Genomic DNA, 57,671 nt, shown 5'->3' on the forward strand with positions numbered 1-57,671 from the left:
GCCGACAGGTATAGCCGACAGGTATAGCCGACAGGTATAGCCGACAGGTATAGCCGACAGGTATAGCCGACAGGTATAGCCGACAGGTATAGCCGCAAACGACTGACGTCGTTTGCGGCTTTTGTTTGAGCGGTATTCAACGGAAGAAAAATTTGGCAATCGCGCCTCCTGCCGCTTCAAAATGCGAAGAATTATGCCGATATTAAGCCCATACCGACACGCAGGCAGATAATTTAAAATTTTCGGGATCAGCAGTGAGTAAAAAGGCCCGGATTTTGCGTTACAGGTATAATATAATTCAAGCCAATGCACTTATAAAGCCAGAAGGGCTATAGGCGCCAGAAACCACAAAAGCAGGGAATCATGACGCAGTTGTTCAAGCTCTCTAATCTGACTACGTTTTTAGTTCGGTTCATCCAGATCATCATCGTGTTCCCGATGGCGGTCCTGATTAGTTTCTACCTACCCCCCATCAGCTTCATTGACTATGAGCTGAACTTCCTGCTGTGCGTTATTCTGGCGGCCATTATCTCGGTGATTGTAACCAGCATTAACAAGAAACTGATCCTGTTGGCTTTTGTGGGCATCATGGGGGCCATGTTCTTTAACAGCACCTTCGACGACTATACCGTAGAGAACCTCTACGCCGACTACAACGCCATGCTGGTGAACATGACCAGCAATTCCAGCAAAGTATCTTATTTCAAGCCCGTAAAAGGCACTTATTTTCAGGAGCGCCGTGTCAAAAGTGCCATGCAACCCACCCATCCGGCTGTGCGGTCCTTTGCCGTTGAGCACTCTACCCGCTTTTTTCATGACGAGTACTACCGCAAGTATGGCAAAATGGTCCGTTACTTCTCGCTCTTTAAGCATGTGCGCAACAGCTGGCGCTACGTAAACGACCCGCTTGGCTTGGATTATTACTCGCCGCCTACCGAGAGCATCCAGCTGCTGGCCGGCGATTGCGACGACTATGCCATCCTGATGGCCTCTTCTATTATGGCCATTGGCGGTGAAGCCCGCATCGTGATTTCGCCCAACCACATGTATACCGAAGTAAAAATGGGCACTGTAGAGGATCTGGACAAGGTAAGTTATGCCGTGCGCTCGCTTTTCCCGGATGAGGTAACCGGCGGCAAGATCCACTTCCATGAAACAAACGGTGAGCTTTGGATCAACTTCGATTATACGGCAGGTTATCCGGGCGGTCCCTTCCTGGAGCCGGAACTGTATAGCGTAATCAACTTTACCAACTCCTGAGGACGGCTTATACCTGACAGGTAGACTAAATTTTTGGATTTATCGTACAAATGCTGCAGCCGCTTGATTAGCGGCTGTTTATTTTCTATACTTACCATTTACAGCATAAAACGACCGAAAGACATATGCCCAAAATCCTGATTATAGATGACGAACGGGCCATTCGCAGCACCCTGAAAGAAATTCTGGAGTTTGAGAACTATAATGTAGACGAAGCCGAAGACGGACAGAAAGGTTTGCAGCTACTCGGTAAGTCGAAGTACGATGTGGTGCTCTGCGACATCAAAATGCCCGGCATGGATGGCATCGAGGTGCTGGAGAAATCCATGGAAATGGCGTCTGACACGCCTTTCATCATGATATCGGCGCACGGCACTATCGATACGGCGGTGGAGGCCACCAAAAAAGGCGCCTACGACTTTCTGCAGAAACCACCGGATCTGAACCGCCTGCTGGTGTCGGTGCGCAATGCGCTGGACAAGTCGAACCTGGTGACCGAAACCAAGATCCTAAAGAAGAAAATATCGAAGACCTACGAAATGGTGGGCACTTCGGAAGCACTAGGTCGCGTGAAGCAGGCCATCGAAAAGGTAGCTCCGACCGACGCCCGCGTGCTGATCACAGGCCCTAACGGATCGGGCAAGGAATTGGTAGCCCGTGCCATACACGAGCATAGCAACCGCGCCAATGGCCCCTTGATCGAGGTAAACTGCGCCGCTATACCTAGCGAGCTGATCGAGAGTGAACTGTTCGGCCACGAGAAGGGCTCGTTTACCTCTGCCGTGAAGCAGCGCATTGGCAAATTTGAGCAGGCCAATGGCGGTACGCTTTTCCTGGATGAAGTAGGCGACATGAGTTTGTCGGCTCAGGCCAAAGTGCTGCGGGCACTGCAGGAACACAAGATTACGCGTGTAGGCGGCGACAAGGACATACAGGTGGATGTACGTGTACTGGCTGCTACGAACAAAAACCTGCTGGAAGAAATCGAAGCCAGGACATTCCGCGAGGATTTGTACCACCGCCTGGGTGTGATTCTGGTTCATGTGCCGCCGCTAAACGAACGCCGCGAAGATATACCTGACTTGGTGCAGAAGTTCCTGCAGGACATCGCCAACGACTACGGCAACAAGCCCAAGAACATCACAGCAGATGCGCTGGAGTACCTGAAACAACTCGACTGGCGTGGCAACGTGCGCGAACTGCGCAACGTGGTAGAACGACTGGTAATCATGAGCGGTCAGGAAATAACACTCGAAGATGCCAAAGCCTATGCCCGACCGGCTGTGGCATAATGATTTTATATGCTCTCTATTATTTTACTGTTCTCACTAATGCAAAACGCCCCGGCCTGCTGGCTGGGGCGTTTTTGTTATCTACCTGTTTTATACCTTAGGCAGCTGCTTTGCCCTGCTTCAGCATACAACATTGCTTATATTTGTTACCACTTCCGCACGGGCAGGGCTCGTTACGGCCAAGGCGCTTGCCATAAGGGTTGAGCAGCTCCCGGAAGTTAATATGAAACCTTCTCTTGAGATTTTGCTTGAAAACCTTGGTCAGCAGTTCGTACAAACGCGGGTGCTTCTCGGCCAGTTGATCTGGTTTCTCGAAGAAATACTCCGTTACCACTGCAAAAAACTCCGCCTCGCTGGTCGCGCCGTAGTCGTTAATGTCTGACTTTCCTTTTTCGATCTGGCTGATCTTGCGGTACATGAGTTCCTTCCAGGGGCGCACCAGCTCGTCGGGCAGGTAGGCTTTGGGTATACCATCTATCTCGCCATCGGCCTGGTCAAGCATGTGGGCAAATTCGTGTATACCTACGTTCTTGCGGTCGGCCATATCGTTGAACCCCTGCTCCAGCGCCGCCTTGGACAAGGTAACGTAATGGTCGTTCTGGAATGGATTTACGCGCCCCAGTACCTCCGAAAACGCTTCATTATCCTCGTTCTTATACCTGTGAATGCTGCCCGGAAACACCAGCACCTCGCCCAAGTTGTGGTATTCCCAGTCTTTAAAACCAAAGATCGGAATGATGGCGCTCGAGCCAACCAGCACTTTAGTCGTATCGTCTACTTCGGTATCTATACCTGTGATGCGCTTTTCGGACACAAAAAGCAAGAGTTTCTGTTCAAAGCGTTCCTTCTCTTCGTCGGTCTTTAAAGTATGGTAAAAGCCCACCCTGTCCTGCAGGATCTTGCGCCACTCAACCGGAAAGCCCTTTTTCAGAATTTGCTTCCGATAGCGTTCCCGGCGGGTGGCCCACCTGTAAAAAAGCAGCAGCATACCTGCCACCAGTGCAATAAAAAATATGTAACCCATGGGCAGCTTAAACGGTGAATTGGTGTTTTGGATGTTAGGCGATCAGCAGATTGCAGCCCCGGATATCCGAATTATCGAATCGACCCAGTACTTCGAATGTGCCGTCCGGCTTCAGGCGACCAATGTCTTTTGTCTCGATAAAAGCACAGGAATCGATGTTGGCCAGGTCGATGATGTTGATGCCACCCGAGCGTATACCTGGCCGGATGTCAAAAGGATCGTTGAGGTCGCGCAGGAGCACGCGCAAGGTATAGCCCGGATGAAAAAGACCGTCGCCCAGTGAGTAGGCCTGCGACAGGAGTTCCGTCATACCGTACTCTGAGTGAATTGCCTCTACCCCAAAGCCATGCTTCAGGTATGCGTGCAGTTCCTCCCGGATCATCTCCCGTCGACGCCCCTTCATACCGCCGGTTTCCATAATCGTCACACCACTGAAATCCTCCTGCCCCTTCAGTTCATCAGCCCAGTCGAGCAAGGCATAGGAAACGCCCATCAACAGCACTGTTTTCCCTCTTTGCCGGGCACCTTTAACGGTTTGCAGCAACTGGTCATGGTTTCGGAGGTAAAAGCCCTCCTCCTGCTGCCCGGATTGCTTCACAAAATAATCGACCATGGCCACCAGCGACGAGCCACCCTGCTCCAGGTATGAGGGCAGCAGCGCGAGCACTACATAGTCGGTCAGGGGGCCATAGAAAGATTCGAAAATACGCTGTGTGGTGCGCAGGTACCAGTCCAGGCTGGCCACCTGGTGGCGGCTGCGAGTCATCTGGGTGGTGCCGCTGCTGTAAAAAGTAACCTCAGGCTCAAATAAACCAGTTTTCACCTCGTGGGTTTTGAAAAACTCGATGGGCAGAAAAGGGATATCCACCAGTTGGCTGATTTGCCTGGGGTCGCGGCCTAAGTGCTGCAAATAGTCACGGTATACCTGGTTGTGCTCGGCCTGGTAGCTGAATAGCGCCAGGGCCGTTTCTTCAAAATCAAAGGGTTGGTCAGCCAGTAATAGCTGCAGGTGTCGGGCTTTGAAATCCATCCAAATTATTTATAACAATTCCTGTATCTGTTCGTTTGATTTAGTAAATTTAGCTTCAATTTCTGAGATCCTACATGAGATACATGCTAAAGTATGGTGCGGCATGCCTACTGTTGCTGCTAGCCCTTAGCTCCTGCCGCAAAGAACCTGTCTACGACGTAGTGCCTGAGATTGAGTTCAGGCGTGTGGAGCAGTACCATTTTGTGGACACCCCTTTCCCTCAGAGACCCGATATCACCTCTTTACGCGATTCAATCGTGTTGGTCATCGGCTTTAAAGACGGCGACGGCAACCTGGGCCTTTCCAGCAACCGGGAATCGCAGGACTTTCAGCCACCTTTTAATGAAGGCTCTGAGTTTGAGCAGAATTTTCACACCGTGATGTACATCAAGGAGGAAGATCCGAACAATCCGGGTAGCTCCCGTTTTGTGCCTTACCCTTTCCCAGTACCGGGCTTTCAGTTCTCGGGGCGGTTTCAGCGGCTTTCGGCAGATGAGCGCCCGGAAACTTTGGAAGGCGAGATCAAATACAGCATCAACGAGATCAACGCGTCAGAGTTCCCACTGCTGCAACCCGGCACGGTTATCAAGTTTGACATCTTCATTTACGACCGCACCACCCCTGTGCCTAACCGCAGTAACACGGTGACGACAGACGAAATAACCTTATTCCAGCCAGCTGGAGGCTGATCACTAATAAAAGCATAAAAAATCAAGGCCCTGTATCATCTGGTACAGAGCCTTTCTTTTTTGTGTAGCAGGACGAAGCGATCCGAGCCGAAGGATTGGGCCTGATTACTGATTTGCCATGAAGGGCGCTATACCTGCTCGTTTATTATACCGGTCTTGTACAGGCTAAGGCTAGGCGTCAGCTGAAGCCTGTGCTTTGTTAGCGGGGAGTACTTTTATATTTTTAAGTACGTATTAAGAATCAAAGTCTTCTAAAGTCCACTCAATCATTACTTCTTCTACCCAATCAATGAATTTTTCATTGCACGTCTCTACTTCTTCCTTTTTAGAATAGGTGAAGTCATGTTGCCAGAAAACCACAGGGCATAGGCTATTTTCCATTCTGGATAAGTCAAGGCAATAATAATTCCCTCTTCCGTCAGGAGAGAAAGGAAGGAATTCTTTGGGCATTGTGTTTCCAGCTCCATCATGTTCAAAACGGTATACTTTGTCTAAAGACTCTTCTTTAAATTCTATACCGATACCAAGCACTTCTGTTCCTGCTAAAGAGAAGTAATTATATTTGGTTAGGATGTAGCTGAAATCAAAGGGTAACTTAAAGCCTATTTGATTCTCGAATTCACTCAATCTGTTATCTGGAATTAGCTCACCTAGGTCCAGCAAGTTCTTTGAGAATTGGTAAAGACTCCCAAGCACTTTTTCGCATTGTTGCTCTATTTCTTTCATTATTGAGTGTAACCGCTAACTTAGGTATAAATGCAGCTCCCTCTAGGGTAAAAGGCGAGTTACTATACCTTTACTGCATCACTGCAGGTATAGCAACTCGCCTTATGCTCTTCGTCTGAAACTAGTCCGACTTAATAGATAACCGGATAAGCCTTCGGGTCTGCCTCATGCATGATCTCGTACACCGCCTCGAAAACATCCTCTGTATTTGGTTTGGAGAAGTAATCGCCGTCCGATGAGTATGGTGGACGGTGTGCGTGTGCTGAAAGGCATTGTGGCTTAGAGTCCAGGTAGCGCCAGGCGCCCTGCTCGTCCACTACCTGCTGCATCATATAAGCCGTGGCTCCTCCCGGCACGTCCTCGTCGGCAAACAACACGCGGTTGGTCTTGCGGATCGAGTCGGTAATCGAATGCTCCAGGTCAAACGGCAGCAATGACTGTACGTCGATCACCTCGGCTGAAATACCAAAATCCTCCAGTTGGCGGGCGGCTTCTATTACGATGCGGCACATTGAGCCATAGGTTACGATGGTAATATCAGTACCTTCTTTCAGCACCTCCGGCTTACCGAGCGGTACAGTAAGCTCTCCTATATTACTAGGTATACGCTCCTTCAGGCGGTAGCCGTTGAGGCACTCGATCACCAGTGCCGGCTCGTCAGACTTAAGCAGCGTGTTGTAAAAACCTGCCGCCTGGGTCATATCACGTGGCACCAGCACGTGCATACCCCGGATGCTGTTCAGGATCATACCGATTGGGGAACCGGAGTGCCAGATCCCTTCGAGGCGGTGTCCGCGGGTACGCACGATCAGAGGCGCCTTCTGGCCACCTTTGGTGCGGTACTGCAGGCAGGCCACGTCGTCAGACAGAATCTGGATAGCATATAATAAGTAGTCGAGGTACTGAATTTCGGTGATCGGGCGAAGACCGCGCAGGGCGGCTCCTATACCTTGACCGATGATGGTACACTCGCGTATACCTGTATCGGTTACGCGCAGTTCGCTGTGCTTCTCCTGCAATCCGGCAAAAGCCTGGTTCACATCCCCGATGCGGCCCACATCTTCGCCGATGGCAAACACGCGTGGATCACGGGATAGCATGGCATCGAAGCAGGCCTGCAGCACTTCACGGCCGTCTACTTGCGGTGCGTCTTCGGCAAACTCAGGCTTTACTTCCTCTACCAGCAAAGCTGCTTCGTCGGACTGGCTGTATAAATAAGAGTTGAAGCGGTCGGTGTTCTCGCCCATGGTTTGCTCCAGCCAGCCGACCAGCTCGCGCTTTGCCTGGTTGTTTTCGTCGCGCACGTAGCGCAACACCTTGCGCACGGCTCTCACCGCATCGCTGCGAATAGGCGTTCCTGTCTTGCGGAGTTCTTCTGTGATGGTGGCAATCTCGGTGATATGCTCGCTGGCAGCTGCCAGGTTATCCATCAGCTTCAAGGCCTCTTCATGGTCAACTTTGATGCCGTCTGCAAAAGCGTTCCAGGCAGCACCACGGGCCTGACGAACGGCTTCTCTGGCTTCTGCCTCGATCTGGTTCAGCTGCTCGGCCGTGGCAACGCCGGCACCCAGCATCCACTCGCGCATCTTCACCAGGCAATCGTAGTCGGATTCCCAGGCCAGGCGGTCCTTCGACTTATACCTTTCATGTGAGCCTGAAGTAGAGTGGCCCTGGGGCTGCGTCATCTCCTCCACATGCACCAACACCGGCACATGTTCCTCGCGGCATACCTTCACGGCAGCCTCGTAAGTTTCGCAAAGCGCCAGGTAGTCCCAGCCCTTTACTTTAAATATCTCGTAGCCCTGTTCCTCGCGGCTGTTGCGCTGGAAACCGGCAAGAATCTCTGAAATACTGCCCTTGGTGGTCTGGTACTCAGCCGGCACCGAAATACCGTAGCCATCGTCCCACACCGAAACCAGCATGGGCACCTGCAGCACACCGGCTGCGTTAATCGCCTCGAAGAACATGCCCTCAGAGGTAGAAGCGTTGCCGATGGTGCCGAATGCCACCTCATTTCCGTTCACTGAGAACTGCTGCATACCTTGCAGGTCCGGGTTCTGACGGTATAGCTTGGAAGCATAGGCCAATCCTACCAGGCGGGGCATTTGCGAGGCGGTAGGCGAAATATCAGAGCTGGAGTTTTTCTGCTCCATCAGGTTCTTCCATTTCCCCTCTTCGTCGAGCAGGCGGGTGCCGAAGTGGCCGTTCATGGCGCGGCCGGCTGTGGAGGGCTCTGCCTCTACATCGGTATGCGCATATAACTGTGCGAAATATTGCTGGAGCGTCAGTTCACCAATGGCAAACATGAACGTCTGGTCGCGGTAATAGCCGGAGCGGAAATCGCCATTCTGAAAGAACTTGGCCATGGCCAGCTGGGCTACTTCCTTGCCATCGCCGAAAATACCAAACTTGGCTTTGCCCATAAAAACCTCTTTGCGGCCGGCAAGGCTCGCGTGGCGGCTCTCCCAGGCAAGGCGGTAGTCGTTTAATATTTCCTGAGTGCTTAGTCGTTGAGTTATAGATGCTTCAGCAGTTTGCATGTCTCGTCTGTAAAAGCTTATAGTGGATTTTCTCTTCAAAAGTACAGAATATTAGCCTAAAATCAAATTTGGGGAGCCGGGCAGGCCGTCAAACACCTATACTTAGACTTGTCTTTTTGTTAAAAGATTTTATATCTTTGTTTGTTTGCAGAACCTCTTTTTTCATTCGCAAAATTTCTTTAATTCGCATTATGAACAGAAAATTTTACTTACTTACCGTGCTTAGCCTGCTGTTGGCTGGTTTTACGGCCCAGGCGCAGGGCGAACTCAAGTTTGAGAAAGAGACCCATGACTTTGGCACATTTGCCGAGGGTGTGATCGCTTCATACGAGTTTGTAGTGAAGAACGTAGGCGATAAGCCTGTGGTTATAGCCCAGGTACAGCCTTCCTGCGGCTGCACAACGCCAGAGTGGACAAAAGACCCGATCATGCCGGGCAAAACGGGTGTGATCAAGGCCATGTACAACAGCAACGGCCGTCCGGGCCCGTTCCACAAGTCTATTTCTGTGATCTCCAATGCCGCTACCCCCCAAGCTGTTATCTTCATTAAAGGGGAAGTTGGACCAAAAGATTTAAAAACCAGCCACACGCCGGAACAAAAAGCAAATTCGCCGCGTTTGGCTGTTGGAACTACTTCACACAGCTTCGGAAAACTTGAAAAAGGACAAAAAGCCGTGGCTAAGTTCACAATCAAAAACACAGGTCGACAGGACCTGGTGGTGCAGGGCGTGAAGGCAAATTGCAACTGCATAACCTATAAAGTTTCGCAACCAGCAATAAAACCAGGACAGCAGGCAACTTTGGAACTAACCTATATTCCTACAATGTTAAAGGAGCAAAATGAGGTAGTAACCATCGTTTCAAATGATATCGTAATGCCAGACCTGAAGCTCACGCTGAAGGCAAATGTAGTAGAGAGTCTGGCTCAAAAGAATATGTTAAGGGAGGGCAATCAGCCGGTACCTTTCAGATAGTTTTTTTCATAGTTTTATTTTGTACTAATGGCAGTGATTCTATCACTGCCTTTTTTCATTTTATACCTTCCCACAAAAGCAGACAGCGTAGCACAATACAATTTCCGGGCAACCGGATGCAGCCGGCCAGGTGCAATCCCAAAACGCCGCTGTTCAAGGCCTACCCCTCTCCCCATCGCCTTTTCAAGGTACTTTAAATCAGCCGAATGCAGATGTCCTAACATTGTTAAAACAGGATTTGTGTTTAGCCTTTTATTTCAAGATAGATATGGTATATTTGCGCAGCTTTTCCAATAACTAATACTATAAGAAATAAAGACATGATTATTGGTGTTCCAAAGGAAATCAAGAATAATGAAAACCGCGTAGGCGTAACTCCTGCCGGCGTGGTGGAACTGGTGCGCAATGGCCACACCGTGTACGTACAGGCTACCGCCGGCGAAGGCAGCGGTTTCATGGACGATGAATATTCTAATGCTGGCGCTACCGTGCTGCCAAGCATCGAAGAGGTATACGGCATCGCTGAGATGATCATCAAGGTGAAAGAGCCGATCGAGTCAGAGTACAACCTGATCAAAGAAGACCAACTGCTGTTCACTTACTTCCACTTTGCTTCTCACGAGCCGCTTACGCACGCTATGATGAAGCAAAAGGCCGTTTGCCTTTCTTACGAAACGGTTGAGCGTGCTGACAGAAGCCTTCCGCTGCTGGTGCCTATGTCAGAAGTGGCTGGCCGTATGTCCATTCAGCAGGGCGCCAAGTACCTGGAGAAACCACTCAAAGGCCGTGGCATTCTGCTGGGCGGCGTACCGGGTGTTCGTCCTGCCAAAGTGATGATCCTGGGTGGTGGTATTGTAGGCACCAACGCAGCCAAAATGGCGGCAGGTATGGGTGCCGACGTGACGATCCTGGACACTAACCTGGCTCGTCTGCGTTACCTGGACGATATCATGCCAGCCAACGTGAACACCTTCATGTCGAACGAATACAACATCCGCGAACTGCTTCCTACGCATGATCTGATCATCGGTGCCGTGCTGATCCCGGGTGCGAAAGCTCCTCGCCTGATCACACGCGAAATGCTGAAGGAAATGCGTCCGGGTACTGTGGTGGTAGACGTTGCTGTTGACCAGGGCGGTTGCATCGAAACCTGCAAGCCGACTACGCACGAAAATCCGACTTTCATCATTGACGATGTGGTGCATTACTGCGTAGCCAACATGCCGGGTGCCGTACCTTACACTTCCACACTGGCGCTTACCAACGCTACCCTGCCTTACGCGATCCAACTCGCTAACAAAGGCTGGAAGAAAGCTTGCGCTGACAGCGAAGAGTTGAAGAAAGGCCTGAACGTAGTACAGGGCAAAGTAGTATACAAAGGTGTGGCAGAAGCCTTCAACCTGGAGTATACCGAAGTTAACTCTGTGCTGTAATTAAGGTATAGCCTGATTTATAAACGAGCGCCTTCCTGATCTCATCGGGAAGGCGCTCCTGTTTTAGGGAGTTTACCAAAAGCGCACCATTTTCAATATCTTTGTGTTTTATTGCCGGCCTGCCTCAACTTCAACGGTAGCCCATATGCCAAAACTCTCTATTCTGACTGATGTTTGACAGTTCATTTCAACTGCTGCTGCGCCGCTTAGGGCTCGTGTTTCTGCTCTATACCTTGCTGCGTGCCATTTTCTTTGTCTTTAACTTCGGCCACTTTGCCGAAGCCCCTGCCGGGCAGGTGGCGCTGGCTTTCGTGCATGGCCTCCGCTTCGACGTGGCGGCGCTCGTTATCATCAACTCACTTTTTATACTCCTGACGCTGCTGCCGCACGGCAACTTGCAGCACCCGACCTACCAGCGAACGCTCCGTTGGCTCTTTGTGCTTACCAACGCGCCTTTCATCGCACTGGCACTGGTAGATGTAGAGTTCTTTAAGTTCATTGGCCGAAGGTCAGGCAACGAGGTGCTCACCATCACAGGCGATGTGCTTGGGCAACTTGGGCAGTTGGCCAGCTATTACTGGTACATGGGCCTTGTCTTTGCGGGTTTGGTCTTTGCGATAATCAAGCTATACCCTACTTCTGCTGCTATACCTGAACGGCGGCCAGTGTTGTGGCAGCGCTACCTGCGACTGTTGCTGGTGGCCGGCTTTGTGGTGCTAGGTATACGGGGCGGTATCCAACTAAAACCCCTGCGTCCGGCGCATGCTTTTGTGCACGAGCATTCCTCGTTGGGTCACCTGTCGCTCAATACGCCTTTCACTTTTATCAAGAGCATCGGCAAGGCCACTATAGAAGAAAAGCACTTTTATGGCTCCGACGAAGAGCTCCTTGCTAATCTACCGGTAAAGCCGGGCAGGTATGCTATACCTGCCGGAGAGCCGCTTCAGGAAAATGTGGTGCTAATCATCATGGAAAGCTTTGCCTCGGAATATGTAGGAGCCCTCAATAACGGCGAAGGTTATACCCCCTTTCTGGATTCGCTGGCCGGTGAGGGACTGCTGTTCCGCAACAGCTTTGCCAATGGCCGCAAATCCATAGAAGCGCTGCCTTCCATCCTGTCCGGACTGCCTTCGCTCCTACCCGATCCCTACATCACTTCGCCCTACCAGTCCAACACGATTTACAGTGCCGGGCACTTATTAAGAAACGCCGGCTATACCACGGCCTTCTTTCATGGCGCAACAAACGGCACCATGGGCTTTAATCAGTATACCCAAATGGCAGGTATACAGCACTATTTTGGTCTGGAAGAATACCCTTCGGATCTCCGGGCAGCGCATTTTGACGGTAACTGGGGCATTTTTGACGAGCCATACCTGCAGTACACGGTACAGGAGATGAGCAAATTCCCGCAACCCTTCTTCAGCACGGTCTTCACGCTCAGCTCCCACCAGCCTTATACCGTGCCTGCCCATTACAAAGACAAATTCCCGAAAGGCGAGCTGGAGATACACGAGTCGGTGGGCTATGCCGATTATGCCTTAAGAGAATTTTTCAAGACAGCCTCCCGGCAGCCCTGGTACAGTAACACCTTGTTTATACTGGTGGCCGACCACACCCAGAAAAGCATCCGTCCGGAGTACCAAAACGAACTGGGCTACCACCGGGTGCCGCTCCTGCTCTTTCATCCTGCCAAAAAACTAAAGGCTGATGTGCAGAAAGTCACGCAGCATGTCGATATTCTGCCTACGTTGGTGGATTATCTAAGACTACCAACCGATAAACTGATGCTCTTTGGCCAGTCGGTGTTGGACAGTGCCGCTACCGGGCATGCGCTGCTTTACAATGGCGTCTCGTATTATTTGGTGCAACAGAAGGGTGTGGCTGAACTGACGGCCACGGATGAAGTGCGCTTCCATACCTTCCCGGAACTAGCGCCTGCCGCAGAAGCAGATGCGACGCAGGGGCAGCAGTTGAAAGCCTATGTGCAGTACTTTAAAAACAAGATGCTCGCCAACGACCTGTATTTCTGGTCGCGCAAGGAGTAAGCCGCAGCAGCAGGTATATCCTGCAAAAAGTAAACGCTATACCTCCGCGCCAAAAGCCGGTATACCTTGCTGCGGTGTAAACTGGCGGGTCTCGAAATCCACTTCCCAACAGTAATGGTCCATGCCATTGGTGATGACTACATACCTGGCCTGCAGTACCTGGTTGTAGACCGACACCTGCTTCACTACCTCCTGCGTGATGGGCACATGCGCGGCTTTGCATTCCACTAGCAGGTATGGCTTGCCTGATTGATCGTATACGCACATATCAGTGCGTTTCTGCAACTTGTTGTAGGTGGTGCCCCGTTCAATACTGATGAGGCTTTTAGGATAGCGATGCGTACCGATCAGGAAATGCACAAAGTGCTGTCGTACCCATTCTTCCGGCGTCAACAGTACATATTTCCGGCGTAGCGCATCAAAAATCATGATATTAGCGCCGGAATGCTTAATTTTGTAATCAAACCTCGGTAAGTTGAGCGTTTCCATAAGGCAATTTACCAATTTTACAGCCTCCGCCCCAGCAAACTCCCTTGCAAAGGCGGCTTTTTTATACCTAATTACTTATATTTAAAACATGAAGAGTAAAGAAGAGATCGTAAGCGACTGGTTGCCAAGGTATACCGGTGTGCCTTTAAATGAATTTGGCGAGTATATCCTGCTCACCAACTTCATCAACTACGTGCGCATGTTCGCCGACCGGTTCGGCGTGGAGATAAAAGGCCTGGACAAACCGATGCAAACGGCTACGGCCAACAACATCACCATCATCAACTTCGGTATGGGCAGCGCCATGGCGGCCACTGTGATGGACTTGCTCTCTTCCATCAAGCCGAAAGCGGCCTTGTTCCTGGGCAAGTGCGGCGGCCTGAAAAGAAAAACGGCCATCGGTGACCTGATTCTACCAATTGCAGCCATCCGCGGCGAGGGTACATCAGATGACTATCTGCCACCGGAAATTCCTGCTTTGCCTTCATTCCGTCTGCAGCGTGCCGTTTCGTCGATGATCAAAAAGCACGAGATGGACTACTGGACTGGAACGGTATACACTACGAATCGCCGGGTATGGGAGCACGACGAGGATTTTAAAGAATACCTGCGCCAGATCCGTGCCATGGGCATTGACATGGAAACCGCTACGATCTTTACCGTAGGCTTCATCAACGAAATTCCGCACGGTGCCCTGCTGCTCGTATCGGACAACCCAATGATTCCGGAAGGCGTGAAGACCTCGGAAAGCGATAAACTAGTGACGACCAATTATGTAGAAAAACACCTGAGCATCGGTATAGACTCCCTGATCGAATTGATCAACTCGGGCGAATCCGTGAAACACATGCGTTTCGAATAAACAGATACATGAAAAAAACACTACGATCCTTTGCAGCCGGCGCCCTGCTGGGCCTCACCCTCCTGAGTAGCTGCAACTCCACTAACTCCGGCGGCGAATCAGTTGACCTGATCGTGTATAACGGCAACGTGTACACAGTAAATGATAACTTTGATCAGGCCGAAGCCTTTGCCGTGAAGGACGGTAAGATTGTGGCTGTGGGTACTACCGAAGATATAAGGGCAAGGTATAGTGCCACCGAAGAACTTGACGCCGAAGGTAAAACCATCTACCCCGGCCTGAATGACGGACACGCCCACTTCTACCGCTACGGTCTTGAACTGCAGTCGGCAGATCTGTATGGCACTGGCTCATTTAAAGAAGTGGTGCAGAAAGTAGTGGACCAGCAAAAAGCTTACCCTGAAGCAGACTGGATCACGGGCCGCGGCTGGGACCAGAACGACTGGGCGGTGAAGGAATTCCCGACCAAAGACACCCTGGACCAGCTTTTCCCGGATACACCCATTATTCTTACCCGTGTAGACGGCCATGCCGCCTTGGTAAACCAGAAAGCCTTAGACCTGGCTGGCATTACGCCTCAGACCAGAATGGTGGGTGGCCTGGTTGAAGTGGAAGGTGGCAAAATGACGGGTATCCTGGTCGACAATGCCATTGACATGGTGAGTTCCAAAATACCGGCACCCGACGAGCAGGAACAGCGTCAGGCGCTGATCAAGGCTGAGAAAAACTGCTTTGCCGTAGGCCTCACCTCCGTTGCCGACGCTGGCCTGGACAAATCTACCGTCGACCTGATGGATGCCATGCACAAAAGCGGAGAACTGCAGATGCGCGTGTACGCCATGATGAATCCGGGCAATGCCAATCAGGACCATTATTTTGCTAACGGCCCATATAAGACCGACCGTCTGAATGTGCGCTCTTTCAAGGTATACTCTGATGGGGCACTGGGCTCGCGTGGTGCCAGCCTACTCAAGCCTTATAGTGATAAGCACGGGCATTATGGTTTCCTGCTGGCTACAGAACAGGAGTTTCGTGATCTGGCCGCACTCATGAACCAGCACGGTTTCCAGATGAACACCCACGCCATTGGCGACTCAGCTAACCGTCTGTTACTCGACATCTACGGAGAAGTGCTGAAAGGTAAGAACGACAAGCGCTGGCGTATAGAGCACGCTCAGATCATCAACCCTGCCGATATGGACAAGTTTGGCAAGTATAGCGTGCTGCCATCCGTGCAGCCGACACATGCCACTTCGGACATGTACTGGGCCGGAGACCGCCTGGGCAAAGAACGCATCGCACACGCCTACCCTTTCAAGCAGTTGTTGGATCAGAACGGTTATATCCCGCTTGGCAGTGATTTCCCGGTAGAGGATATCAACCCAATCTTTGGATTCCATGCAGCGGTAGCACGTCAGGATGGGAAGAACTGGCCGGAAGGTGGCTTCCAGATGGAGAACGCCCTGAGCCGTGAAGAAGCCCTGCGCGGCATGACAATCTGGCCTGCGAAAGCTGCTTTCGAAGAAAATGAAAAAGGCAGTATCGAGCCCGGCAAGTTTGCTGACTTCATTATCGTGGACCGTGACCTGATGAAAGTACCGAATGACCAGATGCGCGGCCTGCAGGTTCTCCGCACCTACGTGAACGGCGTGCAGGTATACAAGAAGTAAACTGAGTTGAGGAGTTAGAGAATTTGAGAGTTGAGGAGTTAGAAGGTATAGACGACACATTATAACGTCATACTATATTGACAAAGTGCTTCAGAGACAGGTATAAAAACTGACCTATCGGAGGAACAGGTCGCGACCTGTCCGAATCGTGCACCAAACAATCAGCACTTGACAATTAAACCATCAAAACCCAATCTAAAACCAGAAGCGGCAGCCCAATCAGGCTGCCGCTTCTAGTTAATGTACTTCCACTATACCTAGCTAGTTGCGACTGCCTCGGCTTCGCCTTGCGGCTCCAGTGATTTTTTACCTTTAATCAGGGACAGGAAGATCAGGCCAAGGGCGAAGAATACAATCAGTGCGAGTATGCTGTAGCGCATAGAGCCGGTCACCTGTGCAATAGCGCCGTAGGCCAATGTGCCAAGCATGATGGACACCTTCTCTGTGATATCATAGAAACTGAAATAGGATGCGTTATCTTTGGTTGTGGCCGGAATCAGTTTGGAGTAAGTGGAGCGGGAAAGGGACTGTATACCTCCCATGACCGATCCTACCACGGCAGCCAGGACATAAAACTCATAGGCAGTGGTTATAAAATAAGCAGCGATACATATGCCAATCCAAATGATCACAGCGATGATCAAAGCCCTGATGTTGCCATACCTGGCAGAAAGAGCAGCAAAGCCGTAAGCACCCGCAATGGCTACCAACTGAATGATCAGGATGGTGATGATCAGGTTGTCACTTGGCAGTTTCAGTTCCTCTATCCCGAAAATAGTGGCCACATACATGACGGTCTGCACCCCCATGTTAAAGAAGAAATAGGCCAATAGGTAGCGCTTCAGCAGGCGCAGTTCCTTCACCTGATTCAGTACTTTTTTGAGCTCCTTCACGCCATTCAACACCCAGCTGCCCTGCGGATTATTCTGATAGACATTGGCAGGCAAGTGGTAGAAGGTATACTGCGCAAAGCCAAACCACCAGATTCCGGTTGTCAGGAAAGCAATGCGGGGAGCCAGGCTAGTGTTGTCTGCTGCAATGCCGAACCATCCTGGTTTCAGAATCATGGCCAGATTGAAGAGAAGCAAAAGCACGCTGCCCACATACCCCATGGCAAATCCACGGGCACTCAGGCGGTCATACTGGTCTTCGGTAGCGATTTCGGGCAGGTATGAGTTGTAGAACACGATGCTGCCCGTAAAGCCAATGGACGCCAGCATGAACAGCACCACTGAGATCGAGAACGTTTCCCTGGTAAAAAAGAACAGGCTGGCACAGGAAATAGAGCCCACGTAGCAGAACAGCTGCATAAAGAGCTTCTTGCGCCCGCTGTAGTCGGCTATGGCCGTCAGAAAGGGGTTCATGAGCACGATCAGCAAAAAAGAGCCCGATACCGCATAAGAGAATAGCACGGAGCTTTGAAGCTCTAACCCGAAGAAATTGACCAGGGTAGCGCCCGTTACGGGATGCTTGGATACCGCGCTGTAATAGATCGGAAAGATCGTGGAGATAATGACGAGCGAATACACCGAGTTGGCCCAATCATACACGCACCAGGCTCTGGTAATGGTAGGGTTGTTTTTTTGCATAGCTGAAATATAGCAAAATAATTACTCAGCGTGTACGTGCCTTCGTATTCGCTTCTTCTTTTGCCAGAATCTGCAGAATCAGGTCCCACAAATGCTCGTAAGGCACAATCTCGATCTCAGCATAAGCATCTCCGGGAGCGGGCGTGTCCAGTAGCTTTTTATAAAGCGATTCGCCTTTCGTCCGACAAACCTCCGCATCGTAGTCTTCGGTTACAGTTAGCACCAGTAGTTTCAAGAAGAGCTTACTGCGTAAACTGAAGGCATCTTTCAAGTGTGTGGAGACATACTTCTTAATGCTTTCGATGCGGTATAGCAGCGCTTCGGTTTCCCCTTTTTCAAGCAAATAGATAAATTGCAGCGTGAGGATGGCTACGTTGAAACCTAGTTTATCCTTGCTGTACTCAGGCAGCGACAGCAGGTAAGGGTTGTTAGCCTCTCCTTCCGGGACAGTTGCCTGCGGGTATACCAGCCTGAAATACGAACGATACAGCATCCAGCGTTCTTTGGCGATAGTCGGTATCGTTTGTAAAGCGCTGTTTTCAATCACTTGTCGTAGCAGTAAGTCTCCCAAACCATATCTGCGTGCATGCACTGCCAACAGAAAATAGTTTTCCATATAGGCGAACCAGTTTCGGGTGGAGGGCTGGTAGAGTTCCATGTTTTCCTGTGCATACATTAACCCATCGCTTAGCTGTTTTGCCCTTAAGTGAGCGTATACCATGATGAAGTTATTGTAAGTCAGATCGAAACGATGCGCATTAATTTTGTTCTGCTCTACCAACCGGAGAGCGTCTATGGTTATCGCAATAATATCCTTGAAGTTACCTTCTAGTTCATGGTACCAGATATAGGTTCTGTAATAGGCATAGTATGCGCTGAATGTGGCTGATTCCTCCCAGAGCTTTTCCAACTGTTCTATAAGGAGTGGTAGCTGCGGCAAAAATTCCTTTCTGGTCTTAGTTGATTTGCGAAGTTGCATGTTGATGTTCTGAAACAAGGAAATTGCTTCTCGCTCCTTGATATAACTTTGCATCGTCATTTTCAACTCTTCCTGAGCTGCAGTAAACTTTTTGATTAACCCCTGCTCTGCATAGCTAAGGGTAAGCAATTCAAGTGAGTAAACTTTCAAGTCAATAAAATCAAACTCTTGGGCTACTGCCAGTGCCTTATTGGCTAAACTAATCACCAGATCAAATTCGTAGCGCGCGCGCACAATATTGGCCTGATAGATAATACTGTTACACTGTATTTCCTTTTGACGTACAAAGTTTGTTGTAACTTTCTCGGCATTTACATAGTTCAGCTCATTAAAGAGCTTCTTCTTAACCCGATGCTTTAGCATTTTATACCTTACATCGTTGGGATTGGTATTATAAAGATCTTTTGCCGCCTGCTCATCCGAAGTGTATTGACCAAGCTCTATCCCTTTGATGAATTTCTTCTCTTTTATACTCTGCTTCGGTACATTGAGCAACGCAGTTTCTGCCTGACTACAGGAAAGAACTATCTCTATCAGTTTTTTAATTTCTTTCATGCAAAAGATCACCTAAAAGTTCTATATATTAGAAACCAAATAGCCCCCAGAGCGTTTATGAAGGGCCATCTGCTGCAAATTTCTGTCTATTTCAGGGGTCAGATAACGCTCAAATGTTACTTTTTGCAAATACATTAGATAGCAATATATGAATATTAAACACTAAATCAATAGTTTTATATAATTTATAATTTTAATTATAATAAAAATTATAATATTGATAGTTACCTTTATATAAAAACTTTCTTTTCTTTCCATTTCTTCTGTGTGAATCTTTGTTACACTATAAACCGATTTAACCCTAGAAACCATGGCAACTATCATCATCACAATCGTTCTGAACGTTCTTCTTGGTAACCCAACCACAGACGCTACTAAGGATCAGAACATCCAAACAACCACTGCAGAAACTACTACAACCACAACAGCGTTACCCGGTGATGTAATGAACGCCATGGGTGGTTCCGGCACTTGGACTAACATCGAGAAATAGGCATTAGAGCTTTTCTTGAGAATTGCTTCATTTTCCCTATATTGCCATTGCCTGATTTTGGCCAAGGGGCACGATACATAATGCGGAGAACTCAAGCATTTCTATTTTTCTTACTTCTACTACTACTAAATTTTTGCGGTCAGCCGGTCCGACAGCCTGATGAGGTACGCCTGCGTCTAGCTATAGACCCAGGGAGCCTAAGCCCCATTGGCTATACCTCGCAGGAAGCACTGCAGATAATTAATCTGCTTTACCAAAGCCTGTTGACTGTAGATCTTGAAGATAACACACTGAAGCCAGGCCTTGCCTCCGCTTTTCCGGAAGTGGAGCGCAAGGACTCGCTTACTTTTTTTCACTACCAGCTTCGCCCTGAAGCCGAGTGGCCTAATGGGAGCCCCGTTACTGCACAAGACGTTGCTTTCACCCTGAAGGTGCTTAAATCTCCTTTCATCCGAAATGAGAATATCCGTTCACAGCTGGAGTTTATAAAGGACATACAACTCGATCCGTCTGACCCCGGCAGATTTACACTGGTTTGCCAAGGCTACACGCCCGAAATGCAACTGCTAACCGGCGACTTCTTTATCCTGCCCTCCTATCTCCTGGATCCGCAACAGGCGTTCACTTCTATCACTTTGTCTGCCTTATCCACGGCTGACAGCAGTCAATATAACACAGACCGTACAAGAGCTGTGGCTGAACGGTGTAACAAGCTGGGCTCACCGGAAAGCAAGGATATCTCACAGGGAAGTGCCGGCTACCAACTAGCCGAATGGGCTACGGGGCAGTACATCGTGCTGAAGCAAAAGGAAAACTGGTGGGGGAAAAACACGGCAAGCGCTGCCAGCTACCTTAATGCCAACCCTGAGCAGATCAATTTTCAGATTATACCTGACAATACCACCGCACTCCTGGCCCTTAAAAACGCACAGCTCGATGTCCTGGACAACATTCCAGTCAACGAATTCGATCAGCTCCGGCAGGATGAAAACTTCCTGAAAAACTACGACCTCCATACGCCGCATGGTTATGATCTGATCTACGCTGCCATCAATTCGCGTAAACCTACGTTCCGCGACAAGCGCACACGTCGGGCCATCTCCCACCTGCTGGATGTACCGGGTATGATCCGGGTGAGCCAGCAGTCGTACGCGACACCGACGGTAGGCCCTATACCTCCTGACAGGAAAGACCTGTATCATCCGCAATTGCAGCCACGCAATTTTGACCCCGCACAGGCCACCGCCTTGCTGAAAGCTGCCGGTTGGATACAGGAGCAAAAAGGCTGGTACCGGAATAGTAACGGCCAGAGGGAAGACCTGCGCATTGAATTACTCTACAGAGCCGGCAACACGGCGTATGAGCAAATGGCTCTTATCTTTCAGCAACATGCCGGCAAAGCCGGTATACCTGTTACTTTGCTTCCGCTAGAGGGAAACGTTTATAGCCAAAGGATAGACCAACGGGACTACGACATGCACTTCAGAGGCATCTCGGGTAATCCGTTTGTTTTCAATTTTAAGCCGCTTTTTCACACAAGTTTTGCCGGACCGGGCGGGCTTAACACTACAGGCTTTGGTACGCCTGAAAGCGACCAACTCCTAAACCAGATCAACGAAGCCGAAAGCGAAGCGGAGAAGGCCCTGCTCCTGCACCGGCTACAGGAAATCATACAGGAGGAAGCAGCCTTTCTGCCGCTCTATTTCAGAAAAGAGCGGATTGCTATACACAGCAGATTCACTAATACCAAGGTGTCGGGCGTGCGCCCTTATTACGACCTGAGTTCGTTTATGCTTAAGCCTTAACCGTGCCATGGCCAATTTTGTATTCAGGCGGCTGCTCCTGGCTATCCCTACAATTTGGTTCATTGCATCGGCCATCTTTATATTGAGCAAGCTGATGCCCGGCGCATTTGGGAGCGCCTACCTGGCACAGCAAGAAGCCGGCTACTACAGCCGCAGCGATGCCGCCTCGCGCGACCACAGCTACCGGCAGTTTTTAAAGATCACTGGGCAGGACCTGCCGCTCTTCTATTTCAGCGTTACATCTGCCGCCTTACCCGACACCCTGCACCGCGTTTTCCCGGAGCGTGACCGTGCCTTCCTCAAAAAACTTTCCTGGCAGTATGGCGATCCGGAAGCAGCCACCCTGTTTTTCCGAAGCCTGAAGACGTTTGAGGCAAGCCTATCTGAGTCGGAGCGCCAAAAGGTGCAGGAACACCTAATTAGAATCTATAGTCACAAAGACGCTGCCGAACTTCAGCAGGCTACGACAGGTATAGCAACGCAACTGTCCGCGACCAGGCTTTCTCATAGCCAGATGCTAGAAAACAGTGAACGTTTACTGTCGCAGTCTCAGGGCTATACCTATCTTCTGCCATCGCTGCAGTGGCATGGCACTCAAAGCCAATACCACCGTTGGCTATCAGGTTTACTCCAGGGTAGTCTGGGTACTTCGCTACGGGATGGACGTCCTGTGGCTACAGTACTGGGCGAAGCGATTGGAAACACCTGGTGGCTGCTGCTGGTGAGTATGTTATTTGCCACTCTGCTGGCTATGGAACTGGCCATCCTAATGGTACGCCGCTCAGGGCGTATCTGGCGCAGCACGTTCCTTCCTTCCCTTTTCCTGCTGGATAGCGTTCCGCTCTTTGTGCTGGCCATGCTTCTGCTGGTACTGTTGGCAAATCCGGCTTTTTTACAGCTCTTCCCGGTATACGGTATGGGTTATTACAATTCCTTCGACCAGAGTTGGGTAGCGCAGCTCAGTCAATGGCTGCAGTTTATGGCGCTCCCTATGCTCTGCCTGGTGCTGGCCAATTTACCTTACCTCACCAATCAGTTTTATCAGGCGCTGGCGGCGGTGGCTGGCCAGGACTACATCCGCACAGCCCGTGCAAAGGGCCTTTCCGAGCATCGCGTCATTCGCCGTCACATGCTGCGCAATGCACTGCTTCCTGTTATCACCCTGCTGTCAGATTTTCTGCCTGCCCTGGTCGCGGGGGCCGTTATCATCGAAACTATTTTTGCTATACCTGGCGTGGGCCGGTTGCTCATTGATGCGGTGCTGGCGCGCGACTACCCCGTCATCATGGGCATCGTGGTGAAAGTGGCCATATTCAGGCTGTTGTCGCACCTGCTCTCTGACCTGCTATACGCTCTGGCCGATCCACGCATACGCTCGCACGCAGCATGAAGAACCTGTGGCACATAGCGCGTGCTTTATGGCAAACGACACCGGCCTTCCGACTGGCCTTGCTATACCTTGTGTTGCTGGCAGCTGTCGCTTTGGCGCTGCCCTGGCTCCCGCTTGCCTATGGTCCAAACGAACTGGACCTGGAGCAAATTTACCAGGCGCCTTTCGGTTGGAATACTGAGACGGACAAATCCCAGCACTGGCTTGGAACAGATGGTTTAGGGCGAGATGTGCTGTCAAATGTACTATATGGCGCCCGCACAGCATTTGCTATCAGTTTACCTGTCATGACACTAGCCAGCCTGATTGGCCTGACGCTCGGAGCCATGGCAGGGCTTTATGGCAACCGCCGCCTATACCTGAGCCGGGCCCTGGTGGCAGCTTTGCTTTTCGCATTGTTACCTTTCGCCTATTACGGTCTCTACCTCCCGACATTACTCTTCAGTCAGGGCGCTGACTACGCTGATTTCTTCCTGACAGGCATAGCAGCTGTCATATTCAGCTTACTTGTGGTAGTCACCTTAACGCCACTTTTTAAACGACTCACATTCCTCCATAAAAAGACTCCGTTCCCAACTGACGAACTGCTGTTAAGATTGATTGAAGTGCAGACAAGTATTCCGAGGCTAGTGCTAATACTTGTGTTGGCAGCTATCGTACCTCCTACTCTGCTGGCTTTGTCTATCTTGCTGGTGCTTACCTTCTGGACGGGAACGGCGCGCCTGGCGAGAGCAGAAATGCTGCGAATCAGGGAGCTACCGTTTTTTGAGGCAGCGACCAGCCTGGGGTATACGCAAAGGCGCCTCTTGTTTCGCCATGCGCTTCCGCACCTGCTGGGGCCGGTGCTGGTTGCATTTTCTTTTGGTTTAGCTGGTTTGCTGATGCTGGAGTCGACGCTTTCCTTCCTGAACATTGGCGTGAGCACCGACCTGGTTAGCTGGGGAAGAATGATTGCAGGTATACGCACCAATACGGCTGCTTGGTGGCTCGTCGCTATACCTGGTGCCATACTCTCGCTGACCGTGCTGGCCTTGCAGACTGTCAGTTATTATGTGCTGCGTTCTTTACAATATAAAAAGTAATTAACTTTTGTTACCTTTTAGCATATTTCGTCAACACCCCCCTGTCGCAGAAGCTGTATAGTCAAATAAAGTCTGCCTATTGCTTATATAAAATTATTATTTTATATATAGACATCATATAATACAAGTTACTTCTTGCAAATATATTTCCTGTGTTAGGAGATGGCTTAGCTGTATCATTGTATCAATCTAAACCAAATCACAGCCTGACATATGAAAACCTACGAAAACACAGCGGCCAATCCAACAAAGCATGTTGGCAGCCGCAACTACTTAAAATCAGTGAAGCCCGTTACCCAAAACGAAGACTCGCTTGAGTACTCAACGATTGATGGGGAAGTGATCAATTCGACTTTAGGGACGGATGCGGTAAAGAAAGGAACCGGTCTGTTTATAGGCGAGTATTTTGTAGGTATACTTGACTCACTCTCCTCCGGAGTGAGCAACGTGCCTTACCTACGCTACTAATATCAGCCAACAAGGAAGCTACACCTTGGGAATAGAATAGATAGAATAGTTTAGATTAGAATAAGATTGAATAGATAATATTAGTGTTGGTTGTTTGTGTTTAGATTAGGCATTTGCCCTGTAGTCTCCTGCAGGGCATTTGTTTTTACAACCTAGCCGAAGGGCTTATACCCAGCCTTTGCGCTCACTGAAGTGATTACACCCAAACTGTGCGCCCGTGATCATTTCAAACCTTCTTGGTTTCTTATCTTCCGGTCCTTCGTGAACCAACGGAAGTACATAAGCCGGCTCCAGAGCGTGCTGGCCGGTTAACTCGTCACACAAACCAAATTCGTTGCTTTGAAGTTGTACTTTGTTTTGATCCTGTTCCCAGTGGTTGCAGTTATTACATATCGCTTCCATATCTTTATAATTTAAGTCTCACATAGTGTTACTTTCCCTTTTTACCTGCCTACACCCGCCACAGGTTGCATACAACCACTGTTATTTAGCAATTTAGAATAAGGCTAAACAATGCCAGTCTGCTAAATTATCGGATTTACTTTGGAGGATGAGTTGCTTGCAAGACAAGATGAAGACTTAAACAGATCTTATCCATCGAAAGCCCGGCTATACCTTAGTCAGGGCTAGCAAAGTTGCATAGCAGCGTATTTAGACCGAAATTTGTGGGAAAAGCGCTACATGAAAATCAAACTCATTGCGATCGGCAAAACAGACGAGGCATTTCTGGAGGAAGGTATACAGAAGTATATGAAACGGTTGAAGCACTACCATCCCTTCGAGTTTACGATCATACCTGATGTGAAGCAGGGTGGCAAATTTACAGCTGATAATCTAAAAGAGGCAGAAGGCAAACTGTTGCTGCAAAAGATACAGGATGGCGACCACGTGGTGCTACTCGACGAGCAGGGCAAGACCTTTACCTCCACTGAGTATGCCCACTTCCTGCAAAAAAAACTCAACACCGTTACCACCAACCTGGTCTTCATCATCGGAGGTGCCTATGGTTTCTCCCCCGCCATCTATGAGCGGGCAAATGATAAAATCTCACTTTCTAAAATGACATTCTCACACCAGATGGTTCGCCTGTTTTTCGTGGAGCAGCTATACCGTGGTTTCACGATTTTGAGGGGCGAGAAGTATCATCATGATTGAGGGCTGTTTTCCGATTAACAGTGATGCTTACTACTACATACTCTCCTGACAGTGGCAGAGTATGTAATGCCAGGTATACCTACCAAAACAAAAGAGCCTGCAAGTTATTCACTTACAGGCTCTTTTGGGTTATGCAGCAGAGAGCAAGGGATTCGAACCCTTGATACCCTTTTGGGGTATACACACTTTCCAGGCGTGCTCCTTCGACCACTCGGACAGCTCTCTATTATGGGTGCAAATATACGCCAATAACTTACACTATCGCAAATTTTTACAGCCCTATACCTTATAAATATATTGCGCCTGCTAGATGCTGATCTCTCCGCGAAGGTTACTGGCAAGCAGCTCACGGGTTTGCGTTACCGGCAGGCCGAGCCCCAGCACAAACATTAATTTTGTAATGGCTGCCTCGGTCGTGATATCGTCGCCCCCGATTATACCCATGTTGAGCAGGAACTTGCTTGTTTCGTAGCGCCCCTGGTCCACCCTGCCCTCGTCGCACTGTGACACGTTCAGAATATAAATCCCTCTTGACAGGGCATCCTGCAGCATCTCAAGCAGCCATCCCGCTGTGGGGGCGTTGCCTGCACCAAATGTTTCGAGTACGATGCCGCGCAGTCCCGGCGTTTCCAGCACGCTGCGCATCACCTGCGGCGTTATGCCCGGAAAAAGTTTCAGGATAGCCACATTGTCATCCAGTTGCTGGTGCACGTGCAGTGGTTTTTCCGAATGCGGCAAAATAGCATTATCATAAAAATCGATGCTGATGCCCGCTTTGGCAAGTAACGGATAGTTCTCCGACTTAAAAGCATTGAAATGGCGGCTCTCTACTTTCTTGGCCCGGTTGCCCCTGATCAGGAGGTTATGGAAATAGACACAAACTTCTGGCACGACACTCTTCCCATTGATCTTGGTAGCTGCAATCTGCAAAGCAGAGATCAGGTTGGCGCGGGCATCGGTGCGGGTACGGCCGATCGGCACCTGTGCACCGGTAAAGATGACGGGCTTGTCCAGGTTCTCGAGCAGGTAGCTGAGGGCAGAAGCGCTGTAGGCCATCGTATCGGTGCCGTGCAGCACAACAAAGCCATCGTAGTCGGCGTAATTGTCGCGTATCAGGTTGGCCAGCATCAGCCAGTCGGCGGGCGCCACGTTAGAGGAATCGATGGCCGGTTCAATACTCAGCACAGTCAGCAAATACTTAAAGTTGCTCAGTTCGGGTACCTTCTCCAGTATCTGACTGAAGTTGAAAGGCACCAAGCTGTGCTTTTCATCATATACCATACCTACCGTGCCCCCGGTATAAATGATCAGAATGGAGGCGTCCGAGTGCGCAGGTGCGGCGGTGTCGATGTTGGTTTTGACTACTTTCATCGCTTAGCGTTTGAAGAGGTTGAGGGCATTACGGGTTGTGGCGGCGGCTACTTCTTCCACTGGTTTTTGCATCAGTTCAGCCACGCGGCGTGCCACCAAAGGCAGGTAAGCGGGCTCGTTGCGTTTGCCCCGGTGCGGTACGGGCGCCAGGTATGGGCAGTCCGTTTCAAGTACCAGATCATCCAGACTAACATGCGGCAGTACCATGTCCAGGCCACCGTTCTTAAAAGTGGCCACACCACCTATACCCATCAGAAAACCGAGTTCCTTCACCTTGGCAGCCTGCTCCACTGTGCCGGAAAAGCAATGGAATATACCTTTCAAACTGCCGTCCTGTGCAGCGGCAATGATCTCATAGGTTTCGTCAAAGGAGTCGCGGGTGTGGAGCACGATGGGCAGTTGGTGCTTCTTGGCCAGTTCAACCTGCACTTTCAGGGCCTCTTGCTGCTGCGGTAGAAAAGTTTTGTCCCAATACAGGTCAATGCCACACTCGCCAACCGCCGCAAACTGTCGCTTGCCCAGCCATTCCTCCACCAGGTATAGCTCCTGCTCAAAATCCTTATTCACCGAAGTCGGGTGCAGGCCCATCATCGCGATGCATTGATCAGGGTGCTTCTCTTCTGTTTCCAGCATCACATCGATGGAGGTGTGATCAATGTTGGGCATGTAGATTTTCTCTACGCTGGCTTCGAGTGCCCTTGCTACCGCCTCGTCACGGTCCTGTTGAAACTTCTCTGAATAGATATGTGCGTGCGAATCAATTAAAGTCATGTGCGTTCTTTTGGATCAAATATCTCCGTGCAAAGGTCCGAACTAATGGTTAAGGCTGCAAGTACTACAGCATATCACCACTTATATGGCAGGATTTGCTTGTCGAATAGTTACATGGTTGAATTGTTAATTGTGCATGATCGCTGCTCGGTGCACGATTCGGACAGGTCGCGACCTGTCCCTACGATAAAAGGACAGTGCTATGTAACTTTTTTTCATTAGAGTGTAAGGCTGCTAATGCTGAATTCTCAAACTCCTAATACCTCCTCCCCTTCCACTTCACTTTGGTCGGCAGGAAAAAGTAAAAGATCAGAACGAAAGTAGTCACCAGCAGGTATAGCTCAAAGGCAATGTACTGCCACCAGGAGGCACTGCGGTTGAGTCGTTTCAGGCAGATGTGCATGAACACGCTTTGGAGCAGCAACTTGACGACCGCAATGCTGAGCGCTATACCTAGGGAGGCCTTAAAAAAGAAAGGAATCAGTACAGGATAATAGGCTGAGTGCAGCACAAACAAAGCGAACATATACTTGGGCATGAAGACCGAACCCCGCATCCAGCGCTTGCGCTGCTCCAGCAGTGCGCCGTAACCGGGGGCAGGCGCTGACCACGCGAGGACCTTGCTATTGTACAGATTGCGGAAGCCATAGCCCCGCTTGAGTATCTGGTTGAAAATGGCAATGTCTTCTGTAATCGAAAAAGGGATGCTCTCAAAACCTCCTACGTCTTCGTATGCTTTGCGGGTGAGCAGCATGTTGTTGCCCATGGTTGTGACCGGCATGTTCAGGTCGCTGAACACCTGCATCAGGCCAATTGAGAACAGCCAGTCCATCCGCTGCATCTTATCGAACAGTCGGTTACCTTTCACCGTGGTCAGTCCCGTCACAACACCCACCTTTTCATCCAGTCCTGCCAGCATGGCCTTTATCCAGGTAGGCGGCACTTCTATATCGGCATCGGTGAAGAGGAAAATGTCAGAAGTTGCTTTGCGGGCCAACTGCGCCAACACATTGGCTTTGCCTTTGGCCTGACCCAGCGTGCCGATAATGGGCAGGCAGGTATAGCCGGGCTTGTCCTGGATGAAGGCTTCTACCAGGGCGCGGGTGCGGTCAGTGGAATCATCGTCACCAATCAGCACTTCTATCTTCTCTGTGGGGTAATCGAGCACAGCAATGGCCTGCAGACAAGCCAGTATGTTAGCTTCTTCGTTACGGGCCGCGATCAGAATGCTGACATTAGGTAGGTTGGTAACCTTTACCGTATAGCGCCTGTGATTAAAGAGCAGCAGCAACAGAAGCGCTATAAATACGATAAAATACAGGATAAAATAGGCGACAGATACCATCATAGGGTCCGGAAGGTATAGCCCTGTGCGGTAAAATGGTCTAAAAAACGAGGCAGGGCATATTGCATGTTTCGCTGGGCCTTCAGGCTGTCGTGGAATACGATGATGCTGCCGCTTTGGGTACAACGGATGGTTTCGCGCAGGCATTTTTCAGGGCTGAGCGAACGGTCGTAATCGTTGGTGAGCACATCCCACATTATCAATTCATAATCGGGCCGAAGGGCCGCTGCCTGTTTTAAGGAAATGCGGCCGTAGGGAGGTCGGAACAATTTAGGATGTGCTGCATCAGAATTAAGCCGCTCGAGCTCTCGCTGACACTGCTGCACGTTTTCAAGATAATACTCCAGTGAGGTTTCCCAACCGCGCAGGTGGTTGTGCGTATGGTTCGCCAGCCTGTGGCCCTGTTTTAAAATCTGCTTTGCTATACCTTGATGCTTCACCAGATTATCACCCACTGCAAAAAAAGTCGCTTTCGCCTTGTAGTGCTCCAATTGCTCCAGCACCCAGGGCGTCACCTCCGGTATGGGTCCATCGTCGAAAGTCAGGTATAGCACCTTGCCCTGTTCTTCCCTCAGCCAGGTATAGCCAGGCAATATTCTGCGAAGCAAGGCGGGAGTCTTGTAAAGGCGGAGCAATTTTAATTGTTAAATTGTTGATGATTAAATTGTTGAATGGCTGCTTACAGGCTATTCATTTGAAATTCAACGCTCTGCTAATAAGTAGCTTTCCTGTATTCTTGAAAAACAATTTAGCAATTTAGCAATTTAACCATCAATCCTACTTAAACCTGCACGACAGGAGCGTGATGTCGTCGTTAAAGGTAGACTCTTCGTTGTAGAGGTTGATGGCGTTGAGCAGTTGCAGGTGCAGCATCTTCGAGCTCAGGAAACGGTTCTTCTGCAGGAATTTAATCGTCCCTTCTATACCGAACTCCGATTCGTCTTCATCAAATACCTCGGTCAGGCCGTCGGTATAGCAGAGTATAATGGCATCATGTGGCACATGGATCTTGCCAACGTTCATGAAAGGCAGTACATCGAACACGCCCAGCATGGTGCAGCCATCGTTGAGCAGGTCGTGGGTATCGTTTTCGTAGAGTAGAATCGGGGCGTTATGACCGGCGTTTACGTAACTCAGCTCCCGCGTGCTGCGGTTGAAGATAGCGACAAAAGTGGTAATGAATTTTTCGGCGATCGCATTGCGGTAGATCAGGTGGTTGAGTTCCGACACCACAGTATTCAGGTCAGCCGTCTGGCGCAAAATGGTGCGCAGACCGGCCTGAAAATTCGACATCAACAGCGAAGCCGGCACCCCCTTGCCCGACACGTCAGCCACGCAGAAAAGGAACTGGTCTTTGTCAATCTCTATAAAATCGTAGTAGTCCCCGCCAATGGATGAGTGCGGAATGTAGCTGGCGTGAATGGCCACATCCTTGTCATTGGGCAGGCTTTTAGGGAACAGCATCGACTGCACTTCACGGGCAATCTCAATCTCTTTGCGGATCGATTCCTGCGCCAAACGCTGGCGTGCCATGCGGTGGTTTTCGATGGCTACGAGCATGATATTACTTACCGTCTGCACAAAGTTGAGCGCCTCGATATTGGTGTAGTAAGGCAGGTTTTTGCCGATCATCACAAAAGCGAGCACTTTGCCATTGTGCAGAATCGGAATCACGATCTCGAAATTACGCCACTTCTTGTCCACGATCAGCTTAGACATGCGGGTGATTTCCTTGAGTTCGAGAATGACGTCGGGGAGGTGTTGCTTAGCGGCTTCCAGATCGGTACCGTAGCTCACTTTGCAGTCCCACTTCTCGTCGTGCACAAACAACGCCAGACGATTGATCTGCAGCTGGGCGATCAGCGTGAAGCGGTATATTTTATAGAGCGCCTCTTCGGGCAGGTTGTCGTTAATCGCCTGCGTGATTTCCAACAGGGCCGATAATTCCAGCTTTTTGAGGTTTAACTCTTGCTGTATGTTCGGAGCAACTATATCAGGCATTCAGTTTCATAGGTTAGGTTGGCGAAAAATCCGCACGTGGGGACCCTCCTGCCAGTTATACCTGTCACGCAGGTATAGACCGCGTAAATTTACAAAAAATCAACCGCATTCTCTGCCAAACCCTCCAAATCCTTTCAAATAATCCGTATTCGTCCCGTACGTTTACATGCAACTACGTAGCCAAGGCATTTGTTTAGAATTGCTTCGGGAAATACTTGTATCAGATGGAATTATGCACCACAAGGCCGGCTTTGGTGGCCAGGTAGTAGTAGTGCTGGCATTGTTCCCCAAAGGCAGTTTCATCATACTCGTGCTCCGTATCCGGGTCCGGGTATAAGATCCGGATATAGCCTTTGGCAATCAGGTCGCGCAGGGCCGTGCAGAGTTCTTCGTCAGTCAGGGCGCTGGTGCTTTTGAGGTCAGGGTAGGACGTCACAAAATAGAGCTCGTCCATGATGGCAAATTCATTCTCAGTCATGATTATGGATGGTTCGGCCTTTCCAGGTATAGCGACCTGAAAGACCCATGATAGCGGTATATAGTACGTAAGGAATGTAAACTAGCTGCAACGGAAGCATATAAATCAGATAATTTCGCCTCCGCATGAAAGTCAGCACGCGGTTTAAGAACAGGAAATCGATCAGGAATTTGGCTGCGTAAGCTGCCAGAAAAACCAAGGGCGAAATCCAGTGCAGCAGCACGGCAGGTATAGCCAGGAAAAGAAAAAGGTTGACGGCAAAAACACGCAGGGCCACCAGCTTAACCGATAGACTTTGGTAGCTCCGCCACTTGCTAGCCCAGCGCACCCGCTGTGCAATAAAACTGCGCACGGTTTTGCGCGCTTCGGTATACACGATGGCTCCGGGGTGCTTCAGAAATGCGATGCGCTCAGGGTATAACTGACTTACTTTGTGCAGCAGAAATTCATCGTCGCCACTGGCTATTCCTTCGTTTCCGGCAAAACCGCCCACCTCCTCAAACACAGCACGGGTATAGGCCAGGTTGGCGCCATTGCACATGTTCGGTTGCCGCAGGCCGATGGAAGCGCCCCCCACTCCGATCAGCGAGGCAAACTCTACCAACTGCATACGCTCCAACATGGTCTGAGTATGGTGAAAACAGACAGGACCCGAGATAAAGATAGCCTGCTGCGATTGGAAGGTATAGGCGAAGTGCAAGAGCCAGTCAGGTTGCACCCGACAGTCGCCATCGGTAAAAGCTAGCAGCTCACCATCAGCCTCCGCTATACCTTGTTTGATGGCGGCTTTCTTGCCGGTGGCGGTTGTGTGATCATCTAACCGGATCAGCCTTAGCTGAAGCCTGGTGTTAGGTATAAAACCCTGTACAAACTCATCAGTTCCGTCCTCTGAGTGGTCGTCTACTACCAGCACATCAAAGAGATCAGCCGGATAGGTTTGTTCTTCCAGATCCTGCAGCAAGTTGCGTATGTGCCCTGCCTCGTTTCGGACGGGAATGATGACGGTTATTTTGGTGGCAGGTATAAACCCCGCAGGTATAGCAGGTATAGGGAGGCGGTTCCAGGCGGACAAACAGCGCAGGATGACCCAGCCATAGGCAAGCAGCGACATCAAAAGCAGTAGCATGAACATCAGGCGCTCCCTCCTCTCCTGCCCATCTTCAGGCGCAACACAAAATACAAACCGACCGCGCTTGGCACCACGATGTTGAGCAGCCAGAGACTCAGGCTGGCAGTCAGCACCTGTAGACGCTCCTGCCCGAGTAACCCAAACACGTACATGGCCGACAATTCCCGCATACCCAGATCAGACAGCAGCGACACCGAAGGCACCACCGACTTCAGAAAGAATGTAGTAGACACGCCACTGATGTATTCCACAGGACTCAGCCGTACTTCAAACAAAACGAGCAGGAGAACAAACTGTAGCAGAAACACAAAATAGCGCAGCAGCGAGAGCAACAGCACCCGGTTCATTTCCCCGAAGGTATAGCGCCCCATTATGGCCAGGTATTTTGCCAGTTTGCGCAGCGGTCCTACTGCTGCGACTAAGGCCACCATGGCGCGTGCATTAAAGAGCAGTAATAGCATGGTTGCATTGAGCACGAGCAGCAGAAAGAAAATACTAAGGCAGACTCCCGGATACTCCATCCAGTAAAGCAAAAGAGCAAAGTAGACCAGCCCCAGCGTACCGACCAGCACGGTGGCCACCAACTGACAAAACCTGCCGATGAAAACCGCTCCTATACCTTCCAGGCGCTCCTTACTTTTGAGCTCGAGCACACGGCCGGCGTAGTCGCCCAAACGATTGGGGGTGATGAAGCCGAGCGTGAGCCCTACCATGACCGCACGGAACGCCCGCAGGTATGAAATGTGTTCGAGCTTCTGCCCCAGAATTTGCCATTTCCAGGCCTCCAGTCCCCAGTTGACAGGTATGAGCAGCGCACTTAAGATCAGTAGAAAAGTATAATTGCTTTGACGGGCAGCTTGCAGTATAGCTTGCCAGGAGAGCAGCGTGTCGGGTGCCGTAAAGATGGCCAAATACAGAAAATAGAAGGTGAGCAGCACCACGACAACTTTGCCGGAAACTAAAAGGAACCTTCTGTTGCGGGTAATGTTCAAGATATTGTCTTAAATTGCGGCTCTTATGGTTTACTCTCCTGCCCTCCCACCCAACAAATTGATTCTTGGCATCGACCCCGGCACGCAAGTCATGGGCTATGGCCTGATAGAAGTAACCGGATCGAAGGTAAAGGTAGTGCAGTATGGCGTTATTCACCTCAAAAGCTACAGCAACCACGCCATCAAGTTAAAGAAAATTTTTGACCGCATGATACAGCTCATCGACGAATACTTGCCCGACGAGCTGGCCATCGAGTCGCCCTTCTTTGGTGTGAACGTGCAGAGCATGCTCAAACTTGGTCGCGCACAGGGAGTTGCCATCGCCGCCGCCCTTTCCCGCGACATCCCTTACGTAGAGTACGCTCCTAAAAAAGTAAAGCAGTCCGTTACCGGAAATGGCAACGCCTCCAAAGAGCAGGTGGCCGCCATGCTGGTTCAGATCCTCAAAATACAGCCCGACCCAAAGATGTTCGATGCCACTGACGCCCTGTCCGTGGCTCTCTGCCACCACTACCAGAAAGGTAATAACGCCAAAAAAGGCACCAACTCCTGGAAAGCCTTCCTGACCGACAATCCGGAGAGAAAACTGTAGAAGTTAAAGAGTTTGGGAGTTAGAAAGTTGAAGTGTAGCGATTTTACACCGTAACGTCGTGCTTGTATAAACCAACCTAAACGCTCTAAATGCTTTTTCTAATAATGCTTTCGGACACCCGTGTCTGAAAGGCCAGATCAACCGTACAGCGGACAATCAGCAATCCAACATCCCCATCAACTATCCTTCAATAAGTATAAGCTTTTGAAAATATTTCGCAGTTTTGTAAAAAATCGCATCTATCTTTCGTAAGGCTTATAAGTTTGCCTGATTTCCTTCCGAAACCCGACTAAAATCAGCCTGTAGCAAGGTATAGGTTTTGCCAAAAGACAAAGTTTAAACATGTTTTTGCTGGTGCGGTTAAATTTAGCGTCAGGCTTATTCTTAAATTTGAGTTATTTTTGCCGCTGCTTTGTCAAAGGCAAGTGTATAGGTGAATCCTAAACAGCATAAATGGATTTAGACAAAAATAAACCGGGAGCAGCTCCAGCCCGGCGCAGGTATGTAACGACACGCAGACTCGACAGGATTTTTGTTGAGTTGGCGAAAGTGTACCGTTTCAATGCGCGGTTTTTTAAGGAGGTGTGGTTTCCGCCTTACGAGTTTAGAGAGATTATCAAGCAGTGCTATGAAATCGGTGTGCGCTCTTTGCCGCTGATCTCGCTCACGGGCTTCATCATCGGTATCGTGTTTACCAACCAGTCGCGCCCTTCCCTGGCCGATTTTGGTGCCACCTCGCTCTTGCCCGCCCTTATTTCCGTAGCCATCATCCGGGCCATCGGTCCATTGGTGACGGCGCTTATTGCAGCAGGCCGGGTCGGTTCCGCTATCGGTGCTGAATTGGGTTCTATGCGGGTAACGGAGCAGATCGATGCCATGGAAGTGTCGGCCACCAACCCGTTTAAATTTCTGGTGGTAACCCGGGTGCTTGCATCTACCCTGATGATTCCGGCCTTAACGATGTTCACCACGCTCGTGTCGCTGTTGGGCGGTTACCTGAACGTGCACCAGAATGAACTTACCTCCCTGAGCGTCTTCTTTTACCAGGTTTTTGACGCCATCACCTTTCTGGACATCATCGCCTCGTCGGTAAAGTCTGTCATCTTTGGTTTCACCATCGGTATGGTGGGGTGCTACAAAGGGTATAATTCTTCTAAAGGCACAGAGGGTGTGGGCAAAGCGGCCAACTCATCGGTGGTAACAGCCATGTTCCTTATCTTTATTGAAGAGCTGCTCATCATGCAGGTTATTAACACAATCAGAGCTTTTTAATGGAGGCAAAACAAATAAACCCCAACATCGATAGGAGCGAGAAAGTGATTTCTATCCGGGGCCTCAAAAAAGCATTCGACGATTTTGAGGTACTCAGAGGTGTGGACCTTGATCTCTATAAAGGAGAAAACCTGGTGGTGCTCGGCCGCTCCGGTACAGGCAAGTCCGTGTTGATCAAAATCATCTCGGGTTTGCTGCAGGCAGACGAAGGAACGGTCAACGTTTTGGGCAAAGAAGTTAGCGGTCTCAAACCACGGGAGATGGATGCACTTCGGCTCAAGATCGGTTTTTCGTTTCAGAACAGCGCCCTGTACGACAGTATGACCGTGCGCGAGAACCTTGAGTTTCCGCTGGAGCGGCACGCGAAGCACATGACTGAAGCCGAACGGGAAGACACGATCCAGTATGTGCTGGAGGCCGTGGGGCTTTCGCAGGCCATCAACCAAATGCCTTCTGAACTGTCCGGTGGCCAGCGCAAACGAATCGGTATTGCCCGTACCCTTATCCTGAAACCAGATATTATGCTCTATGACGAGCCCACTGCTGGCCTCGACCCCATTACGTGTATCGAGATCAACAGCCTGATCAATGAAGTACAGGAGAAATTCAATACTTCCTCCATCATCATTACCCACGACCTAACCTGTGCCCGCGCCGTAGGAGACAGAATAGTGATGCTGCTCGACGGACAATTCCAACGGGAAGGCACATTCGAAGAGGTGTTCGACAGCAATGACGAACGCGTACAATCTTTTTATAACTACAACTTTATAGACTAGATGAGTTCTGCAGATAATAAACGCACTGTTATAGTTGGTATCTTCACTTTCCTGGCGATCGTGATTCTGGTGGCTGGTATTTTTATGCTGGCCGGTCAGCAAAAGCGCCTAATCAATACCGTTACTCTTACCGCTATTTTTGATGATGTAGCCGGATTGCGAACCGGCAACAATGTTTGGTTTTCGGGTGTGAAGATCGGCACGATCAAGTCCATCAACCTCTACGGCGACTCGCAGGTAGAGGTGGTCATGAACGTTGAGGAGAAGGTGCAGCAGTTCATTCGCAAAAATGCTTCGGCCCGCATCAGCTCCGAGAGCTTTATTGGCAACAAGAACATCGTGATTGACGGAGGCACCCAAGCTGCCGCTCCTATCGAGGACGGCGACAGAATAACAGCCATAAGCCCGCTTAATACCGATGACCTGATGGAAAAGCTGCAACAGAACAACGAGAACCTGGTTGCCATCACAGGTGATTTTAAGCAGCTTACTTCCCGCCTGGTTAAAGGCGAAGGAACCGTAGGTGCCCTGCTGACCGACACGACCATGGCCCAAAACTTCCGTGGTGTGGTAGCTAACCTGCAGCGCACTTCCGAAAGCACCGTTAATGCCTCACGCTCGCTGTCGGCCTTCACCAATAAACTCAACTCACCTGACGGCCTGGCAAACCAACTGGTAACTGACAAAGAGGTGTTCCAGCAGCTGAAAAACTCGATGACGCAACTGGAAGAGGCCACCGCTTCAACCTCTGAAATAACGGAGAATCTGCGTACGGCTACCACTCAGCTCAACAACAGCAATAGTGCGGTAGGCGTGCTTCTCAATGACCAGAAATTTGCCCGCCAGTTGCAGAGCACCATGCAAAACCTGGAGACGGGCACTGAAAAGCTCGATCAGAATATGGAGGCCCTGCAAAACAACTTCCTACTGAGAGGTTTCTTTAAACGACAGGCAAAGGAAGAAGCCAAGCAGAAGGAGCAACAACAAAACCAGCCGGCACCAAAGCAGGTACAACCAAAAGACACAACGCAACTGGAGTTTAAGCCTTCTATCCTGATAGAGAATTAAGCATAAAAAAGGGCGAATCCGAAAGATTCGCCCTTTTTTGTATGACTTGAAGGTATAGCTATACCTTAAGAAGCCGCATACTCCTTCCGGATCTTTTCGGCAACTTCCTCAAATTCTTCTTTGCTGAACTGCTGCTTGTTGGCAAAGTTCATGTCTGCCATCTTGTTGAGTGGGATCAGGTGCACGTGCGCATGAGGCACTTCCAGGCCTACCACCGCCACCCCTATGCGCTTGCAAGGAACGGCCTTCTCTACGGCAGCCGCCACTTTTTTAGCAAAGGCCATCAGGCCCAGGTATAGCGCATCGTCCAGGTCGAACAGGTAGTCGATCTGCTGCTTGGGTATAACTAAGGTATGGCCCTTTGTTGTCGGGAACACGTCCAGAAAGGCCAGGTAGCGATCATCCTCCGCTATTTTGTAAGCGGGGATCTCGCCTTTTACAATTTTAGTGAAGATAGATGGCTCCATAAGCTTAGCGACTGATTTCCAGTATTTCGAACTCGATCTTGCCGGCCGGTACGGTTATCTCGGCCTTTTCACCAACCGACTTGCCCAACAGGCCTTTCCCGATCGGAGACTTCACGGAAATCTTGCCGGAGGCCAGGTCAGCCTCTTCTTCCGCCACTAGGGTATAGTCCATCACCATGTTGTTTTTCAGATTCTTGATCTTCACCTTCGAGAGGATCAGCGCCTTACTCATGTCCAGGTTCGACTCGTCTATCAGGCGGGCGTTGCCTACTACTTCTTCCAGCTTTGCAATTTTCAGCTCCAGGTGACCCTGTGCGTCCTTGGCGGCGTCATACTCAGCGTTCTCGCTCAAGTCGCCCTTATCGCGTGCTTCTGCCAACTGACGCGCTACTTCCGAGCGACCTTTTGTTTTCAGCTCGTGTAACTCTTCCTTTAGCTTCTGTAAACCTTCAGCGGTGTAATAAGAAATGTTGCTCATAATACTGTCTTCATGTTTTAAAACACAAAAACAAAAAGAACGGCTATGTCAAACATAACCGTTCTTTTTGCCTAATATGTAATTGATTTATTTTCTCTTTTTCAGCCAACCTGCATCAAAACAAGCCGGTGGTTCTGGGTAAGCCACATGCGCACGGGCTTCCCCCGGTGGCACTGATTTGAGCAAATATACAAATTTATTTTAATACAAAATTTTTCGGCGATACTTATTTATCGGCACCAAAAACACTTGTTTGAGGCGCCTGTATCACTTATATACGTAAACGCACCGACGTAGGCCGGGCCCTGTTCGGGTATTCTTACGATAGCTTGCCTGCCTCCTGCAGGGCCTGTATTTTATGTACCAATACCTCATTTATCTTAACATACGACTCATGGGTCCACCCCGCAATATGGGGGGTGAGCACCACATTTTCAGCTGATTTCAGGTAGTCGAAATTCCGGCTTTGATCCTCCGTCAGACTGTGCAGTTTCTCGTTTTCGAGTACATCCAGAGCAGCCCCTTTCAATTTACCAATCTGCAGGTAATGAACCAGGGCCGACTGATCCACCACCTCTCCCCTTGAGGTGTTCATGAACCAGAACTGCTTTTGAAAACTCAGAAAGAAGGCTTCATCTGCAAAGGCCCGGTTTTCAGGTATATAAGGTATATGCAGGCTCACAATATCAGCCTCTGCCTGCAATTCCTCCAGCGACACAGCTTCAGCCGGTGCTGAGATTTTCTCAGGAGCGAACCGGTCGTATGCCAGGATGCGGCAGCCGAAACTACTAAGCACACGGGCAAAGCTTTGCCCCATATTCCCGTAGCCGATAATGCCCACCGTTTTGCCGCCGATCTCCTCCCCTCTGTTTTCTTCGCGTAGCCATACCTTGTCGCGCACCTGCCGGTCGCCTCGCGAAATGTTGCGCATTAAACCGATAAGCATACCCAGGGCATGTTCGCCCACCGCCTGCCGATTTCCTTCATTGGCTCCGAAAAGTGCTATACCTCTCTCCTGCAATGCTTCCGCATCAATATTGTCCAGTCCCGCCCCAGCTCTACCCACGAACCTGAGTTTGTCAGCCAGTTTGATGGTATCGGCCGTAATGCGCATTTTGCTTCGCACGATCAGTCCTTCAAAGCCCACCAGCGCCTCGCATACCTCGATCGGCTTGATATCCGGGCGGTACTCGTAAGCTATACCTATACCTTCCAGCATCGGAAATAGGCTGGCGTGCACTTCGTCTATGATCAGAATACGTGGTTTCGCCATATTATTACAGTTCATACAACATATGCGCTACACCAAAATAAATTGCTAAACCCAATAAGTCATTTGCCGTCGTGATAAACGGACCAGCGGCAACTGCAGGGTTTACACCCAATTTGTCGAGCAACATCGGTGTCAGCGTACCCATGAGCGAGGCCAGCATGACCACTGAGAACAGTGCTACTGATACAACGGTTGAGAGCTTGAGATCCTGCCGGAACAGATAGGTAAAACCAAAAACAAGCGCCGAAATGATAAGGGCATTCAGAAACGCCACCATAATAAGCTTGAAAAGACGCTTGGAGAAATTCTCAAAGATCACCGCGTTGGAAGAGAGCGTCTGAATGATGATGGACGAGGACTGTATACCTACGTTACCGCCCGTGGCCGTAATAAGGGGCACAAACAGCGCGAGCGCCGGCAGCATGGCAATGTCGGCCTCAAAAAAGCCCATAAAATGAGCCGCAAGCAAGCCACCCACCATGCCGATCACAAGCCAGGGTATACGGGAGCGCGAAATGCGGAACACGCTGTCGTCTTCCTCCACATTCTCCGAGATACCCGTCATGAGCTGACGGCTGAGTTCGGCCTGCTCCTGCATTACGTCGATCACGTCGTCAATGGTGATACGACCAAGCAGTTTGCCCTGTATGTTCACGACAGGTATAGCCTCGAGGTCGTACTTCTGCATCACGCTCACCACCTCGTTTTCGTCCCGGAACGACTCGATCGAGATCACGTCCTCGTTGAAAATGTCTTTTACCAGCTTGTCGTCTTTGGAAAGCAGGAGCGTTTTGATACCAAGTCGACCGAGCAAAATATCGCGATTATCCACCACATATACGGTATAGATCCGCTCCACGTCCTCGGCCTGCCGCCGAATCTCCTCGATGCACTGCCGCACACGCCAGTTGATGTTCACTTTGATGAGCTCTTTCGCCATCAGACCACCGGCGCAATCCTCTTCGTAGTGCAGCAGGTCCAGAATGTCGTCCGCCTTCTCCTCGTTCTCGATCAGGGCGATCACCTCCTCGCGACGCTGCACGTTCATCTCGTTCAGGATGTCCACGGCGTCATCCGAGTCCATCAGGTTGACGTAGCGCGCAATCTCCTGGCTGGTGAAATAGGCTAGAAAATCGGTGCGGATGTCGTAGTCAAGATCACTGAGAATCTGCGAACCGGTCTCGGGAGGCAGCAGGTCCAGCACGTACTTCGACTCATTGGTGTCGAGTTCGTAGAGTACCGTCGTAATATCGGCCGGATACATGTCGGTCATGGTTTCCAGCAGGAACCCCTTGTCGTCGCGTGCTATTGCCTCTTCAACCTGTTCTATGTATTCACGTGTGATCTCTACCTGCATGGTATTATATGTTCTGCTCTACGAGCTGGGTCAATGCTATAAAATCCTCTACTGACAACTGCTCTGCCCGCTGGTCAAAGACAGGCTGCGTTGTAACTTCCGGCGGGAGGTTGAAAGTCTTGAGGCAGTTACGCAGTGTTTTGCGCCTTGTTCCAAAACTGTTCTTCACGACAGAGAAAAAAAGCTTCTCGCTGCAAGGCAGGCTCTTCCGGTTGTTGCGCACCACACTGATGACGCCCGACTTCACTTTGGGCGGCGGGTGAAATACGTTTTCATGCACTGTGAACTTATACTCAATGGTATAGAAAGCCTGCAGGAGAACGCTCAAAATGCCATAAGCCTTGGAGCCCGGAGGCGAAGCCAACCGCTCAGCCACCTCTTTCTGGATCATACACACCACTTCCGGCACCACGTCGCGGTGTTCCAGCACTTTAAAAAAAATCTGGCTGGAGATGTTGTAAGGAAAATTGCCGATGATGGAAAACTTGCCCGGAAAAAGCTTGCTTAAATCCGTCTTCAGAAAGTCAGCCGAGATGATGCGGTCGCCCAACTGCGGGAAATGCTGCTGCAGATAGGCAATGGATTCGCGGTCTATGTCCAGTACGGTGGTGCGGTACTCCTTGTGCTCGAGCATATACTGCGTGAGCACACCCATACCCGGGCCGATCTCCAGCACATCCTCCACCCCGCCGGGCAACGTCAGTTGCTCCACTATTTTGCGGGCGATGTTCTGGTCGACCAGAAAGTGCTGGCCCAGGTGCTTTTTCGGACTTACTTTGCTCACGTGCTATGTGTTATGGCACCGGCTGATTAAGACAATTTCGCCGGAAACCCGTTATACCTTATTTAGATGCGCTACCGTTGCCGACAATACCTGCGTCCGTGGTTTTCGCATTACACCATATACTTACTATATTGCGTGCTCCAAAGATACGAATGACAAATGCCAACACAACTCAAATACAACACATCAGTAGGTAAAAATACAGACGTAGCCCTGATTGTGCGGGCTGACCAGACGGATTCGCTCCCAGAGCTGAGCTCAGACGAAACCGCTTACCTGAAACGCCAGCTGGAAGCAGAGGCGAAGATCGTTTCCCTGAACCGCTATACCCAGCGGGTATACGTGGTGGTTTACTCAGAAGGCAAAACTCAGAACGCCACCCGGGAGGCCCTGCGCCAGGCCGGCTATACCTTGCTCAAACAGCTCAAAGCCGACAAAATAGAGGAACTGGCTATTCAGGACCTTACCAAATCGGACGCAAGCCCCTACCTGGCCGAGGGCCTATACCTGAGCAACTACCAGTTCCAGAAATACAAGACTAAAAACAGCAAGCCAAGCCCGCTGCAGACCATCGTGCTGACAGACGAGAACCTGTCGGAGTTTGACGTGATGGAGCTGCAAAACGTGCTCGACGCCGTGACCATCACCCGCGACCTGGTGAACGAGCCGAACAGCCACCAATCAGCTACCCAGTTCAGTGAGCAACTGGTAGAGTTGGGTGAAAAAGCCGGTTTTACGACGCAGGTGTTTAACGAACTGCAGATTCAGTCGCTTAAAATGGGTGGTTTACTGGCCGTGAACCTGGGCAGCGAAGAACCGCCTACTTTTAATATATTAGAGTGGAAGCCGGAAGGCGCTACTAACACCAAACCTTACGTGCTGGCAGGTAAAGGCGTGGTATACGACACCGGTGGCCTCAGCCTGAAGCCAACACCACAGTCCATGGACTTCATGAAGTCCGACATGGCCGGTGCCGCTGCCGTAACCGGTGTCATGTACGCACTGGCAAAAAACAATGTGCAGCTGCATGTCATCGCGCTTATACCTGCCACCGACAACCGTCCGGGCGGCAAGGCTTATGCGCCGGGTGACGTGCTCACTATGCACAACGGCATGACAGTAGAAGTACTCAACACCGACGCCGAAGGCCGCCTGATCCTGGCAGATGCCCTGAGCTTTGCACAAAAGTATAAGCCTGAGCTGGTGATCGACATGGCCACCCTGACCGGAGCCGCGGCCCGCGCGATCGGCAAAGAAGGCCTGGTGGCGATGAGCAATGCCGGCGATGACGTGATGACAGCCTTGAAAAAAGCCGGTGAGGCAGAGCATGAGCGCATTGTGGAGTTTCCGCTTTGGGACGAGTATAAGAAGCACATCGAGTCGGACATAGCCGACATCAAGAACCTGGGCGGTGCCGAGGCGGGTGCTATTTCGGCGGGTGTGTTCCTGGAGTATTTCACCGACTACCCGTGGGTGCACTTTGACATCGCCGGCACGGCCTACCTGCTGGGCGAAGACTCTTACCGTGGCAAACTGGCCACCGGATCGGGCGTGCGCCTGGTTTACAACTACCTTAGCTCTCTGGCTAACTAAGCAACAAATGGACAACAGATACAAAGCAAAAATAGGCATCAGCATTGGCGATACGAACGGCATCGGCCCGGAGATCATCGTCAAAACCCTTTCAGACCAGCGCATCCTCAATTTCTGCACGCCCGTGATCTACGGTACTGCCGCAGTTATGAACCAGGTGCGCAAAGCCCTGAGTGCGGAACATTTCCACTACCAGCAAGTGGTTTCCGCACAGGAACTTATACCTAAAAAGATCAACCTGGTCAGCTGCTGGGAAGAAGACATCGCCGTAGAGCCAGGCACACCAAAACCGGAATCCGGCAAGGCCTCACTTGACTCGCTGCTTGCCGCCTCCCGCGACCTGAAAGCTGGTTTACTGGACGGCCTGGTAACCGCCCCGATCGACAAAGACAACATCCAGTCCGAGGAGTTCCGCTTCCCGGGCCATACTGAGTTTTTGACCTCCTACTTCGATGCGGCCGACAGCCTGATGCTGCTCGTGGCCGACGACCTGCGCGTAGCCACGGTGACAGGCCATATACCTGTCAAGGAGGTAGCCAGCAAACTTAACTTCGACCTGATCATCCGCAAGATCACCATCCTGCAGGAATCACTGCGCCATGATTTCGGCATTCTGAAGCCGCGGATTGCTGTGTTGGGCCTGAATCCGCATGCCGGTGAGAAAGGATTGTTGGGAACCGAGGAACTGGAGATCATCCGCCCGGCCGTGATGCACCTGAAAGACAAAGGGCATCTGGTATTTGGCCCCTACCCTGCCGACGGCTTCTTTGGCATGCGCATGTATAAGCAGTTCGATGCAGTGTTGAGCATGTACCACGACCAGGGGCTTATACCTTTCAAGACGCTCGCCATGGAGACTGGCGTGAACTACACGGCCGGTCTGCCGATCGTGCGCACCTCACCGGACCACGGTACCGCCTACGACATAGCCGGCAAACACACAGCCGATGAAACCTCTTTCAGAGAAGCGCTGTTCCTTGCCTGCGACATCATAAAAAAGCGCCAGACAGAGCAAAAGGCTGTTTTATAAATCGGGCTGCTATTTTATTTGTCAAAATAATGTTCTAATTTTGCGTCTTGCAATAAAAACACGGTAGTGAAAAAGCTTAAAGACTACGAAATCGGCATAGCCAAACTCAGTAACAGAAAGCATGATTACGAGTTTGAGATAGACGATTCATTCTTTGCTTTGTTTGAGCAGGAGATCATACTGGGGGGAAAACTACTGGCTAAAGTAGAGCTCGATAAGACCGAGTCGCTGCTGACGCTGCATTTTGACATAAAAGGGCACGTGCGCCTCACCTGTGACCGCAGTCTGGAGGAATTTGACCAGCCGCTGGATATCGAAGAGACGCTGCTGATCAAGTATGGAGAGGAAAACACCGAACTGGATGAGGACTTGTGGCAGATTACGCCTGAGACGCAGACGCTCAACGTGGCACAGCACCTGTATGATTACATTGGCTTATCGCTGCCAATGAAGAAGCTCCACCCACGTTTTTTGGAGGAGCAGGACGAAGAAGATGAAAGGGATATCCTGATCTACTCTTCGCGCCAGGCGGGCGACAGTGAAGGAAATGACAACGGTGGAGATGACGACGATGACGTTGACCCGCGTTGGGATGCCTTGAAAAACCTGAACTAACAAGCAGTAGAATAATAAAGTATTACATAACAGCAAGTAAATTTATAACTAAAAATGGCACATCCTAAACGCAAGATTTCGAAGACCAGAAGAGATAAGAGAAGAACTCACCAGAAACTCTCTGAGAAAGCGATTGCAATCTGCCCTACTACAGACACTCCTCACCTGTTTCACCATGCTTACGTGGTAGAAGGCGACCTGTACCACAAAGGCAAACTGGCGATCAAAAATTATACAGCAAACGCTCAGTAACCCAAGTCTGTACTCCGTTTAAGTTCTGTATAATTTAACGTCATCCAGTACATGAGAATCGCCCTGGACGCTATGGGCGGCGACTATGCACCTGAAGCAAACGTGAAGGGTGCTATGTTAGCTGCAGAACAGCTCGAAGAAGATTATGAAATCCTGCTTATTGGCAAGGAAGATATTCTGAATCAGCTGCTGAAAGAATATGGTTACACTGGATCTGTAATAAAGGTGGTGAACGCCACCCAGGTAATTGACATGGGAGAACATCCCACCAAAGCACTTACCCAGAAGCCAGACTCCAGTATTGCTGTAGGTTTTGGTATGCTTAAGGCTGGAAAAGCACATGCTTTTTGCAGCACCGGCAATACCGGAGCAATGCTGGTAGGAGCCATGTTCAGCGTAAAAGCCGTTGAAGGTATATTAAGACCATCTATCGGCGGTTTGGTACCAAAGCTCAATGGTGGCTTCGGTATTATACTGGATGTGGGTGCTAACGCTGACTGTAAACCTGAAGTACTGGAGCAGTTCGGCGAAATTGGTTCTATCTACGCCAAATACGTACTGGAAATCGAAAATCCGAAAGTCGGGTTGATGAACCTGGGCGAAGAAGAAGGCAAAGGCACTGTCAACACACAGGCAGCGCACCAGCGCCTCAAAGTTAACCCAAACATCAACTTCATCGGCAACATCGAAGGACGCGACATGTTCAACGACAAAGCTGATGTGATCGTGTGCGACGGGTATACCGGCAATATCATCCTGAAGATGGCGGAGTCTGTATACGACATCCTCAACGCGAAGAACATGCACGATCCGTTTTTCGACAAATTCAACTACGAGGCCGTAGGCGGCAGCCCGATCCTGGGTATCAATGGCAACGCCGTTATAGGACATGGTGTCTCTTCCCCACTGGCTGTCTGCAACATGGTGCTGCAGGCCCAGAAAATGGTAGCCACTAACCTGTCTGAGCGATTTAAAAAGCATACGGGCGTCTAATAAAAGACGCTGGCCCTGGCCAAAAACATTTCCTGGCACAAACTGTCTCACTACTCTTTTTGCGTAATGACGGTTTGTGCCAAGTTTTTTTTATTATATTGCCGTCTTAAATATCCAACACTTATACCTTTCACAATATGAGTAAAATTACTGCCGCGATCACTGGAGTGGCTGGTTATGTTCCGGACTACGTGCTTACGAACAAGGAACTGGAAACAATGGTAGAAACCAATGATGAATGGATCCTTTCACGAACCGGTATTAAGGAAAGGCGCATTCTGAAAGGCGAAGGCAAAGGCACCTCACACATTGCAGTACCGGCAGTACTCGACTTACTCAAAAAAACCAATACCAAAGCAGAAGAAATAGAACTCCTCATCTGCGCCACGACCACCCCCGACATGGTTTTCCCGGCCACGGCCAACCTGATCACGGCTGAAGTAGGCGCCGTAAATGCCTTCGGTTACGACCTGCAGGCAGCCTGCTCCGGTTTCCTTTTCGCGCTGGCCACCGCCTCTAAGTTCATCGAGTCAGGACAGTACAAAAAAGTGATCGTGGTAGGAGCCGATAAGATGTCTGCTATCGTTGATTATACTGACCGTGCTACCTGTATCATTTTTGGTGATGGCGGCGGCGCTGTGATGCTGGAGCCAAATACAGAAGGCTACGGAATACAGGACTCCGTATTGAAGTCTGATGGCACTGGCGCGCAGTACCTGCATATGAAAGCGGGCGGTAGCCGCAAACCTGCTACTATCGAAACGGTGCAGGCGCGTGAGCATTACGCTTATCAGGAAGGACAGCAGGTATTTAAGTTCGCTGTGAAGGGTATGGCAGATGTATCGGCTGAAGTGATGGAGCGCAACAACCTGACAGCAGAAGATGTTGCCTGGCTGGTTCCGCATCAGGCAAACAAGCGCATCATCGACGCGACAGCTAACCGCATGGGCGTGGGCAGTGACAAAGTGATGCTCAACATCGAGCGTTATGGCAACACAACAAGTGGCACCATTCCACTTTGCCTCTGGGAATATGAGAAACAGCTGAAAAAAGGTGACAACCTGATTCTGGCGGCATTCGGTGGCGGTTTTACATGGGGCGCCATCTATTTGAAGTGGGCTTACGATTCGAAATAATTCACTCTGATAATAAACAGGAAAAGCGGCTAATATGCCGCTTTTCCTGTTTATAGACCTTATTTCCGGATCATTTATACCATATCGGCTCGCAATGCAAGTCGCTTCTCCAGTTGCATGAGCAGTTCCTGAAAACGGTCAGATAGCTTCTCTATGTCCTTCATCCCCGCATGCGCCTGGTCAATGCTGCCGTTTCGGTAGAGGCTGAACAGCTGGTTTGCGTTTGTCAGCAACTCGCTGTGTGTTTTCTGTAAACTGTAAAGCTCTGGCTCACTGCCATACTTTTCCTTTCCAACCTGCAGAAACCAATGACTGATCGGGCCTGCATCTGAGAAAAATACGCTATCGAGCACCCCTCCGTACAGCACAGAGCGCACCTTGGACTTAAACAGAATATGTTTAATCCGGATCTGCTGTAAATCTACCTGTGCTGAATTCACGTGTCTCTTTCCTAAATGCTGCGGCTACTACAACTCACCTACTGCTATACCTAACTCTTGCAGTTTTTTCTTCATTTGATATTTATCGGTCACATTAAAACCCGCGACCAGTATACCAATTATTTGCGTATGCTCATCAAATAGCGGCTGGAAGATAAAGGTAAGGTAATTATCCTCCAGTTTGCCCTCCGGAGTAGAGAGCTTCACAACAATCTCCCTGGCTTCGAACGTTTCACCCGTCTGATATACATTATTCAGTACATCTATGTAGCCCTGATCAGCAATTTCCGGCAAAGCTTCTGCCACCGTTTTACCGATTAGGGTTACATGCGGGAACAGTTCCTGGTACTTCGTGTTTACGAGTTCATAACGGTGTTCCTTACCCTTCAGAATAGCGAAGAAAGTCGGGGCCTGCATGATCAAACGCTCTAGGGTCATTCGCTCGTTCTCGACTTTGCGGAAAGCGAGCTGCACTTGATCCGCCAGTTCGGACATTTGCTCGTTGCTTGCGAGGAGCTCCTGCACCAGATTCTTCATGTCGTGGATATCGCTGCAACTGCCAAGCCACATCCTGATCTCACCATCTTCATTTCGCATGGGCAGGTAGCGGCTCAGGTACCAACGATAATCGCCTTCCTTATCGCGTATGCGAATTTCCACCTGGCTGGCCTCCCCTTTCTCGAGCGACTGCTGCCATACTTTAGAGGCGCTCTGCAAGTCATCCGGATGAATGGCTGCTTTCCAGCCACCCGCCATCAACTGCTCCGTCGCTATACCTGTATAGGCTTCCCACTGCTTATTAAAATAGGTCGAATCCCCAGCTGCATCATCGGCATCGATGAGTTGCGGCATGGAGTCTGCCATGAACCGGAATTTCTGCTCGATGTCCTGCAAAGCCTTCTTTGTTTCTTCCCGCTCTGTCACATCTTTGGTTTCCTGCAGCACATACAGCAATTCGCCCTGCTCATTCAGAATGGGTGTATGGGAGGCTTCCCAGCAACGCTCGTCGTAGCCGCTTCCGTCAGGTCGGGCAATCGCATAGCGTATCACGTCGAGGTATACCTTCCGGCCTTTGCGGATGGCCTCTTCAATAGAAAGCCGCACCGGATTATCTTCATAGGGCACATTAGGCTCTGGGTAGGCTTCCAGCAAAAAATGTTTGCCCAGAATATTGTCCAGCTGCCGCATCGTTACTTCCAGATACCGCTTATTGGCCCCTACGATTTTCATATCGGGGTCAAGCAGTACCATAGCTTCCGGGGTGTTGTCAAAGATGAGCTTATAATCCATGCAAAGGAGAGATTTACATTAAAAAAACGCACTGGTCAGGTGCTGTGGGCATACAGCCATACGCAGACAAGGATAAAAGCGCCTATGCTGGCACGGCCTTTTTTAAAATAATCGCTAATTTATATAAAATAAATGACTCGTCGCGCTATACTCCGGACTTTGTGGTAAGGATACATCCGGCTTGCTTTCCATGCGAATTGCCCTAAGCTTTTTAATCAATATTTGAGTATAATAGCTAACTTTGTTTGCAAGACAGCGATTTGCGCTATACTTTTATCGTTTCATTCAATTTCAAGCGTAACAACAGCATACTATGGCAACCACAGCTGATATCAGAAATGGTCTGTGTATGGAATTTAACAACGACCTTTATGTAGTTGTTGAGTTTCAGCACGTTAAACCAGGCAAAGGCCCAGCTTTCGTGAGAACGAAAATGCGCAACATCAAAACCGGAAAAATGTTAGATAACACTTTCTCGGCTGGTCATAAGATCACTACTGCCCGTGTGGAGCAGCGCCCGCACCAGTTCATCTACAAAGATGACATGGGCTACAACTTTATGGACATGAATACCTTCGAGCAGGTTGCCCTGGACGAGAAAATGGTACCATTTGCTGACCTGATGAAAGAAGGCCAGGAAGTGACAATCCTGTTCCATGCCGAGACGGAGGCCCCGCTTACCTGCGAGATTCCTCCTTTTGTGGAGTTGACCATTACATACACCGAGCCGGGCCTGAAAGGCGACACGGCCACCAATGCATCCAAACCAGCTATTGTAGAAACAGGCGCCACTATTCAGGTACCGTTGTTTATTGGGCAGGACGAAAAAATCAAAGTAGACACACGAACTTATTCTTACGCAGAACGAGTAAAATAACAACATGAAAGCTAAAGAAATCCAGGACCTTATTGACTTTATCGCCAAGTCTGGCTTGAATAAAGTAAACATTGAGACAGAAGAATTCAAGATCTCGGTGAAGCGCGATCCAGACCAGAAGGTGAGCTATGTGAAAGAGTCAGCAAGCGCTGCGCATCACGCGGCAGCCCCTGCCGCCGCTCCGGCTGCCTTACCTCAGGCTCCTGCCGCCCCAGCCACTCCGGCAGTCCCAGCTGCTGCGCCGGCCAGCGACGACAGCAAATACATCGCCATCAAAGCACCCATGATCGGTACATTCTATCGCTCTTCCAGCCCGGACAAGCCAGCATTTGTAAACGTAGGCGACGAAGTCAAAAAGGGACAGGTAATCTGTATCATCGAAGCGATGAAGCTTTTCAATGAAATCGAGTCAGAGGTGTCTGGCAAGATCGTAAAAGTGTTGGTGGACAATGCCAACCCAGTGGAATACGACCAGCCGCTATACCTGGTAGATCCTAGCTAATTCATCGATTTGAAAATTTGAAAATGTGAGGATATGAAAATGGAGATGGCCAATACCCTCTCCATTTTTATATCAATTTCACGCTAATCTCTACATTTCCAAATCTCAGAATCTCCAAAACTGACATTATGTTTAAAAAAATACTAATCGCCAACAGAGGCGAGATTGCCCTGCGCATCATTCGTACCTGTAAGGAGATGGGCATCAAAACGGTGGCCGTATACTCTACGGCTGACAAGGAGAGCCTGCACGTACGTTTTGCTGATGAAGCCGTATGCATTGGCCCTCCTCCAAGTGCGCAGTCATACCTGAACATGCCCAATCTGATCTCGGCTGCCGAGATCACCAATGCCGACGCCATTCACCCGGGTTACGGCTTCCTTTCTGAAAATGCTGAGTTCTCCCGTATCTGCGCCGAGCACAACATCAAATTCATCGGTGCCTCTCCGGAAATGATCAACTCCATGGGCGACAAGTCCTCCGCCAAAGACACCATGAAAAAAGCGGGCGTACCGACCATACCTGGTTCTGACGGCCTGTTGAAGTCGCTGGAAGAGGGCAAGAAGCTGGCAAAGAAGATTAAGTACCCAGTGATCATCAAGGCGACAGCCGGTGGTGGTGGCCGTGGTATGCGCATTATCAAGCACGAGGACGAGTTCGAGAAAGCCTGGAACGATGCCCGCACCGAGTCGAAGGCTGCTTTCGGCAACGATGGTCTATACCTGGAGAAATACATTGAGGAGCCGCGTCACATCGAGATCCAGTTGATCGGTGACCAGCACGGACAGGTAGCGCACCTTTCGGAGCGTGACTGCTCTATCCAGCGTCGTCACCAGAAACTGGTGGAGGAAACTCCTTCCCCGTTCATTACTGACGACCTGCGCGACCGCATGGGTAAAGCGGCCATCAAGGGTGCCAAAGCCATCAACTACGAAGGTGTTGGCACGATTGAGTTCCTGGTAGATAAGCACCGCGAATTCTACTTCATGGAGATGAACACCCGTATCCAGGTAGAGCACCCGATTACGGAAGAGGTCATTGACTACGACCTGATCAAAGAGCAGATCAAGGTAGCCGCCGGCGAGCGTATCACGGGCAAGAACTACTACCCGAAGATGCACGCCATCGAGTGCCGCATTAACGCGGAGGATCCGAAGAACGGTTTCCGTCCTTCTCCGGGCAAGATTACCAATCTGCATGTGCCAGGCGGACACGGTGTACGCGTAGACTCACACGTTTACTCTGGTTATACCATCCCGTCGAACTACGACTCCATGATCGCGAAGCTGATTGTGACGGCGCAGACACGCGAAGAGGCGCTTGTGAAAATGAAGCGCGCCTTGAGCGAGTTCGTGATTGAAGGCGTGAAAACTACGGTGCCATTCCACCTGAAACTGATGGATGACCCGGGCTTCAAGGAAGGTAACTTCACCACAGCTTACCTGGACAACTTCGACTTCAGCTCATTGTAAGCTCCGAATTTATTAAACGAAAGAAAACCGACTCCGAAACAGGGTCGGTTTTTTTGTTTGGCCCGATATATGTGGTTTTAAAATATAGAGACATTATCATATTTACTTAACTTAGTCTCGCACCTCACACGAAACAGAAATGAAACCAAGCAGTCTCTTTATTACTCTTCTATGGACAGTATTGGCGCTGCAGCTGAGTGGCTGTGCAACTATGATTACGATGGAGACGGTTCGCCCCCCTGTGGTGCGGGTGAGCCCCGACCAGTGGAAAGTGCTGGTCGTGAACCGCTACGATGCGGCTGCACAGGCTACTAATAAAAATGAAAACGTGACAGCCGTACTACGCGACGGAGCCTACCAAGCTGCCGGGGGTGTTATGGGTGCTATCTACAACGATTCGACTTTTGTGCTGGTCAACCCGGATCAGGCCATCAGTCTGCCTGCCAGTATGGAGCGGCTTAACGACGAAGAAATTGACGGACTTTTTAAGCAGTATGGCCCACACCTGATCCTAACGCTCGACAAGTTCAAAACTGGCTTTGGGAAAGTGGTAGACAGCTATGATGATGAAGACGGCGACAGGACCAAAATTGCCAATTATGACCTGGTCGTAGCAAGCACGTGGTCGCTGTACGACAGCACAGGTATGCTGCTGGACCAGGCAACGGTGGAGCAGCAGGAATTTTACGATTCACGAACCGTGGTGAGCGGACTGCTAGCTATTGGTCCGGCTATGGGCAAAGCAGGGCCTGTGGTGAACCGGCTGGCGGTAGAGACAGGCTACAGCTATTGGGATAGGTTCTATCCACAACCGACACTGTTGGTACGCCAGGTACACATGGCGAGTCCGCTGCAAGATGCCCACATCATGTTGCTCCTGGGGCAGTTTCAGCAGGCTATTGCCACACTACAGCCTTTGGCACAGGATCTCTCGTCTAAAACAGGTATAAAGGCAGCCCATAACCTGGCTATTGCCTACGAGGCCGCCGGTGACTACGAACAAGCCACTTATTGGGCACGACAGGCAGAAAGCAAAGGAGATAAACTAGCTAGCAAACTGCTCGAACTCTGGACCAATGCCGGCCTGATTAAGTAGTGATCACCTCACGAAAACAGCAAAGCCCGACCAAATTGGCCGGGCTTTGCTGTTTTATGTGCTATACCTAAACCTTAGCTAGTAGCAGCTTGAGCTTCTTTTTCGATCAACTCGGTAAGTTCGCTATACCAACTCTCCCCATATTTACGGATCAGTGGTTCCTTCAGGAACTGGTATACCTTCACACCAAGGTCAGCCCCAAAATTGCAGGCCGCAGCGCAAATGCTCCAACGGTCGTAGTTCAGCGCCTCGAAATCATCATACTTGGTAATACGAATGGGGTACAGGTGGCAGGAAATGGGCTTCTTCCAGCTGATCTTGCCATCGTAATAGGCCTGCTCAATGGCACACTTCAGTATACCCTGGTTATCGTATAAGGCGTAGGCGCACTCCCGGTTTTCGATGGTTGGTGTGGAGTAATCGCCTTCAAAATCCTGGATGTACAGCCCCTGCTCTTCCACGGCCAGTTTTCCGGCTCCCGTCATGTAGGGTTTGATGTGCTCGTAGTTATCCGCCAGTATAGCCAGTTCTTCTTCCTCCAGCGGAGCGCCCAGATCGCCCTCGACACAACAGGCCCCTTTGCATTTCTCAAGATTGCAGACGAAGAAATTATCACGGATGTCGTCACTGATGACGGTATTCTGAAGAACGATCATGTAAGTAATGGAATAAGCTTCTCTAACCGGCCTCACCGGCAGATAAGAGACAAAATTAAAGTTAAATAAGTTTAGACTAGCGCTTGGTTCCCCTTGCTCCTGCGGCCGTCAATATATTCTGCACGCTTTCGCGCTTGGTATAGTCCATGGCTGTTTTGCCAGAAAAGTCGCGCAAGCTTGGGTCAGCACCGGCATTGATCAGCATCACGATCACCTCGTTGCCACCGTCCAGCTGACAGGCCAGCATCAGTGGCGTCAGGCCTTCCAGGTTCTGGATATTCGGGTTGGCACCTCCTTTCAGCAAACGGTTCATCTCCATCATGTGCGTACCGTTAGCAAAGCGAACTGCATAGTAGAGCGGGGTATTACCTTTGTTGTCCACGATGTTCGGATCCGCCTTGTAGTTGAACAGGGTATCCAGCAACTGAGCCTGCTCAATTTCAAATTCCTCGGTATTGATACGGGCACCATACATGGCATAGTGCAGGGCGGTCTTCCCATCCTGATCGGTTGCATTGACGTCGGCGCCGCCACCTAGCAGCAGGCTCGCCACTTCCAGTCGAACTTTCGGCTGGTAAATCACGCCATAGTCTTCGAGCAGCAACGGAATGTAAATGCCGTGCATGAGCGGGGTGCGCAGCCTGAAGTCAAAATCATAACCGTTTGGCACAGACACAGTGTTGACGTAGGCACCACTTTCCAGCGACCGCTTCACTACTTCGGGGTTACGCTCAATGACTGCCAGCACCAGTTTCTGGTCAGAAGACTGATTGAGGTACTTGAGTTGCTCAAAGGCATTGGAACTGCCCTGCGAGATAGCCTGGTGGTACAGTTTGCGTGCTTTATCAGGCTCAGGCTTTCCCAGGTTGCCTTCTTCGTAAAGCAGACCCAAGGTATAGAGGGCTTCTTTTTCTCCGACAGCGGCACCTTTCTCGAGCCAGTACTTCGCCTGTGCTACATTCTCTTTCACGCCCTCCCCTCTCAGGTATAGGTTTGCCAAAGAGGTATAGGCTACCACGTCGTTGAGCTCAGCGGCCCGCTTGATGTAGGTATAGGCATACCCTTTGTCCTCCATTTCGCCGTAGCCGGTATAATACATACTACCCAGAATGCGGTTACTGAAGGCATCCCCTGCTATAGCCATGTCGCGGATGTCGAGGGCTGCACTGCGCATGAGTCGTGTAAAGCGCTGCTTATCTTCGTCGTTACGGATGGTCATTAACTCAGCCAAACCCAGATTACCGAATAGACTACTGCCTTCCAGCGCCTTTTCGAACAGGATGCGAGCGGTGTCAGGATCGGCTTTGTAGAACTTCTCAGGGTTGCGCACATAGGCCACTGAGTCAGATGTTATGATATCGTCAATCGGCGCTCCGTCTTCCACCAACTCGCCGTACTGATGCATGCGGCCCATAAAGTAATAGGCCGCTGCTTCGTCACGTGCTGCTGCCTGGCGGAACTTGGCGTAAGCCTCGTTGTACTTTAATCCGATATAGAGGTCCATACCTTCCTGCATTTCCGGAGTGCGCCATACCTGATTGGCAGAGCGAGGAACCTTCACCAGTTTCAGGGAGTCAGGTATAATCTTGACAACCTGGCTGGTATCGGATTGCGCCACGGCCAGATGCCCGGCCGGGAGCAGTGCAAGGAACAGGAGTAGTTTCTTCATGCGTGGTAATGGGATCATATATTTCTCAGGTATAAAGCAGCCAAATGCCCACTTCAACCTTCTTAACTTTACAAAGATACAGATAATGCGGCGTTTCTCTAAAAAGCACTGCCTGAAGACACACAAATCAGAGGCCAAAATTGCATTCCTCTATAAGAAACCAATTGGTAGGGCTGTCTGGTTCTCTAAATGTACAGGTGCCGTTCCTAAAACGGATAGGAATGTGTAAATTGCATGGATTATTAATGACGCACGCGGAAGAGACGAAATGGATTATATTAGTTTACTGAACGAGTCGCAACGCAAGGCCGTGCTCCACACCAAGGGGCCAGCCATGATCATAGCGGGTGCCGGCTCAGGCAAAACAAGGGTACTCACCTACCGGATTGCACACCTCATCAGTTTGGGGGTCGATCCCTTCAACATACTGGCCCTGACCTTTACCAACAAGGCGGCCAAGGAAATGCGCAATCGTATCGAGAAAGTGATTGGTAACGAGGCTAAAAATATCTGGATGGGCACGTTCCACTCCGTGTTCTCGCGCATATTGCGTGCCGAGGCGGATAAGATCGGCTATCCGAAAAGCTTTACCATCTACGATACCGACGACTCCAAGACGCTCATTCGCAACATTGTGAAGGAGATGAACCTGGACGACAAGCTCTATAAGCCGAATGTGGTGCTGGGCCGTATTTCCTCCGCCAAGAACAAGCTGATCTCTGTGAAGCAGTACCTGAACGATACCGTGATTCAGGCCGACGACGAGGCTGCCATGCGCCCTAAGATCGGTAAGATATACGAACAGTACGCCAACCGCTGCTTCAAGGCCGGTGCCATGGACTTCGACGACCTGCTGTTCCAGACCAACGTGCTGTTCCGCGACCATCCGGACGCGCTTAACAAGTATCAGCACATTTTCAAGTTCGTGATGGTGGATGAGTACCAGGATACGAATTACTCGCAGTACCTCATCACGCGCAAACTGGCCGCCCAAAACCGCAACATTGTAGTGGTGGGTGACGATGCGCAGTCTATCTACGCTTTCCGTGGGGCCGATATCCAGAACATCCTCAACTTTGAGCGTGATTACCCGGAGCTGGAGGTGTTCAAACTGGAGCAGAACTACCGCTCTACCAAGAACATCGTGAACGCCGCCAACTCGGTGATTAAAAACAATTCGGCGCAGCTCAAGAAGGACGTCTATACCGACAATGAGCAGGGACCGCTGATCGAGGTGATCAAAGCCAATTCCGACAACGAAGAAGGCAAACTGGTGGCTACCTCCATCTTTGAGGAGAAGATGAACAACCACCTCTCCTACGACGACTTCGCCATCCTGTACCGCACCAATGCGCAGTCCAGAGCGATGGAAGAAGCCCTGCGCCGCATGAACATCCGATATAAGATTGTGGGTGGTCTGTCGTTTTACCAGCGTAAGGAGATCAAAGATTTGATCGCGTACCTGCGCCTGGTGGTGAACCCGAACGATGAGCAGGCCTTGCGCCGCGTGATCAACTACCCGAAAAGAGGGATTGGCGAGACAACCGAACAGAAGCTTTTTGTGACGGCCGACGAGACCAACCACAGTGTATGGGAAGTGATCCAGAATGCCGGTCAGTTCCTGGGTAACCGGGTAGGTACCGCCATCGAGAACTTCTCGATCATGATCAAGGATTTTGCCCGCATTGCCGATAACACCGACGCCTTTGAAGTAGCCAAGCACGTGGCCAAGCACTCCGGTATAGTCGACGACCTGTACCAGGACAAAACCGTAGAGGGCCTGGCCCGTTACGAGAACATTCAGGAGTTGCTCAACGGTATTAAGGAGTATGTAGATGATCCGGAGAAGGAAGACAAGAGTCTGTCGGCCTTTCTGCAGGACATCGCCCTGATTACGGATGCCGATACCAAAGCCGATATGGACGGTGAGTTTGTGACGCTAATGACGATCCACTCGGCCAAAGGCCTGGAGTTCAAGAACGTGTTCATCGTAGGTATGGAAGAGAACCTTTTCCCGAGCCAGATGATGCTGAACTCCCGCGCCGACCTGGAAGAGGAAAGACGCCTTTTTTATGTAGCCATCACCCGTGCCGAGAAAAAGCTATACCTGACCTACGCGACCAGCCGTTACCAGTGGGGCAACCTGCGCGCCTGCGAGAAGAGCCGCTTCCTCGACGAGATCGATCCGAAGTACCTCAACTTTAAATATGGCGAGCAGAACACGGCCAGTGGCGGTAACGTGTTCGACCGCGTGCTGCAGCGCAAGAGCAGCATCAGCAGTCTGGTGCAGCAGCCAGCGCGCAAGCAGGCCGCTACCGCCTATACCGCTCCTGCCGATTT

General features: G+C 50.3%; 55 protein-coding genes and 1 tRNA gene (1 of these 56 running past the window's edge). 29 read left to right on the forward strand and 27 right to left on the reverse strand.

Annotation, left to right across the window (positions count from 1 at the left end):
- Positions 1-180, reverse strand: a 180-nt coding sequence (locus tag L1278_RS15935; RefSeq protein WP_253406018.1) for a hypothetical protein, incomplete at its 3' end; no start/stop codon positions are given.
- Between the two features lie 183 nt (positions 181-363).
- Here L1278_RS15935 and L1278_RS15940 point away from each other — a divergent pair.
- Both L1278_RS15940 and L1278_RS15945 read left to right on the forward strand, forming a co-directional pair.
- Positions 364-1,260, forward strand: a complete 897-nt coding sequence (locus tag L1278_RS15940; RefSeq protein ID WP_253406019.1) for a transglutaminase — start codon at positions 364-366, stop codon at positions 1,258-1,260.
- A 125-nt stretch (positions 1,261-1,385) separates the two neighbouring features.
- Positions 1,386-2,552, forward strand: a complete 1,167-nt coding sequence (locus L1278_RS15945) for a sigma-54 dependent transcriptional regulator (protein WP_253406020.1) — start codon at positions 1,386-1,388, stop codon at positions 2,550-2,552.
- 97 nt (positions 2,553-2,649) lie between these two features.
- Here the strand turns inward: L1278_RS15945 and L1278_RS15950 are convergent, their stop codons facing one another.
- Both L1278_RS15950 and L1278_RS15955 read right to left on the reverse strand, forming a co-directional pair.
- Entirely contained in the window at positions 2,650-3,576 is a 927-nt protein-coding gene (locus L1278_RS15950) for a zinc-dependent peptidase (protein ID WP_253406021.1), read from the reverse strand.
- Positions 3,577-3,610: 34 nt separating this feature from the next.
- A complete protein-coding gene (locus tag L1278_RS15955) occupies positions 3,611-4,606 on the reverse strand; it encodes an acyl transferase (protein ID WP_253406022.1) in 996 nt (331 codons plus the stop codon).
- A 74-nt stretch (positions 4,607-4,680) separates the two neighbouring features.
- Between L1278_RS15955 and L1278_RS15960 the strand changes: the two genes are divergently transcribed.
- A complete protein-coding gene (locus tag L1278_RS15960; protein WP_253406023.1) occupies positions 4,681-5,295 on the forward strand; it encodes a hypothetical protein in 615 nt (204 codons plus the stop codon).
- 234 nt (positions 5,296-5,529) lie between these two features.
- On the opposite strand, the gene L1278_RS15965 is transcribed toward L1278_RS15960, so the two are convergent.
- The gene (locus L1278_RS15965; protein ID WP_253406024.1) at positions 5,530-6,021 is read right to left on the reverse strand and encodes an SMI1/KNR4 family protein; all 492 of its coding nucleotides are present in this window, start codon (positions 6,019-6,021) and stop codon (positions 5,530-5,532) included.
- A gap of 131 nt (positions 6,022-6,152) precedes the next feature.
- Positions 6,153-8,561 (reverse strand): thiamine pyrophosphate-dependent enzyme, encoded by a 2,409-nt coding sequence (locus L1278_RS15970; protein ID WP_253406025.1) that lies wholly within the window; start codon positions 8,559-8,561, stop codon positions 6,153-6,155.
- A 191-nt stretch (positions 8,562-8,752) separates the two neighbouring features.
- Here L1278_RS15970 and L1278_RS15975 point away from each other — a divergent pair, with 191 nt between their 5' ends.
- The 3 genes from L1278_RS15975 to L1278_RS15985 all read left to right on the forward strand — a co-directional run bounded on the left by L1278_RS15975 (position 8,753) and on the right by L1278_RS15985 (position 13,016).
- Complete coding sequence (locus tag L1278_RS15975) at positions 8,753-9,535, forward strand: DUF1573 domain-containing protein (RefSeq protein ID WP_253406026.1); 783 nt, start codon at positions 8,753-8,755, stop codon at positions 9,533-9,535.
- Between the two features lie 320 nt (positions 9,536-9,855).
- Positions 9,856-10,968 carry an alanine dehydrogenase gene (gene ald / locus L1278_RS15980; protein WP_253406027.1) on the forward strand — a complete coding sequence of 371 codons (1,113 nt, stop codon included), beginning with the start codon at positions 9,856-9,858 and terminating at the stop codon, positions 10,966-10,968.
- 170 nt (positions 10,969-11,138) lie between these two features.
- On the forward strand, positions 11,139-13,016 hold the full coding sequence (locus L1278_RS15985; RefSeq protein ID WP_253406028.1) for an LTA synthase family protein: 1,878 nt from the start codon (positions 11,139-11,141) through the stop codon (positions 13,014-13,016).
- 36 nt (positions 13,017-13,052) lie between these two features.
- On the opposite strand, the gene L1278_RS15990 is transcribed toward L1278_RS15985, so the two are convergent.
- Positions 13,053-13,505, reverse strand: a complete 453-nt coding sequence (locus tag L1278_RS15990) for a type I restriction enzyme HsdR N-terminal domain-containing protein (RefSeq protein ID WP_253406029.1) — start codon at positions 13,503-13,505, stop codon at positions 13,053-13,055.
- Between the two features lie 88 nt (positions 13,506-13,593).
- Here L1278_RS15990 and L1278_RS15995 point away from each other — a divergent pair, with 88 nt between their 5' ends.
- A complete protein-coding gene (locus L1278_RS15995) occupies positions 13,594-14,367 on the forward strand; it encodes an AMP nucleosidase (RefSeq protein ID WP_188499793.1) in 774 nt (257 codons plus the stop codon).
- Positions 14,368-14,375: 8 nt separating this feature from the next.
- The gene (locus tag L1278_RS16000) at positions 14,376-16,037 is read left to right on the forward strand and encodes an amidohydrolase (protein ID WP_253406030.1); all 1,662 of its coding nucleotides are present in this window, start codon (positions 14,376-14,378) and stop codon (positions 16,035-16,037) included.
- A gap of 257 nt (positions 16,038-16,294) precedes the next feature.
- On the opposite strand, the gene L1278_RS16005 is transcribed toward L1278_RS16000, so the two are convergent.
- Both L1278_RS16005 and L1278_RS16010 read right to left on the reverse strand, forming a co-directional pair.
- Positions 16,295-17,626 carry an MFS transporter gene (locus L1278_RS16005; RefSeq protein ID WP_253406031.1) on the reverse strand — a complete coding sequence of 444 codons (1,332 nt, stop codon included), beginning with the start codon at positions 17,624-17,626 and terminating at the stop codon, positions 16,295-16,297.
- 25 nt (positions 17,627-17,651) lie between these two features.
- Complete coding sequence (locus L1278_RS16010) at positions 17,652-19,160, reverse strand: hypothetical protein (protein ID WP_253406032.1); 1,509 nt, start codon at positions 19,158-19,160, stop codon at positions 17,652-17,654.
- A 310-nt stretch (positions 19,161-19,470) separates the two neighbouring features.
- Between L1278_RS16010 and L1278_RS16015 the strand changes: the two genes are divergently transcribed.
- The 5 genes from L1278_RS16015 (at position 19,471) to L1278_RS16035 (ending at position 24,398) form a co-directional block, all read left to right on the forward strand.
- Positions 19,471-19,653 (forward strand): hypothetical protein, encoded by a 183-nt coding sequence (locus L1278_RS16015; RefSeq protein WP_253406033.1) that lies wholly within the window; start codon positions 19,471-19,473, stop codon positions 19,651-19,653.
- 263 nt (positions 19,654-19,916) lie between these two features.
- Positions 19,917-21,458: an ABC transporter substrate-binding protein gene (locus L1278_RS16020; protein WP_253406034.1), complete on the forward strand. Its 1,542-nt coding sequence runs from the start codon at positions 19,917-19,919 to the stop codon at positions 21,456-21,458.
- Positions 21,459-21,465: 7 nt separating this feature from the next.
- A complete protein-coding gene (locus L1278_RS16025; RefSeq protein ID WP_253406035.1) occupies positions 21,466-22,848 on the forward strand; it encodes an ABC transporter permease in 1,383 nt (460 codons plus the stop codon).
- A complete protein-coding gene (locus L1278_RS16030; RefSeq protein WP_253406036.1) occupies positions 22,845-23,930 on the forward strand; it encodes an ABC transporter permease in 1,086 nt (361 codons plus the stop codon). Before L1278_RS16025 ends, L1278_RS16030 begins: the two co-directional genes overlap by 4 nt.
- Positions 23,931-24,143: 213 nt before the next feature.
- Positions 24,144-24,398 carry a hypothetical protein gene (locus tag L1278_RS16035; protein WP_253406037.1) on the forward strand — a complete coding sequence of 85 codons (255 nt, stop codon included), beginning with the start codon at positions 24,144-24,146 and terminating at the stop codon, positions 24,396-24,398.
- Between the two features lie 165 nt (positions 24,399-24,563).
- Here L1278_RS16035 and L1278_RS16040 read toward each other — a convergent pair whose 3' ends face one another.
- Positions 24,564-24,800: a hypothetical protein gene (locus tag L1278_RS16040; protein WP_188499802.1), complete on the reverse strand. Its 237-nt coding sequence runs from the start codon at positions 24,798-24,800 to the stop codon at positions 24,564-24,566.
- A gap of 279 nt (positions 24,801-25,079) precedes the next feature.
- Here L1278_RS16040 and rlmH point away from each other — a divergent pair, with 279 nt between their 5' ends.
- Positions 25,080-25,553 carry a 23S rRNA (pseudouridine(1915)-N(3))-methyltransferase RlmH gene (gene rlmH, locus L1278_RS16045; RefSeq protein WP_253406038.1) on the forward strand — a complete coding sequence of 158 codons (474 nt, stop codon included), beginning with the start codon at positions 25,080-25,082 and terminating at the stop codon, positions 25,551-25,553.
- 137 nt (positions 25,554-25,690) lie between these two features.
- On the opposite strand, the gene L1278_RS16050 is transcribed toward rlmH, so the two are convergent.
- From L1278_RS16050 to L1278_RS16090, 9 genes are all read right to left on the reverse strand, one after another.
- Positions 25,691-25,778: transfer RNA gene (locus L1278_RS16050), tRNA-Ser, on the reverse strand.
- A gap of 81 nt (positions 25,779-25,859) precedes the next feature.
- Positions 25,860-26,924, reverse strand: coding sequence for an asparaginase (locus L1278_RS16055; RefSeq protein ID WP_253406039.1), 1,065 nt, complete (start codon positions 26,922-26,924; stop codon positions 25,860-25,862).
- Between the two features lie 3 nt (positions 26,925-26,927).
- Positions 26,928-27,695, reverse strand: a complete 768-nt coding sequence (locus L1278_RS16060) for a TatD family hydrolase (protein ID WP_253406040.1) — start codon at positions 27,693-27,695, stop codon at positions 26,928-26,930.
- Positions 27,696-27,951: 256 nt separating this feature from the next.
- Positions 27,952-29,043 (reverse strand): glycosyltransferase, encoded by a 1,092-nt coding sequence (locus L1278_RS16065; protein WP_253406041.1) that lies wholly within the window; start codon positions 29,041-29,043, stop codon positions 27,952-27,954.
- Entirely contained in the window at positions 29,040-29,675 is a 636-nt protein-coding gene (locus tag L1278_RS16070; RefSeq protein ID WP_253406042.1) for a polysaccharide deacetylase family protein, read from the reverse strand. Before L1278_RS16070 ends, L1278_RS16065 begins: the two co-directional genes overlap by 4 nt.
- Positions 29,676-29,817: 142 nt before the next feature.
- Entirely contained in the window at positions 29,818-31,041 is a 1,224-nt protein-coding gene (locus L1278_RS16075; RefSeq protein ID WP_253406043.1) for a PP2C family protein-serine/threonine phosphatase, read from the reverse strand.
- Between the two features lie 220 nt (positions 31,042-31,261).
- The gene (locus tag L1278_RS16080; RefSeq protein ID WP_253406044.1) at positions 31,262-31,519 is read right to left on the reverse strand and encodes a hypothetical protein; all 258 of its coding nucleotides are present in this window, start codon (positions 31,517-31,519) and stop codon (positions 31,262-31,264) included.
- The gene (locus L1278_RS16085) at positions 31,512-32,651 is read right to left on the reverse strand and encodes a glycosyltransferase (protein ID WP_253406045.1); all 1,140 of its coding nucleotides are present in this window, start codon (positions 32,649-32,651) and stop codon (positions 31,512-31,514) included. The genes L1278_RS16080 and L1278_RS16085 overlap by 8 nt, the downstream gene beginning before the upstream one ends.
- Positions 32,651-33,640 carry a lysylphosphatidylglycerol synthase domain-containing protein gene (locus L1278_RS16090; RefSeq protein ID WP_253406046.1) on the reverse strand — a complete coding sequence of 330 codons (990 nt, stop codon included), beginning with the start codon at positions 33,638-33,640 and terminating at the stop codon, positions 32,651-32,653. Before L1278_RS16090 ends, L1278_RS16085 begins: the two co-directional genes overlap by 1 nt.
- Positions 33,641-33,665: 25 nt before the next feature.
- On the opposite strand from L1278_RS16090, the gene ruvC reads away from it, so the two are divergent.
- The 4 genes from ruvC to L1278_RS16110 all read left to right on the forward strand — a co-directional run bounded on the left by ruvC (position 33,666) and on the right by L1278_RS16110 (position 37,351).
- On the forward strand, positions 33,666-34,232 hold the full coding sequence (gene ruvC, locus L1278_RS16095) for a crossover junction endodeoxyribonuclease RuvC (RefSeq protein WP_256488675.1): 567 nt from the start codon (positions 33,666-33,668) through the stop codon (positions 34,230-34,232).
- Positions 34,233-34,685: 453 nt separating this feature from the next.
- A complete protein-coding gene (locus L1278_RS16100; protein WP_253406047.1) occupies positions 34,686-35,504 on the forward strand; it encodes an ABC transporter permease in 819 nt (272 codons plus the stop codon).
- Positions 35,504-36,283: an ABC transporter ATP-binding protein gene (locus L1278_RS16105; protein ID WP_253406048.1), complete on the forward strand. Its 780-nt coding sequence runs from the start codon at positions 35,504-35,506 to the stop codon at positions 36,281-36,283. Before L1278_RS16100 ends, L1278_RS16105 begins: the two co-directional genes overlap by 1 nt.
- Entirely contained in the window at positions 36,284-37,351 is a 1,068-nt protein-coding gene (locus tag L1278_RS16110) for an MlaD family protein (RefSeq protein WP_253406049.1), read from the forward strand. It begins immediately after the preceding gene.
- Positions 37,352-37,416: 65 nt separating this feature from the next.
- Here the strand turns inward: L1278_RS16110 and L1278_RS16115 are convergent, their stop codons facing one another.
- The 5 genes from L1278_RS16115 to rsmA all read right to left on the reverse strand — a co-directional run bounded on the left by L1278_RS16115 (position 37,417) and on the right by rsmA (position 41,710).
- A complete protein-coding gene (locus tag L1278_RS16115; RefSeq protein WP_253406050.1) occupies positions 37,417-37,818 on the reverse strand; it encodes an HIT family protein in 402 nt (133 codons plus the stop codon).
- A gap of 4 nt (positions 37,819-37,822) precedes the next feature.
- On the reverse strand, positions 37,823-38,296 hold the full coding sequence (gene greA / locus L1278_RS16120) for a transcription elongation factor GreA (protein ID WP_188499819.1): 474 nt from the start codon (positions 38,294-38,296) through the stop codon (positions 37,823-37,825).
- A 319-nt stretch (positions 38,297-38,615) separates the two neighbouring features.
- Positions 38,616-39,569 carry an NAD(P)-dependent oxidoreductase gene (locus tag L1278_RS16125; protein ID WP_253406051.1) on the reverse strand — a complete coding sequence of 318 codons (954 nt, stop codon included), beginning with the start codon at positions 39,567-39,569 and terminating at the stop codon, positions 38,616-38,618.
- A gap of 4 nt (positions 39,570-39,573) precedes the next feature.
- Positions 39,574-40,926: a magnesium transporter gene (gene mgtE / locus L1278_RS16130; RefSeq protein WP_253406052.1), complete on the reverse strand. Its 1,353-nt coding sequence runs from the start codon at positions 40,924-40,926 to the stop codon at positions 39,574-39,576.
- A 4-nt stretch (positions 40,927-40,930) separates the two neighbouring features.
- A complete protein-coding gene (gene rsmA / locus L1278_RS16135; protein ID WP_253406053.1) occupies positions 40,931-41,710 on the reverse strand; it encodes a 16S rRNA (adenine(1518)-N(6)/adenine(1519)-N(6))-dimethyltransferase RsmA in 780 nt (259 codons plus the stop codon).
- Positions 41,711-41,869: 159 nt separating this feature from the next.
- Here rsmA and L1278_RS16140 point away from each other — a divergent pair, with 159 nt between their 5' ends.
- The 6 genes from L1278_RS16140 to L1278_RS16165 all read left to right on the forward strand — a co-directional run bounded on the left by L1278_RS16140 (position 41,870) and on the right by L1278_RS16165 (position 47,329).
- Positions 41,870-43,303, forward strand: a complete 1,434-nt coding sequence (locus L1278_RS16140) for a M17 family metallopeptidase (RefSeq protein WP_253406054.1) — start codon at positions 41,870-41,872, stop codon at positions 43,301-43,303.
- Between the two features lie 7 nt (positions 43,304-43,310).
- Positions 43,311-44,333 carry a 4-hydroxythreonine-4-phosphate dehydrogenase PdxA gene (gene pdxA, locus L1278_RS16145; protein WP_253406055.1) on the forward strand — a complete coding sequence of 341 codons (1,023 nt, stop codon included), beginning with the start codon at positions 43,311-43,313 and terminating at the stop codon, positions 44,331-44,333.
- Between the two features lie 66 nt (positions 44,334-44,399).
- Positions 44,400-44,948 (forward strand): YceD family protein, encoded by a 549-nt coding sequence (locus L1278_RS16150; protein ID WP_253406056.1) that lies wholly within the window; start codon positions 44,400-44,402, stop codon positions 44,946-44,948.
- A 54-nt stretch (positions 44,949-45,002) separates the two neighbouring features.
- Positions 45,003-45,200, forward strand: coding sequence for a 50S ribosomal protein L32 (gene rpmF / locus L1278_RS16155; RefSeq protein WP_076666519.1), 198 nt, complete (start codon positions 45,003-45,005; stop codon positions 45,198-45,200).
- Positions 45,201-45,251: 51 nt separating this feature from the next.
- Positions 45,252-46,193 (forward strand): phosphate acyltransferase PlsX, encoded by a 942-nt coding sequence (gene plsX / locus L1278_RS16160; RefSeq protein ID WP_253406057.1) that lies wholly within the window; start codon positions 45,252-45,254, stop codon positions 46,191-46,193.
- Positions 46,194-46,330: 137 nt separating this feature from the next.
- The gene (locus tag L1278_RS16165) at positions 46,331-47,329 is read left to right on the forward strand and encodes a beta-ketoacyl-ACP synthase III (RefSeq protein WP_253406058.1); all 999 of its coding nucleotides are present in this window, start codon (positions 46,331-46,333) and stop codon (positions 47,327-47,329) included.
- A 74-nt stretch (positions 47,330-47,403) separates the two neighbouring features.
- Here L1278_RS16165 and L1278_RS16170 read toward each other — a convergent pair whose 3' ends face one another.
- Together L1278_RS16170 and L1278_RS16175 are read right to left on the reverse strand one after the other, a co-directional pair.
- The gene (locus tag L1278_RS16170) at positions 47,404-47,769 is read right to left on the reverse strand and encodes a histidine kinase (RefSeq protein WP_253406059.1); all 366 of its coding nucleotides are present in this window, start codon (positions 47,767-47,769) and stop codon (positions 47,404-47,406) included.
- Between the two features lie 27 nt (positions 47,770-47,796).
- Positions 47,797-49,059, reverse strand: coding sequence for a PAS domain-containing protein (locus tag L1278_RS16175; RefSeq protein ID WP_253406060.1), 1,263 nt, complete (start codon positions 49,057-49,059; stop codon positions 47,797-47,799).
- Positions 49,060-49,372: 313 nt separating this feature from the next.
- Here L1278_RS16175 and efp point away from each other — a divergent pair, with 313 nt between their 5' ends.
- The 4 genes from efp (at position 49,373) to L1278_RS16195 (ending at position 53,006) form a co-directional block, all read left to right on the forward strand.
- Positions 49,373-49,936, forward strand: coding sequence for an elongation factor P (gene efp, locus L1278_RS16180; protein WP_253406061.1), 564 nt, complete (start codon positions 49,373-49,375; stop codon positions 49,934-49,936).
- A gap of 4 nt (positions 49,937-49,940) precedes the next feature.
- Positions 49,941-50,438 (forward strand): acetyl-CoA carboxylase biotin carboxyl carrier protein, encoded by a 498-nt coding sequence (accB, locus tag L1278_RS16185; protein WP_253406062.1) that lies wholly within the window; start codon positions 49,941-49,943, stop codon positions 50,436-50,438.
- Between the two features lie 128 nt (positions 50,439-50,566).
- Positions 50,567-51,910, forward strand: a complete 1,344-nt coding sequence (gene accC, locus L1278_RS16190; RefSeq protein WP_253406063.1) for an acetyl-CoA carboxylase biotin carboxylase subunit — start codon at positions 50,567-50,569, stop codon at positions 51,908-51,910.
- Between the two features lie 139 nt (positions 51,911-52,049).
- The gene (locus L1278_RS16195; RefSeq protein ID WP_253406064.1) at positions 52,050-53,006 is read left to right on the forward strand and encodes a DUF6340 family protein; all 957 of its coding nucleotides are present in this window, start codon (positions 52,050-52,052) and stop codon (positions 53,004-53,006) included.
- A 74-nt stretch (positions 53,007-53,080) separates the two neighbouring features.
- On the opposite strand, the gene L1278_RS16200 is transcribed toward L1278_RS16195, so the two are convergent.
- Positions 53,081-53,662 (reverse strand): DUF3109 family protein, encoded by a 582-nt coding sequence (locus L1278_RS16200; RefSeq protein ID WP_253406065.1) that lies wholly within the window; start codon positions 53,660-53,662, stop codon positions 53,081-53,083.
- Positions 53,663-53,738: 76 nt separating this feature from the next.
- Positions 53,739-55,349 carry an ankyrin repeat domain-containing protein gene (locus L1278_RS16205; protein ID WP_253406066.1) on the reverse strand — a complete coding sequence of 537 codons (1,611 nt, stop codon included), beginning with the start codon at positions 55,347-55,349 and terminating at the stop codon, positions 53,739-53,741.
- Between the two features lie 250 nt (positions 55,350-55,599).
- Here L1278_RS16205 and L1278_RS16210 point away from each other — a divergent pair, with 250 nt between their 5' ends.
- Positions 55,600-57,671 carry the 5' portion of an ATP-dependent helicase gene (locus tag L1278_RS16210; RefSeq protein ID WP_253406067.1) on the forward strand. The gene runs 181 nt beyond the window's last position, so only the first 2,072 of its 2,253 coding nucleotides appear in the window; the start codon lies at positions 55,600-55,602; the stop codon falls past the right edge of the window.

Origin of the sequence: Pontibacter sp. HSC-36F09 (genome assembly GCF_024171605.1) — a bacterium.
Lineage (GTDB): Bacteria > Bacteroidota > Bacteroidia > Cytophagales > Hymenobacteraceae > Pontibacter.

Bases quoted from the DNA above. Each gene is read 5' to 3' on its own strand.
- L1278_RS15940 (WP_253406019.1), top strand. From the start codon at position 364: ATGACGCAGTTGTTCAAGCTCTCTAATCTGACTACGTTTTTAGTTCGG.
- L1278_RS15945 (WP_253406020.1), top strand. From the start codon at position 1,386: ATGCCCAAAATCCTGATTATAGATGACGAACGGGCCATTCGCAGCACC.
- L1278_RS15950 (WP_253406021.1), bottom strand. From the start codon at position 3,576: ATGGGTTACATATTTTTTATTGCACTGGTGGCAGGTATGCTGCTGCTT.
- L1278_RS15955 (WP_253406022.1), bottom strand. From the start codon at position 4,606: ATGGATTTCAAAGCCCGACACCTGCAGCTATTACTGGCTGACCAACCC.
- L1278_RS15960 (WP_253406023.1), top strand. From the start codon at position 4,681: ATGAGATACATGCTAAAGTATGGTGCGGCATGCCTACTGTTGCTGCTA.
- L1278_RS15965 (WP_253406024.1), bottom strand. From the start codon at position 6,021: ATGAAAGAAATAGAGCAACAATGCGAAAAAGTGCTTGGGAGTCTTTAC.
- L1278_RS15970 (WP_253406025.1), bottom strand. From the start codon at position 8,561: ATGCAAACTGCTGAAGCATCTATAACTCAACGACTAAGCACTCAGGAA.
- L1278_RS15975 (WP_253406026.1), top strand. From the start codon at position 8,753: ATGAACAGAAAATTTTACTTACTTACCGTGCTTAGCCTGCTGTTGGCT.
- ald (WP_253406027.1), top strand. From the start codon at position 9,856: ATGATTATTGGTGTTCCAAAGGAAATCAAGAATAATGAAAACCGCGTA.
- L1278_RS15985 (WP_253406028.1), top strand. From the start codon at position 11,139: ATGTTTGACAGTTCATTTCAACTGCTGCTGCGCCGCTTAGGGCTCGTG.
- L1278_RS15990 (WP_253406029.1), bottom strand. From the start codon at position 13,505: ATGGAAACGCTCAACTTACCGAGGTTTGATTACAAAATTAAGCATTCC.
- L1278_RS15995 (WP_188499793.1), top strand. From the start codon at position 13,594: ATGAAGAGTAAAGAAGAGATCGTAAGCGACTGGTTGCCAAGGTATACC.
- L1278_RS16000 (WP_253406030.1), top strand. From the start codon at position 14,376: ATGAAAAAAACACTACGATCCTTTGCAGCCGGCGCCCTGCTGGGCCTC.
- L1278_RS16005 (WP_253406031.1), bottom strand. From the start codon at position 17,626: ATGCAAAAAAACAACCCTACCATTACCAGAGCCTGGTGCGTGTATGAT.
- L1278_RS16010 (WP_253406032.1), bottom strand. From the start codon at position 19,160: ATGAAAGAAATTAAAAAACTGATAGAGATAGTTCTTTCCTGTAGTCAG.
- L1278_RS16015 (WP_253406033.1), top strand. From the start codon at position 19,471: ATGGCAACTATCATCATCACAATCGTTCTGAACGTTCTTCTTGGTAAC.
- L1278_RS16025 (WP_253406035.1), top strand. From the start codon at position 21,466: ATGGCCAATTTTGTATTCAGGCGGCTGCTCCTGGCTATCCCTACAATT.
- L1278_RS16030 (WP_253406036.1), top strand. From the start codon at position 22,845: ATGAAGAACCTGTGGCACATAGCGCGTGCTTTATGGCAAACGACACCG.
- L1278_RS16035 (WP_253406037.1), top strand. From the start codon at position 24,144: ATGAAAACCTACGAAAACACAGCGGCCAATCCAACAAAGCATGTTGGC.
- L1278_RS16040 (WP_188499802.1), bottom strand. From the start codon at position 24,800: ATGGAAGCGATATGTAATAACTGCAACCACTGGGAACAGGATCAAAAC.
- rlmH (WP_253406038.1), top strand. From the start codon at position 25,080: ATGAAAATCAAACTCATTGCGATCGGCAAAACAGACGAGGCATTTCTG.
- L1278_RS16055 (WP_253406039.1), bottom strand. From the start codon at position 26,924: ATGAAAGTAGTCAAAACCAACATCGACACCGCCGCACCTGCGCACTCG.
- L1278_RS16060 (WP_253406040.1), bottom strand. From the start codon at position 27,695: ATGACTTTAATTGATTCGCACGCACATATCTATTCAGAGAAGTTTCAA.
- L1278_RS16065 (WP_253406041.1), bottom strand. From the start codon at position 29,043: ATGATGGTATCTGTCGCCTATTTTATCCTGTATTTTATCGTATTTATA.
- L1278_RS16075 (WP_253406043.1), bottom strand. From the start codon at position 31,041: ATGCCTGATATAGTTGCTCCGAACATACAGCAAGAGTTAAACCTCAAA.
- L1278_RS16080 (WP_253406044.1), bottom strand. From the start codon at position 31,519: ATGACTGAGAATGAATTTGCCATCATGGACGAGCTCTATTTTGTGACG.
- L1278_RS16085 (WP_253406045.1), bottom strand. From the start codon at position 32,651: ATGTTCATGCTACTGCTTTTGATGTCGCTGCTTGCCTATGGCTGGGTC.
- ruvC (WP_256488675.1), top strand. From the start codon at position 33,666: ATGGTTTACTCTCCTGCCCTCCCACCCAACAAATTGATTCTTGGCATC.
- L1278_RS16100 (WP_253406047.1), top strand. From the start codon at position 34,686: ATGGATTTAGACAAAAATAAACCGGGAGCAGCTCCAGCCCGGCGCAGG.
- L1278_RS16105 (WP_253406048.1), top strand. From the start codon at position 35,504: ATGGAGGCAAAACAAATAAACCCCAACATCGATAGGAGCGAGAAAGTG.
- L1278_RS16110 (WP_253406049.1), top strand. From the start codon at position 36,284: ATGAGTTCTGCAGATAATAAACGCACTGTTATAGTTGGTATCTTCACT.
- L1278_RS16115 (WP_253406050.1), bottom strand. From the start codon at position 37,818: ATGGAGCCATCTATCTTCACTAAAATTGTAAAAGGCGAGATCCCCGCT.
- greA (WP_188499819.1), bottom strand. From the start codon at position 38,296: ATGAGCAACATTTCTTATTACACCGCTGAAGGTTTACAGAAGCTAAAG.
- L1278_RS16125 (WP_253406051.1), bottom strand. From the start codon at position 39,569: ATGGCGAAACCACGTATTCTGATCATAGACGAAGTGCACGCCAGCCTA.
- mgtE (WP_253406052.1), bottom strand. From the start codon at position 40,926: ATGCAGGTAGAGATCACACGTGAATACATAGAACAGGTTGAAGAGGCA.
- L1278_RS16140 (WP_253406054.1), top strand. From the start codon at position 41,870: ATGCCAACACAACTCAAATACAACACATCAGTAGGTAAAAATACAGAC.
- pdxA (WP_253406055.1), top strand. From the start codon at position 43,311: ATGGACAACAGATACAAAGCAAAAATAGGCATCAGCATTGGCGATACG.
- rpmF (WP_076666519.1), top strand. From the start codon at position 45,003: ATGGCACATCCTAAACGCAAGATTTCGAAGACCAGAAGAGATAAGAGA.
- plsX (WP_253406057.1), top strand. From the start codon at position 45,252: ATGAGAATCGCCCTGGACGCTATGGGCGGCGACTATGCACCTGAAGCA.
- L1278_RS16165 (WP_253406058.1), top strand. From the start codon at position 46,331: ATGAGTAAAATTACTGCCGCGATCACTGGAGTGGCTGGTTATGTTCCG.
- L1278_RS16175 (WP_253406060.1), bottom strand. From the start codon at position 49,059: ATGGATTATAAGCTCATCTTTGACAACACCCCGGAAGCTATGGTACTG.
- efp (WP_253406061.1), top strand. From the start codon at position 49,373: ATGGCAACCACAGCTGATATCAGAAATGGTCTGTGTATGGAATTTAAC.
- accB (WP_253406062.1), top strand. From the start codon at position 49,941: ATGAAAGCTAAAGAAATCCAGGACCTTATTGACTTTATCGCCAAGTCT.
- accC (WP_253406063.1), top strand. From the start codon at position 50,567: ATGTTTAAAAAAATACTAATCGCCAACAGAGGCGAGATTGCCCTGCGC.
- L1278_RS16195 (WP_253406064.1), top strand. From the start codon at position 52,050: ATGAAACCAAGCAGTCTCTTTATTACTCTTCTATGGACAGTATTGGCG.
- L1278_RS16200 (WP_253406065.1), bottom strand. From the start codon at position 53,662: ATGATCGTTCTTCAGAATACCGTCATCAGTGACGACATCCGTGATAAT.
- L1278_RS16205 (WP_253406066.1), bottom strand. From the start codon at position 55,349: ATGATCCCATTACCACGCATGAAGAAACTACTCCTGTTCCTTGCACTG.